The 55252-nt window shown below is 66.0% G+C and carries 61 protein-coding genes and 1 tRNA gene (2 of these 62 only partly in view); 33 read left to right on the top strand and 29 right to left on the bottom strand.

Features of this window, described 5'->3' with window-relative positions; translation table 11 throughout:
• Nucleotides 1–232 carry the 5' portion of a phosphoribosylamine--glycine ligase gene (gene purD / locus M1247_RS31055; RefSeq protein ID WP_317160263.1) on the bottom strand. Its footprint begins 1037 nt before the window's first position, so only the first 232 of its 1269 coding nucleotides appear in the window; its start codon is at nt 230–232; its stop codon lies off the left edge, out of view.
• Nucleotides 233–295: 63 nt separating this feature from the next.
• Here purD and M1247_RS31050 point away from each other — a divergent pair, with 63 nt between their 5' ends.
• Together M1247_RS31050 and M1247_RS31045 are read left to right on the top strand one after the other, a co-directional pair.
• Nucleotides 296–1525 carry a cytochrome P450 gene (locus M1247_RS31050; protein ID WP_317160262.1) on the top strand — a complete coding sequence of 410 codons (1230 nt, stop codon included), beginning with the start codon at nt 296–298 and terminating at the stop codon, nt 1523–1525.
• Between the two features lie 30 nt (nt 1526–1555).
• Entirely contained in the window at nt 1556–2182 is a 627-nt protein-coding gene (locus M1247_RS31045; protein ID WP_317160261.1) for a TetR/AcrR family transcriptional regulator, read from the top strand.
• Between the two features lie 29 nt (nt 2183–2211).
• On the opposite strand, the gene M1247_RS31040 is transcribed toward M1247_RS31045, so the two are convergent.
• Genes M1247_RS31040 through M1247_RS31020 form a run of 5 tightly spaced genes read right to left on the bottom strand, consistent with a single transcriptional unit; the run spans nt 2212 to nt 6974 of the window.
• On the bottom strand, nt 2212–3438 hold the full coding sequence (locus M1247_RS31040; protein WP_317160260.1) for a hypothetical protein: 1227 nt from the start codon (nt 3436–3438) through the stop codon (nt 2212–2214).
• A complete protein-coding gene (locus M1247_RS31035; protein ID WP_317160259.1) occupies nt 3428–3871 on the bottom strand; it encodes a carboxymuconolactone decarboxylase family protein in 444 nt (147 codons plus the stop codon). The genes M1247_RS31040 and M1247_RS31035 overlap by 11 nt, the downstream gene beginning before the upstream one ends.
• Before the next feature lie 9 nt (nt 3872–3880).
• A complete protein-coding gene (locus tag M1247_RS31030; RefSeq protein WP_317160258.1) occupies nt 3881–4732 on the bottom strand; it encodes an NAD(P)-dependent oxidoreductase in 852 nt (283 codons plus the stop codon).
• Nucleotides 4729–5493 (bottom strand): SDR family oxidoreductase, encoded by a 765-nt coding sequence (locus M1247_RS31025; protein WP_317160257.1) that lies wholly within the window; start codon nt 5491–5493, stop codon nt 4729–4731. The genes M1247_RS31030 and M1247_RS31025 overlap by 4 nt, the downstream gene beginning before the upstream one ends.
• Before the next feature lie 11 nt (nt 5494–5504).
• Nucleotides 5505–6974 (bottom strand): aldehyde dehydrogenase, encoded by a 1470-nt coding sequence (locus M1247_RS31020; protein WP_317160256.1) that lies wholly within the window; start codon nt 6972–6974, stop codon nt 5505–5507.
• Nucleotides 6975–7163: 189 nt separating this feature from the next.
• Here M1247_RS31020 and M1247_RS31015 point away from each other — a divergent pair, with 189 nt between their 5' ends.
• The 9 genes from M1247_RS31015 to M1247_RS30975 all read left to right on the top strand — a co-directional run bounded on the left by M1247_RS31015 (nt 7164) and on the right by M1247_RS30975 (nt 14440).
• Nucleotides 7164–7763: a TetR/AcrR family transcriptional regulator gene (locus M1247_RS31015; protein WP_317160255.1), complete on the top strand. Its 600-nt coding sequence runs from the start codon at nt 7164–7166 to the stop codon at nt 7761–7763.
• 28 nt (nt 7764–7791) lie between these two features.
• Nucleotides 7792–8994, top strand: coding sequence for a cytochrome P450 (locus tag M1247_RS31010; RefSeq protein WP_317160254.1), 1203 nt, complete (start codon nt 7792–7794; stop codon nt 8992–8994).
• Nucleotides 8995–9822 carry an SDR family oxidoreductase gene (locus tag M1247_RS31005; protein WP_317160253.1) on the top strand — a complete coding sequence of 276 codons (828 nt, stop codon included), beginning with the start codon at nt 8995–8997 and terminating at the stop codon, nt 9820–9822. It begins immediately after the preceding gene.
• Nucleotides 9819–11171, top strand: coding sequence for a lanosterol 14-alpha demethylase (locus M1247_RS31000; RefSeq protein WP_317160252.1), 1353 nt, complete (start codon nt 9819–9821; stop codon nt 11169–11171). The genes M1247_RS31005 and M1247_RS31000 overlap by 4 nt, the downstream gene beginning before the upstream one ends.
• A gap of 12 nt (nt 11172–11183) precedes the next feature.
• Complete coding sequence (locus M1247_RS30995) at nt 11184–11390, top strand: ferredoxin Fdx (RefSeq protein ID WP_317160251.1); 207 nt, start codon at nt 11184–11186, stop codon at nt 11388–11390.
• Between the two features lies 1 nt (nt 11391).
• Complete coding sequence (locus M1247_RS30990; RefSeq protein ID WP_317160250.1) at nt 11392–11934, top strand: nuclear transport factor 2 family protein; 543 nt, start codon at nt 11392–11394, stop codon at nt 11932–11934.
• A gap of 83 nt (nt 11935–12017) precedes the next feature.
• Nucleotides 12018–13145: an NDMA-dependent alcohol dehydrogenase gene (locus M1247_RS30985; RefSeq protein ID WP_317160249.1), complete on the top strand. Its 1128-nt coding sequence runs from the start codon at nt 12018–12020 to the stop codon at nt 13143–13145.
• Between the two features lie 9 nt (nt 13146–13154).
• A complete protein-coding gene (locus M1247_RS30980) occupies nt 13155–13583 on the top strand; it encodes a nuclear transport factor 2 family protein (protein ID WP_317160248.1) in 429 nt (142 codons plus the stop codon).
• Nucleotides 13584–13591: 8 nt separating this feature from the next.
• Complete coding sequence (locus M1247_RS30975; protein WP_317160247.1) at nt 13592–14440, top strand: SDR family NAD(P)-dependent oxidoreductase; 849 nt, start codon at nt 13592–13594, stop codon at nt 14438–14440.
• On the opposite strand, the gene M1247_RS30970 is transcribed toward M1247_RS30975, so the two are convergent.
• Nucleotides 14428–15396, bottom strand: a complete 969-nt coding sequence (locus M1247_RS30970) for an acyl-ACP desaturase (protein WP_317160246.1) — start codon at nt 15394–15396, stop codon at nt 14428–14430. The genes M1247_RS30975 and M1247_RS30970 overlap by 13 nt on opposite strands.
• A 367-nt stretch (nt 15397–15763) precedes the next feature.
• Between M1247_RS30970 and M1247_RS30965 the strand changes: the two genes are divergently transcribed.
• Nucleotides 15764–16180 carry an HIT family protein gene (locus M1247_RS30965; RefSeq protein ID WP_317160245.1) on the top strand — a complete coding sequence of 139 codons (417 nt, stop codon included), beginning with the start codon at nt 15764–15766 and terminating at the stop codon, nt 16178–16180.
• Here the strand turns inward: M1247_RS30965 and M1247_RS30960 are convergent.
• Nucleotides 16140–17573 carry a sensor histidine kinase gene (locus tag M1247_RS30960; protein WP_317160244.1) on the bottom strand — a complete coding sequence of 478 codons (1434 nt, stop codon included), beginning with the start codon at nt 17571–17573 and terminating at the stop codon, nt 16140–16142. The genes M1247_RS30965 and M1247_RS30960 overlap by 41 nt on opposite strands.
• A gap of 31 nt (nt 17574–17604) precedes the next feature.
• A complete protein-coding gene (locus tag M1247_RS30955) occupies nt 17605–18324 on the bottom strand; it encodes a response regulator transcription factor (RefSeq protein WP_317160243.1) in 720 nt (239 codons plus the stop codon).
• A gap of 96 nt (nt 18325–18420) precedes the next feature.
• Between M1247_RS30955 and M1247_RS30950 the strand changes: the two genes are divergently transcribed.
• The 4 genes from M1247_RS30950 to M1247_RS30935 all read left to right on the top strand — a co-directional run bounded on the left by M1247_RS30950 (nt 18421) and on the right by M1247_RS30935 (nt 20419).
• Nucleotides 18421–19242, top strand: a complete 822-nt coding sequence (locus M1247_RS30950) for a hypothetical protein (protein WP_317160242.1) — start codon at nt 18421–18423, stop codon at nt 19240–19242.
• Between the two features lie 27 nt (nt 19243–19269).
• Nucleotides 19270–19344: transfer RNA gene (locus tag M1247_RS30945), tRNA-Thr, on the top strand.
• A gap of 42 nt (nt 19345–19386) precedes the next feature.
• Nucleotides 19387–19791, top strand: a complete 405-nt coding sequence (locus tag M1247_RS30940) for an HNH endonuclease (RefSeq protein WP_317160241.1) — start codon at nt 19387–19389, stop codon at nt 19789–19791.
• Between the two features lie 22 nt (nt 19792–19813).
• Nucleotides 19814–20419 carry a class I SAM-dependent methyltransferase gene (locus tag M1247_RS30935; protein WP_317160240.1) on the top strand — a complete coding sequence of 202 codons (606 nt, stop codon included), beginning with the start codon at nt 19814–19816 and terminating at the stop codon, nt 20417–20419.
• Here the strand turns inward: M1247_RS30935 and M1247_RS30930 are convergent.
• Together M1247_RS30930 and M1247_RS30925 are read right to left on the bottom strand one after the other, a co-directional pair.
• The gene (locus M1247_RS30930) at nt 20416–21540 is read right to left on the bottom strand and encodes a glycoside hydrolase 5 family protein (RefSeq protein ID WP_317160239.1); all 1125 of its coding nucleotides are present in this window, start codon (nt 21538–21540) and stop codon (nt 20416–20418) included. The genes M1247_RS30935 and M1247_RS30930 overlap by 4 nt on opposite strands.
• Before the next feature lie 89 nt (nt 21541–21629).
• Nucleotides 21630–22331: a cutinase family protein gene (locus M1247_RS30925; protein ID WP_317160238.1), complete on the bottom strand. Its 702-nt coding sequence runs from the start codon at nt 22329–22331 to the stop codon at nt 21630–21632.
• A gap of 193 nt (nt 22332–22524) precedes the next feature.
• Between M1247_RS30925 and M1247_RS30920 the strand changes: the two genes are divergently transcribed.
• Genes M1247_RS30920 through M1247_RS30905 form a run of 4 tightly spaced genes read left to right on the top strand, consistent with a single transcriptional unit; the run spans nt 22525 to nt 26913 of the window.
• The gene (locus M1247_RS30920) at nt 22525–24870 is read left to right on the top strand and encodes a xanthine dehydrogenase family protein molybdopterin-binding subunit (protein WP_317160237.1); all 2346 of its coding nucleotides are present in this window, start codon (nt 22525–22527) and stop codon (nt 24868–24870) included.
• Between the two features lie 3 nt (nt 24871–24873).
• Nucleotides 24874–25575 carry an SRPBCC family protein gene (locus M1247_RS30915; protein ID WP_317160236.1) on the top strand — a complete coding sequence of 234 codons (702 nt, stop codon included), beginning with the start codon at nt 24874–24876 and terminating at the stop codon, nt 25573–25575.
• Complete coding sequence (locus tag M1247_RS30910; protein ID WP_317160235.1) at nt 25572–26447, top strand: FAD binding domain-containing protein; 876 nt, start codon at nt 25572–25574, stop codon at nt 26445–26447. Before M1247_RS30915 ends, M1247_RS30910 begins: the two co-directional genes overlap by 4 nt.
• A complete protein-coding gene (locus M1247_RS30905; protein ID WP_317160234.1) occupies nt 26440–26913 on the top strand; it encodes a (2Fe-2S)-binding protein in 474 nt (157 codons plus the stop codon). Before M1247_RS30910 ends, M1247_RS30905 begins: the two co-directional genes overlap by 8 nt.
• On the opposite strand, the gene M1247_RS30900 is transcribed toward M1247_RS30905, so the two are convergent.
• Nucleotides 26876–27325 (bottom strand): YdeI/OmpD-associated family protein, encoded by a 450-nt coding sequence (locus tag M1247_RS30900; RefSeq protein ID WP_317160233.1) that lies wholly within the window; start codon nt 27323–27325, stop codon nt 26876–26878. The two genes, M1247_RS30905 and M1247_RS30900, sit on opposite strands and share 38 nt — an antisense overlap.
• A gap of 30 nt (nt 27326–27355) precedes the next feature.
• Here M1247_RS30900 and M1247_RS30895 point away from each other — a divergent pair, with 30 nt between their 5' ends.
• Nucleotides 27356–28246, top strand: coding sequence for an NAD(P)-dependent oxidoreductase (locus M1247_RS30895; protein ID WP_317160232.1), 891 nt, complete (start codon nt 27356–27358; stop codon nt 28244–28246).
• A gap of 133 nt (nt 28247–28379) precedes the next feature.
• Nucleotides 28380–29300: a type IV toxin-antitoxin system AbiEi family antitoxin domain-containing protein gene (locus M1247_RS30890; protein WP_410506972.1), complete on the top strand. Its 921-nt coding sequence runs from the start codon at nt 28380–28382 to the stop codon at nt 29298–29300.
• 3 nt (nt 29301–29303) lie between these two features.
• Here the strand turns inward: M1247_RS30890 and M1247_RS30885 are convergent, their stop codons facing one another.
• Nucleotides 29304–30137 (bottom strand): SDR family oxidoreductase, encoded by an 834-nt coding sequence (locus M1247_RS30885; protein WP_317160230.1) that lies wholly within the window; start codon nt 30135–30137, stop codon nt 29304–29306.
• 2 nt (nt 30138–30139) lie between these two features.
• The gene (locus tag M1247_RS30880) at nt 30140–31048 is read right to left on the bottom strand and encodes an enoyl-CoA hydratase (RefSeq protein WP_317160229.1); all 909 of its coding nucleotides are present in this window, start codon (nt 31046–31048) and stop codon (nt 30140–30142) included.
• Between the two features lie 265 nt (nt 31049–31313).
• Between M1247_RS30880 and M1247_RS30875 the strand changes: the two genes are divergently transcribed.
• From M1247_RS30875 to M1247_RS30855, 5 genes are all read left to right on the top strand, one after another.
• Nucleotides 31314–31691 (top strand): intersectin-EH binding protein Ibp1, encoded by a 378-nt coding sequence (locus tag M1247_RS30875; protein ID WP_317160228.1) that lies wholly within the window; start codon nt 31314–31316, stop codon nt 31689–31691.
• 61 nt (nt 31692–31752) lie between these two features.
• Complete coding sequence (locus M1247_RS30870; protein WP_317160227.1) at nt 31753–32079, top strand: hypothetical protein; 327 nt, start codon at nt 31753–31755, stop codon at nt 32077–32079.
• A 95-nt stretch (nt 32080–32174) separates the two neighbouring features.
• A complete protein-coding gene (locus tag M1247_RS30865) occupies nt 32175–32564 on the top strand; it encodes an intersectin-EH binding protein Ibp1 (RefSeq protein ID WP_317160336.1) in 390 nt (129 codons plus the stop codon).
• A gap of 47 nt (nt 32565–32611) precedes the next feature.
• Entirely contained in the window at nt 32612–32776 is a 165-nt protein-coding gene (locus tag M1247_RS30860) for a hypothetical protein (protein WP_317160226.1), read from the top strand.
• Nucleotides 32776–34227 carry an alpha,alpha-trehalose-phosphate synthase (UDP-forming) gene (locus M1247_RS30855; protein WP_317160225.1) on the top strand — a complete coding sequence of 484 codons (1452 nt, stop codon included), beginning with the start codon at nt 32776–32778 and terminating at the stop codon, nt 34225–34227. The genes M1247_RS30860 and M1247_RS30855 overlap by 1 nt, the downstream gene beginning before the upstream one ends.
• Before the next feature lie 34 nt (nt 34228–34261).
• Here the strand turns inward: M1247_RS30855 and M1247_RS30850 are convergent, their stop codons facing one another.
• The 12 genes from M1247_RS30850 to M1247_RS30795 all read right to left on the bottom strand — a co-directional run bounded on the left by M1247_RS30850 (nt 34262) and on the right by M1247_RS30795 (nt 46146).
• Entirely contained in the window at nt 34262–34747 is a 486-nt protein-coding gene (locus M1247_RS30850; RefSeq protein WP_317160224.1) for a mammalian cell entry protein, read from the bottom strand.
• Nucleotides 34748–34750: 3 nt separating this feature from the next.
• Nucleotides 34751–35440 (bottom strand): Rv1363c family protein, encoded by a 690-nt coding sequence (locus M1247_RS30845; RefSeq protein ID WP_317160223.1) that lies wholly within the window; start codon nt 35438–35440, stop codon nt 34751–34753.
• Nucleotides 35440–37143 (bottom strand): virulence factor Mce family protein, encoded by a 1704-nt coding sequence (locus M1247_RS30840; RefSeq protein ID WP_317160222.1) that lies wholly within the window; start codon nt 37141–37143, stop codon nt 35440–35442. The genes M1247_RS30845 and M1247_RS30840 overlap by 1 nt, the downstream gene beginning before the upstream one ends.
• Nucleotides 37144–38298, bottom strand: a complete 1155-nt coding sequence (locus tag M1247_RS30835; protein ID WP_317160335.1) for an MCE family protein — start codon at nt 38296–38298, stop codon at nt 37144–37146.
• A gap of 35 nt (nt 38299–38333) precedes the next feature.
• Nucleotides 38334–39737: an MCE family protein gene (locus M1247_RS30830; RefSeq protein ID WP_317160221.1), complete on the bottom strand. Its 1404-nt coding sequence runs from the start codon at nt 39735–39737 to the stop codon at nt 38334–38336.
• Complete coding sequence (locus M1247_RS30825; protein ID WP_317160220.1) at nt 39734–40792, bottom strand: virulence factor Mce family protein; 1059 nt, start codon at nt 40790–40792, stop codon at nt 39734–39736. Before M1247_RS30825 ends, M1247_RS30830 begins: the two co-directional genes overlap by 4 nt.
• Nucleotides 40785–41831 carry an MCE family protein gene (locus tag M1247_RS30820; protein ID WP_317160219.1) on the bottom strand — a complete coding sequence of 349 codons (1047 nt, stop codon included), beginning with the start codon at nt 41829–41831 and terminating at the stop codon, nt 40785–40787. The genes M1247_RS30825 and M1247_RS30820 overlap by 8 nt, the downstream gene beginning before the upstream one ends.
• 1 nt (nt 41832) lies before the next feature.
• On the bottom strand, nt 41833–43035 hold the full coding sequence (locus M1247_RS30815) for an MCE family protein (protein WP_317160218.1): 1203 nt from the start codon (nt 43033–43035) through the stop codon (nt 41833–41835).
• A gap of 7 nt (nt 43036–43042) precedes the next feature.
• Nucleotides 43043–43885 (bottom strand): MlaE family ABC transporter permease, encoded by an 843-nt coding sequence (locus M1247_RS30810; RefSeq protein ID WP_317160217.1) that lies wholly within the window; start codon nt 43883–43885, stop codon nt 43043–43045.
• Between the two features lie 52 nt (nt 43886–43937).
• Nucleotides 43938–44702 (bottom strand): MlaE family ABC transporter permease, encoded by a 765-nt coding sequence (locus M1247_RS30805; RefSeq protein ID WP_317160216.1) that lies wholly within the window; start codon nt 44700–44702, stop codon nt 43938–43940.
• 264 nt (nt 44703–44966) lie between these two features.
• Nucleotides 44967–45887: a 3-oxoacyl-ACP reductase gene (locus tag M1247_RS30800; RefSeq protein WP_317160215.1), complete on the bottom strand. Its 921-nt coding sequence runs from the start codon at nt 45885–45887 to the stop codon at nt 44967–44969.
• A 67-nt stretch (nt 45888–45954) separates the two neighbouring features.
• Entirely contained in the window at nt 45955–46146 is a 192-nt protein-coding gene (locus M1247_RS30795) for a ferredoxin (RefSeq protein WP_317160214.1), read from the bottom strand.
• Nucleotides 46147–46310: 164 nt separating this feature from the next.
• Between M1247_RS30795 and M1247_RS30790 the strand changes: the two genes are divergently transcribed.
• The 3 genes from M1247_RS30790 to fadD17 are packed head-to-tail and all read left to right on the top strand — an operon-like array spanning nt 46311 to nt 50106.
• The gene (locus tag M1247_RS30790; protein ID WP_317160334.1) at nt 46311–47492 is read left to right on the top strand and encodes an acyl-CoA dehydrogenase; all 1182 of its coding nucleotides are present in this window, start codon (nt 46311–46313) and stop codon (nt 47490–47492) included.
• 13 nt (nt 47493–47505) lie between these two features.
• Nucleotides 47506–48603 carry an acyl-CoA dehydrogenase family protein gene (locus M1247_RS30785; protein WP_317160213.1) on the top strand — a complete coding sequence of 366 codons (1098 nt, stop codon included), beginning with the start codon at nt 47506–47508 and terminating at the stop codon, nt 48601–48603.
• A gap of 3 nt (nt 48604–48606) precedes the next feature.
• Nucleotides 48607–50106, top strand: a complete 1500-nt coding sequence (gene fadD17 / locus M1247_RS30780; RefSeq protein ID WP_317160212.1) for a long-chain-fatty-acid--CoA ligase FadD17 — start codon at nt 48607–48609, stop codon at nt 50104–50106.
• Here fadD17 and M1247_RS30775 read toward each other — a convergent pair.
• Nucleotides 50103–51266, bottom strand: coding sequence for an NADH:flavin oxidoreductase (locus M1247_RS30775; RefSeq protein ID WP_317160333.1), 1164 nt, complete (start codon nt 51264–51266; stop codon nt 50103–50105). The genes fadD17 and M1247_RS30775 overlap by 4 nt on opposite strands.
• 41 nt (nt 51267–51307) lie before the next feature.
• Between M1247_RS30775 and M1247_RS30770 the strand changes: the two genes are divergently transcribed.
• Entirely contained in the window at nt 51308–52282 is a 975-nt protein-coding gene (locus tag M1247_RS30770; protein ID WP_317160211.1) for an NAD-dependent epimerase/dehydratase family protein, read from the top strand.
• Here M1247_RS30770 and M1247_RS30765 read toward each other — a convergent pair.
• Nucleotides 52268–52822, bottom strand: a complete 555-nt coding sequence (locus M1247_RS30765) for a helix-turn-helix domain-containing protein (RefSeq protein ID WP_317160210.1) — start codon at nt 52820–52822, stop codon at nt 52268–52270. The two genes, M1247_RS30770 and M1247_RS30765, sit on opposite strands and share 15 nt — an antisense overlap.
• Before the next feature lie 41 nt (nt 52823–52863).
• On the opposite strand from M1247_RS30765, the gene M1247_RS30760 reads away from it, so the two are divergent.
• Nucleotides 52864–53580, top strand: coding sequence for a DUF6597 domain-containing transcriptional factor (locus M1247_RS30760; RefSeq protein WP_317160209.1), 717 nt, complete (start codon nt 52864–52866; stop codon nt 53578–53580).
• Here the strand turns inward: M1247_RS30760 and M1247_RS30755 are convergent.
• A complete protein-coding gene (locus M1247_RS30755; protein WP_317160208.1) occupies nt 53517–53912 on the bottom strand; it encodes a VOC family protein in 396 nt (131 codons plus the stop codon). The genes M1247_RS30760 and M1247_RS30755 overlap by 64 nt on opposite strands.
• A 104-nt stretch (nt 53913–54016) precedes the next feature.
• Here M1247_RS30755 and M1247_RS30750 point away from each other — a divergent pair, with 104 nt between their 5' ends.
• On the top strand, nt 54017–55252 hold the 5' portion of the coding sequence (locus tag M1247_RS30750) for a succinic semialdehyde dehydrogenase (protein ID WP_317160207.1). 318 nt of this gene lie beyond the right edge of the window; the window shows 1236 of its 1554 coding nt (coding positions 1–1236); it begins with the start codon at nt 54017–54019; its stop codon lies off the right edge, out of view.

Raw genomic sequence — 55252 nt, 5'->3', positions numbered from 1 at the left:
CCCCCAGCACCAGCGGCACCTCGGGACCGACCACGACCAGGTCCGTTCCGAGGCGCTGCGCGAGTTTCACCACCTCGTCGCGGGAGGTGATGTCGACCTCGTACTGGTCGGCCAGGGTCGCTGTGCCGGCATTGCCGGGGGCGATGGCCATCTCCTCGACTTGCGGGTCCCGCCGCAGAGCCAGGAGCAGGGCATGTTCACGGGCACCGGATCCGATTACGAGGACGCGCACGGGCGTCAAGAGTAGTCGCCGACCTTCGGGCATACACTTGACACCGCGGTGTATGGTCAAATTATGACGCAGAGCACATGCCCATTCGGCCTCGGGTACGACTTCACCGACCCCGACGTGCTGCTCACAGGCATCCCGGTGAACGAGTTCGCCCAGCTACGGAAGACCGCGCCGGTCTGGTGGAACGAACAGGGCGAATCGATCTTCGATGACGGCGGCTACTGGGTGATCAGCCGCCACGAGGACATCAAGACCATCTCCCGCAATGGTGGCGACGTCTGGTCCACCAACGCCAAAGGCGCCGTCATGCGGCTTCCAGAAGGCGTCACCGGCGAGCAGTTGGAACTCACCAAAGCGCTGCTGATCAACCACGACGCCCCCGAGCACACCCGCCTGCGCAAGATCGTCTCGCGACTGTTCACCCCGCGGGCCGTGGCCGGCCTGGAGGAGAAGCTCGCGGTCGCAGCCCGGGAGATCGTCGCCACGGCCGCGCGGAAGGACAGCGGCAATTTTGTCGACGACATCGCGATGAACCTGCCGTTGCTGGCGATCGCCGACCTCATCGGTGTCCCCGAGGACGACCGGGAGAAGCTCTTTCACTGGACGAACTCGATCATGAACACCGACGACCCGGACTTCGACTCCGATCCGACGATGGCCAACGCCGAATTGATGGGCTACGCCTACGGCATGGCCGAGGAGCGTCGCCGCTGCCCGGCCGACGACATCGTCACCAAACTCATCCAGGCCGATATCGACGGTGAATCGATGGGTGACGTCGAGTTCGCGTTCTTCGTGATCCTGCTGGCGGTCGCCGGCAACGAGACCACCCGCAACGCCATGACGCACGGCATGAATGCGTTCTTCGAAAACCCGGACCAGTGGGAGCTTTTCAAGCGCGAACGACCGGCAACCGCGGTCGACGAGATCGTCCGCTGGGCCACTCCGGTGCATTGTTTCCAACGGACGGCGCTCACCGACGTCGAAATCGGCGGTGTGACGGTCCGGGCGGGCCAGCGCGCCGGGCTGTTCTACAGCTCAGCGAACTACGACGAGGACGTATTCGCGGATCCCTTCCGGTTCGACATCATGCGCGACCCCAACCCGCACCTGGGCTTCGGCGGCAACGGCGCCCACTTCTGCATCGGAGCCAACCTGGCCCGCATGGAGATCAAGCTGATCTTCAACGAAATCGCCGATCAAATTCCGGATATCACCAAACTGGCTGAGCCGCAACGGCTCCGCTCCGGATGGATCAACGGCATCAAAGACCTGCAGGTCTCCTACCGGTAGCCGGGTACACCAGTGCAATAGGATGCCGGAGTGCGCACCCACGGCTGGGCCGGCTCGACGCCGGCCACTGACGACGAGGCGGTCGCGCGCATCCTGGCGGCCGCAGGCAAGGCGATCGACGAGCGCGGGGCCGACTTCTCCATCGCCGACGTCGCCCGCACTCTCGGCGTCACCCGCCAGACCGTGTACCGGTATTTCTCCAGCACCGAGGCACTGCTGGTCGCCGCCGCGGTGCACGCGGCAACCGACTTTCTCGACCGGTTGGCCACGCATCTGCAGGGCGTCACCGATCCGGTGGAGGCCGTCACCGAGGGCATCGCCACTGCGCTGGAATGGCTGCCCAAAGACAAACACATCGGTCTGCTGATCGCACCAGGGCGCGCCGACGCGCATACCGAATCGGTCACCTCCGATGTCGCCCTGCGATTTGCGAATGCGATGCTGCGGAAGTTCGACGTGGACTGGCGCGGGCTCGGATACGGCGACGAAGATCTCGACGAACTCGCCGAACACCTGCTGCGGATCATCCAGTCGTTCGTCATCGACCCCGGTCGCCCGCCCCGCACCGGCGAGGCGCTGCGCAGTTATCTGCGCCGCTGGGTAGGTTCAGCCGTAGTGGCCGTCGCGAGTGTGAATCCTCCGCGAGATTCCGGCTGATTTCTCGCTGACGTTTCACGATCGCGTGTTCACACCACGGTGAGCGGCAGCGACTTCCTCGGCTGGAACACAAAACCCGCGCCGCCGCTGACCTTGGCGACGGCAACTTCGCCGAATTCTTTTGCTGCGGAATCTGTTTCGATGACGCGTGCGGTCCACTCGGTGTCCGACCCGATCACCTCGACATTGAGGTGGGGGTCGACGCCGGCAACGATGGCCTGCAGTGGCCTGGTCTCGGTCGGCGACACCAGCGACACCCAGGCACCGTCCTCGTGCGCGGGTGACCGGTGCACGGCAACCGTGTCCGGACCGAACTCGGCGGTGACGTAGGCGGCGGGATTCAGTAGCGGGTGCAGTTCGAGCACCTTGACCGCGCCGTCGATGCCGCCGGGCAGCTCCAGTGCCCGGTGGATGCGTTCGGCGGCGAGACCGGCGACCCCGATCAACTGTTTGGTGCAGATGTCGGTGGCCAGTGCAGTGTCGGTTCCCGCGCGAGCACTGACAGCGATGATGAACGACAGGTTCAGCAGATGCATCTGCAGGCACACTTCGTCGGCGATCCGGACCAGCGCCGAGTGCGAGAACGCGCCGAAGTCGACGTCGGACACCAGCGGACCCGAATAATCGGCGAACCCCTCGTCTTCTGGGTCGATGGCGTCGAGTTCGGTGGTGTAGGCGCGGCTCGCCGCGACGATGTCGAGCTGAGGGATGAAGGGCACCTCGGGATAGGACTCGTCGATGATCACCGTCCACGCACAATGCGGGGTCCGGTCCACCGGTGTCCTGGGCGGACGGTGGATGGGGCGCACCTGGCATCGCCGGTTGGTGGCCAGCGCGGTCGCATCGAACGTCGGGTCCTCGATGTCGTGGCACATCCCCCGCACGTAATCCTCACCCATCGGCTCGACATCGAGCAGCGCACCGCAGTGGTCGAGGTGGAACTCCCCGTGCCACCGGTCGTGCACGGTGTACCGGAAGTCCATGAACTGTGGCGGCGCACCGATATCGAGCTGCAGGCCCTTGAAGATCGTGATGATGTCGACGCCCTCGTACTTCAGCGCCTTCTGCATCCGCCGGGTATACAGCGGGCTGGACCCGGCCCACTCCTCGATCGCGATCTGCAGCATCTCTTCACGGCCGAAACTGCTGATACACCAGGCCATTCCAGACCGGTCGATCATCTGTCCGATCAGCAGCAGCTCGGGTACGAGCGTGGCCAGCTGATCACGCGTCAGGGACGCGTACCTACTCGTCATCGAAGGTGTTCCCGGTGTTCATCCGCACGGCGGCGTTGACATTGGCCTTCTTGTCCTCGCCCTGCCCTTTCTCGGCGGCCCTACGCCGCTTGGCCGCAACCTTCGTCACGACCCCGTTCAGACCGGATCCGAGGGGAAAGCCGACGTACTGGGTGAGGAAGATCGCCATCTCCTTGAGCTCGTCCTCCGTGAGCTCCTCGTTGAGTAGCGCCGCGTTGACCTGGACCTCGGCCAGATCCTGCAACCCGAGTGCCGTCACCACAGACAGTGTCATCAAGCGCTTGTCACGCATGGACAGGCCCGGCTTGGTCCAGATGGTGCCGAACAGGTGCTCGACGGTGAGATCGAAGTACGGGTCCCCTTCGATGTTCGGCATCTCCCAGCCGTATACCTCGTTCATCTTGGCCAGGCCCTTGGCGCGCAGTTCGTCCATCACTGTCTCCTATTCGTTCGGGTGCGGCACACCGAGCCCGGCGGCGAGCCGCTGCAAAGCCAGCTTGGCCAAGGGAAGGTCCACTCCGACAACATCACCCAGTCCGAGCGCCAGGCTCAGATCCTTCTCGCCGAGCCCTCGGGTATGGGTGAAGGCGTCGTAGAGCCAGTGGTCGGGTGTCAGATCTGCCATGTCCTCACGCACCATGATCGCCCCGGGCCCGCCGGTGAGCGCATCGGTGTGACGGACCACCCGTCCGAGTGTCTGTAGGTCCAGCCCGGCGGCTTCGGCGAGCTTCATCGCCTCACACGCCGCGGTGTAGGAGGTGAACGTCAACATGTTGCGGGCCAGTTTCATTCGTGTGCCGGCGCCGGGTTCGCCGGCGTGGATCACCATCGACGCGAACTGTTTGAAGGCCGGTTTGATCCGTTCGTAGACCGGGCGTTCGGCGCCGACCATGACGGCGAGTTCACCTTTGTCCGCGGCTCCCCCGCCACCGCTGACCGGGGCGTCGACGATGTGAATCCCCTGCGGTTTGAGCGCCGCGGCCAGTTCCACCGCAGTGGTGTCGCTGATCGTGGAATGGATGGCGATGACGGTGTCCGGCTTGGCCTTTGCGGCGAGCTGCCCGACCACATCGCGGACCTGCTCATCGTTGAGGACGGTGACGCAGATGATGTCGGCGTCGGCAACATCGGCCACACTGTCGGCCAGCGTCGCACCCAGTTCGGCCAGCGGGGTCATCGCCTCGACACGCACGTCGTACACCGTGACGCCACCGGGCCACTGCACGAGCCGTTTGGCCATCGGGGCGCCCATGTTCCCCAGCCCGATGTAGCCGAGGCGTTCTTGCGAGCTCATGAGCGGATGATCTGTCCGCCGTCGACGTTGAAGATCTGCCCGGTGATCCATTTGGCCTGGTCGCTGAGCAGGAACAGGCACATGCCGACCAGGTCTTCCGGAGTGCCCATGCGGGACAACGGGATGCCCTTGACGATGTCGGCCACCATCTCCTGCGGAGTGGTGGTCCGGTTGGCCTCCGTGTCGATCGGTCCGGGTGCGATGGCGTTGATCCGGATGTTCTGGCCGCCCAACTCGCGGGACAACTGCTGGGTCAAGCCGTTGACGCCGACCTTGGCCAGCCCGTAGAAATTCGAGTACATCCAGGCCGCCGTGGAGGACTGGTTGACGATCGCGCCGCCACCGCGCTTGGCCATCTTGCGGTACACCGCACGGGTACACACCAGCGCACCGTCGAGGTTCACGCTCATGAACTTCTTGTAGTAGTCCCAGTCGACGGTCAGCAGGAAGTCCAGCTTCATGCCGCCGAAAATCGCGGCGTTGTTGACCAGGTAGTCGATGCCGCCGAATTCCGACAGCGTCTGTGCCGCCATATCGCGGGCCGACTCGATGTCGGAGACGTCGACCGGTACCGCCAGGGCCGTGCCGCCCTCACCCTTGATGCCGTCGGCGACCTTCGCCGCGCCTTCGGTGTTGATGTCGGCGACCACCACCGCGGCGCCCTCACGCGCGAGCGCTTCGGCGTAGGCCTGGCCGATACCACCGCCGGCACCGGTGACAATGGCCACCTTATCCTTGAAATCCGAGTCGAACTTCGTCACCCGATTCTCCTTTACTTGACAAGCGTCGCAATGAGTTTGATTTCGGTGTATTCCTCGAAACCGGCCAACCCCATCTCGCGGCCGATCCCTGATTGCTTGTATCCGCCGAACGGCGCGTCTGCCGAGTACCAGACGCCACCGTTGACGTTCACCGTGCCGACGCGCAACCGCGCGGCCACTGCCTGAGCACGGTCGTCGTCGCCGGAGAACACCGTGCCGGACAGTCCATACGGAGAATCGTTGGCGATGCGGACGGCGTCGTCGTCACCGTCGTGAGCGATCACGGTCAACACCGGTCCGAAGATCTCCTCGCGGGACACCCTGGCGTTGTTGTCCAGGCCCGCGATCACGGTCGGCTCGATATAAAAGCCGCGAGCCATGTCCGCAGGCCTCCCACCGCCGCACGCGAAACGGCCGCCCTCGGCGATCGCAAGGTCCAGGTAGGACTGCACCCGGTCCCGCTGCCGCGCCGAGATCAACGGCCCGCACACGGTGCGCTTACTGTTCGGATCACCCGGCTTGATCGAGCCGAGCGTCGCCGCGGCGGCCTCGACGGCGTCGTCATAGGCGGCCCTGGGCACCACCAGGCGAGTGGTGATCGCACACCCCTGCCCGGCGTGCATGGCCACGGTGAACGCCGCCATCGAGCACGCGCCGGCCAGATCGGCGTCGTCAAGCACCAGGAACGCCGACTTTCCGCCGAGTTCCAGAAACACCTTCTTGATGGTCAGCGCGGCGTCGTTCATCACAGCCCGACCGGTCGCGGTCGACCCGGTGAACGAAACCATGTCCACACGTGGATCTTTCGACAGCAATGCACCGACCGAGTGATCGCTGGAGGTGACGATGTTGATCACGCCGGGCGGGAAATCGGTCTGTTCGGCGATGATCTGACCCACCGCCGCAGCGGCCCACGGGGTGTCCGGGGCCGGCTTGAGGATCAGGGTGTTGCCTGCCGCCAGCGCCGGGCCGACCTTGGCCAGGTTGATCTGGTGCGGGAAGTTCCATGGGGTGATGGCGCCGACCACGCCGACGGCCTCGCGGGCGATGGTGCGGTCGGACGGCATGCCCTGCGGCGTGGCGTGGCCGAGATCGGTTCTCCACTCATAGTTCTCGGCGGTGTCAGCGCAGAAGGCGAGATCATCGATCGGGCCTTCCAACTGGGCGCCGGAGGTGAGCATGCGTGGCGCCCCCACCTCGGCGATGGTCAGCTCGCGTAGATCCTCCAGGTTCTCACGCAAAGCCTCACGCAGCTGACGCAAGCACCGCACCCGCAGCGCGGTGTTCGTCGACCAATCGGTGTCGTCGAACGCGCGACGCGCGGCCCCGATGGCATCGGCCATGTCCTCGGGGTTCGCATCGGCGGCCACCCCGAGTGATTCCTCGGTGGCGGGGTTGACGGTTTCGAACACACCCCCACCACCGGCGACGAGCTTGCCGTCGATGAGCAATTGACTCTGGCGATCGGCCAGTACCGGCATCGGTGAACTCCACTTCACGAATTCTGGACAGCTGTCCGGCTGTATCGCCTCGAACGATAGCCTCAGGGAACCCGGAGTCGCAAGGCCGGCCCCCGGCCGCGGCGGTCAATCTCCCACAATGATGCAGGTGGTGTTCGGTTTCGGCAGTCACACTTGCCCAACGTCGCCGTTGTCGGATAACTTGGACATGTGTCCAGCGATCCAGTGGCCGCAGTCACAGAACCCGTTCCGGCGACCGCGCGCAACCGACGGCAGGAAGAAACCTTCCGCAAGGTCCTCACCGCCGCGATCGACATGCTGCGCGAATCGTCGTATGCCGACCTGACGGTGCGGGCGGTGGCGGCACGCGCCAAGGTGGCGCCGGCGACCGCCTATACCTACTTCTCATCGAAGAACCATCTGATCGCCGAGGTCTACCTCGATCTCGTCGGCCAGGTGCCGTACTTCACCGACGTGAACGACTCCATGACCACCCGCGTCGACAAGGCACTACGCGCACTTGCGTTGGTCGTCGCGGACGAACCTGAGGTTGCCGCCGCATGCACCACCGCCTTGCTGGGCGGGGGCAGCGATCCGGCGGTCCGCGCCGTCCGGGACCGCATCGGCGCGGAGATCCACCGGCGCATCCGTTCGGCGGTCGGTCCGGACGCAGATCTACGCACCGTATCGGCCCTGGAGATGACGTTCTTCGGCGCGCTCGTCAATGCCGGCAGCGGCGCCTTCACCTACCACCAGATCGCCGATCGGCTCACCTATGTGATCGGCCTCCTCCTAGGGGAGCACCAGTGAGCGCGTGCGCGAAGAGGAGACAGTACCGATGACCCTACCCACCGTGGATCTTGTGCTCGACCCGTACAACTACGACTTTCACGAGGACCCCTACCCGTATTACCGCAGGCTGCGCGACGAGGCGCCGCTCTATCGCAATGAGGAACGCGGGTTCTGGGCGCTGTCGCGGCACAGCGACGTCGTGCAGGGTTTCCGCAACAGCGTGGCCCTGTCCAACAAGCACGGTGTCGCCCTCGACCCGATCTCCCGCAACGATGAAGCCCACCGCGTGATGTCGTTCCTCGCCCTGGACGATCCGGCGCACCTGCGGCTGCGGACCCTGGTGTCCAAAGGGTTCACCCCGCGCCGCATCCGCGAACTGGAGGCCCGGGTCACCGAGATCGCCGTGGAGCACCTCGACGAGGCGCTGCAGCAGCAGACTTTCGATTTCGTCGACGACTTCGCCGGCAAGCTGCCGATGGACGTCATCTCCGAACTCATGGGGGTACCCAAGGAGGACCGGGTCCGCATCCGGGCACTGGCCGACGGCGTCATGCACCGCGAGGACGGAGTCGCCGACGTACCCGGATCGGCGATCGAAGCCTCGGGCGAACTGCTGGTCTACTACGCCGACATGGTTTCGTCTCGTCGCAAGCAGCTCAGTGACGACCTGACGTCGGCGCTCGTGGAAGCCGAGATCAACGGCGACAAGCTCACCGACGACGAGATCATGGCGTTCCTGTTCCTGATGGTCGTCGCCGGGAACGAGACCACGACGAAACTGCTTGCCAATGCCGCATACTGGGGCGCCAGGTTCCCCGACCAGCTGGCGCCGGTTTTCGACAATCATGACCTGATCACGCCATGGGTCGAGGAAACGCTGCGGTACGACACCTCCAGCCAGATCCTGGCCCGGGCAGTCGCCGAAGACCTGACGTTCTACGGCACGACGGTTCCCGAAGGCGACGTGCTGCTGCTTCTGGCAGGCTCGGCCAACCGCGATGAACGTGCCTTCGAGAATCCAGACGAGTACCGCATCGGCCGCGACATCGGTTCGAAGCTCGTGAGTTTCGGCAGTGGTGCCCACTTCTGCCTTGGCGCACATCTGGCGCGCATGGAAGCCCGGGTGGCACTGACCGAGTTGTTCAAGCGAATCCGCGGGTATGAGGTCGATGAACCCGCGGCTGTGCGGGTGCATTCCAGTTCCGTACGAGGATTCGCCCATCTTCCGATCACAGTGGAGAAACGCTAAATGGCCCGTTTTGAACCTCATCCGACCCGCAGGCCCGCGATCGTGGCCGGCGCCTCGTCCGGGATCGGCGCCGCCGCGGCAACCGAACTGGCCGCCCGTGGCTTCCCGGTCGCGCTCGGTGCGCGCCGGGTGGAGAAGTGCCAGGAGATCGTCGACGACATCAAAGCCGCAGGCGGAGAAGCGGTTGCGCTTCCGTTGGATGTCACGGACGTGGACTCGGTCAAATCCTTCGTGCACGGCGCCGCCGAAGCCCTCGGGGATATCGAGGTGCTGGTCGCCGGCGCGGGCGACACCAACTTCGGTCGCCTGCATGAGATGAGCACCGACGAATTCGAAGAGCAGATCCAGATCCATCTGATCGGCGCCAACCGGATGGCCACCGCCGTCCTGCCCGGCATGGTCGAACGTCGCCGCGGAGACGTCATTTTCGTCGGCTCGGATGTCTCCCTGCGCCAGCGCCCGCACATGGGCGCCTACGGCGCCGCCAAGGCGGGACTGGTCGCGATGGTGACCAACCTGCAGATGGAGCTGGAAGGCACCGGCGTGCGAGCGTCGATCGTGCACCCTGGGCCCACCCGCACGTCGATGGGCTGGAGCCTGTCAGCCGAGAAGATCGGCCCGGCCCTGGAGGATTGGGCCAAGTGGGGCCAGGCCCGTCATGACTATTTCCTGCGCGCAGCCGACCTCGCCCGGGCCATCACGTTTGTCGCGGAGACACCGCGCGGCGGGTTCATCGCCAACCTGGAGATCCAGCCCGAGGCGCCGCTGGCCGACGTCAAGGACCGCCAGAAGCTTGCGCTCGGTGACGAAGGGATGCCGAAGCAGTGACGACACTCAAAGAAGTACAACGGGTTTCGGGTGGCGCCGAAGAACACGGCCACCTCGAGGAATTTCGCACCGATCCGATCGCGCTGATGAAGCGGGTGCGTGACGAGTGCGGCGATGTCGGCATATTCCAGCTCGCCGACAAGCAGGTGGTCTTCCTGTCCGGTGCGGAGGCCAACGAGTTCTTCTTCCGCTCTGCCGACAGCGATCTCGACCAGGCCGCGGCGTATCCGTTCATGACTCCGATCTTCGGTGAAGGGGTGGTGTTCGACACCGATCCCGAACGCCGCAAGGAGATGCTGCACAACGCTGCGCTGCGCGGCGACCAGATGAAGGGGCATGCCGCCACCATCGAGCACGAGGTGCGGCGGATGATCGAACAGTGGGGTTCCGAAGGCGAGATCGACCTGCTGGACTTCTTCGCCGAACTGACCATCTACACCTCGTCGGCCTGCCTGATCGGCAAGAAGTTCCGCGATCAGCTCGACGGCCGCTTCGCGCATCTCTACCACCAGCTCGAGCGCGGCACCGACCCGCTGTGTTACGTCGATCCGCACCTGCCGATCGAGAGCTTCCGGCTGCGCGACGAGGCCCGCAAGGGTCTGGTGGAGCTGGTGCAGGAGATCATGAATGTTCGGATCGCCAATCCGCCCAAGGACAAAAGCGACCGCGACATGCTCGACGTCCTCATCACCATCAAAGATGAAGACGGCAATCTGCGCTTCTCCGCCAACGAGATCACCGGGATGTTCATCTCGATGATGTTTGCCGGGCACCACACCAGCTCCGGCACCTCGTCGTGGACGCTGATCGAACTCCTGCGCCACCCCGACGTCCTCAAAGAGGTACTGGTCGAGCTGGAGGAGCTGTACTCCGACGGCAGCGAGGTCAGTTTCCATGCGCTGCGCCAGATCCCGAAACTGGAGAACGTCCTCAAGGAGACACTGCGACTGCACCCGCCGCTGATCATCCTGATGCGCGTGGCCCAGGGCGAGTTCGAGGTTGCGGGCCATCGCATTCACCAGGGCGAGATGGTGGCGGCCTCCCCCGCGATCTCCAACCGCATTCCTGAGGACTTCCCCGACCCTGACGCGTTCGATCCCGACCGGTACGAGAAGCCGCGCCAGGAGGATCTGATCAACCGGTGGACGTGGATTCCGTTCGGCGCAGGCAGGCACCGTTGCGTGGGTGCCGCGTTCGCCACCATGCAGATCAAGGCGATTTTCTCGGTGCTGTTGCGCGAGTACGAATTCGAGATGGCTCAGCCGGCCGACAGTTACCGCAACGACCACTCGAAGATGGTCGTCCAGCTGGAGCGGCCGGCCAAGGTCCGTTACCGCAAGCGGAGGTGAGGGAGTACCGCCATGGGTTCCTACCGTGTTGAAGTCGACCTGGACCTGTGCCAGGGCCACGCCATGTGCGAGGTGGAGGCACCCGACTACTTCCGGGTGCCCAAGCGCGGACAGGTCGAGATCCTCGACGACGAACCCCCCGATGCCGATCGGGAACAGATCGAGCAAGCCGTATGGGCCTGCCCCACACAAGCTCTGATGATCAAAGAGAAAGGCTGACATGTCGTTCAAACGTGAAGAGCTCGAAGACTGGGTCGAGCGATGGTTACAGGTCAACCGTGACGCCGAGAAGGCCGGCGACTGGAAGCCGTTGGCGGACTTCTACGCCGAGGACGCCACCTACGGCTGGAACATCGGCCCGAAGGAAGACGTGATGTGCGTCGGCCTGGACGAAATTCGGGACATCGCTCTGGGTTTGGAGATGGAGGGGCTGGACAACTGGTCCTACCCGTACCAACGCGTGATCATCGACGACAAGCAGGGCGAGATCGTCGGGTTCTGGAAGCAGGTGGCGACCGACGCCGAGGGTGCCCAAGAGGAGATCTACGGGATCGGCGGCAGCTGGTTCCGGCTCAACGCCGAAGGAAAGATCGCCTGGCAACGTGACTTCTTCGACTTCGGCCACGTGCAGAAGCTCTACCTCAAGTTGATGGAGAACGGAAAACTCTCGCCCGGCATGCAGAAACGCATCGAACGCAGCCTGGCCGGTGAGAAGCTGCCCGGGTATTACCCGATCGGTCAGACCCCCGTGCCGATCTGGTGAGACCCTGGCCACAGATGTGTGACCTAGGTAACTTAGTCTAACCCGGGAAGTTCACCGACATTGTTGACGGAAGCAGGGACGTGATGAAGACAAAAGGAGCTCTCATCTGGGAGTTCAACCAGCCGTGGTCCATCGAGGACATCGAGATCGGCGACCCCGTCAAGGATGAAGTCAAGATCCAGATGGAAGCGTCGGGGATGTGCCACTCCGACCACCATCTGGTGACCGGCGGCATCCCCATGGGTGGCTTTCCGGTGCTCGGCGGGCACGAAGGGGCCGGTATCGTCACCGAGGTCGGCCCGGGCGTCGAAGACATCGAGCCCGGCGATCACGTGGTGCTGTCGTTCATCCCGTCCTGCGGCAGCTGTCCGTCATGTCAGGCCGGGCTGCGCAACCTGTGCGATCTCGGTGCCGGGCTGCTCGGTGGCGCCGCGGTCAGCGATGGCACCTTCCGTATTCAGGCCAAAGGCCAGAACGTCTTCCCGATGACACTGCTCGGCACCTTCTCTCCGTACATGGTGGTGCACAGGAGCTCGGTGGTGAAGATCGACAAGTCCGTCCCGTTCGAGGTGGCCTGCCTGGTCGGCTGCGGCGTGACCACCGGCTACGGGTCGGCGGTGCGCGCCGGTGACATCCGCCCGGGCGATGATGTCGCGATCATCGGCGTCGGCGGTGTGGGTATGGCCGCGCTGCAGGGTGCGGTCAACGCGGGCGCACGGCACATCTTCGCGATCGACCCGGTGGAATGGAAGCGCGATCAGGCCCTGAAGTTCGGTGCCACCCATGTCTATCCGGACATCTTCGCGGCCATGGCGGGCGTCGCCGAGGTCACCTGGGGGCTGATGGCCAAGAAGGTCATCGTCACCGTCGGTGAGCTGCACGGCACTGAGGTCGACAACTATCTGAACCTCACCAGCAAGGGCGGCACCTGCGTGCTGACGGCGATCGGCAGCTTGATGGACACCAATGTGACCATGAACCTGGCAATGTTGACGCTGATGCAGAAGAACCTGCAGGGCACCATCTTCGGTGGCGGCAATCCGCACTTCGACATCCCGCAGCTGCTGTCGATGTACAAGGCGGGCAAGCTGAACCTCGACGATATGGTCACCCGTCAGTACAAGCTGGAGCAGATCAACGACGGGTACAAGGACATGCTCGAGGGTCGCAACATCCGCGGCATCATCCGCTACACCGACGCTGACAGGTAGCCACCGAACATGACCGAAACCCAGGAACTTTCACCGGTCCGTGCGGCTTCGCAGGCGTCGTGGCGATGCGTGCAGTCCGGCGACAAGGACGGGTGGCTGGCGCTGATGGCCGACGACGTCGTCGTCGAGGATCCCATCGGAGAAGCGGTCACCAACCCCGACGGCACCGGTGTGCGGGGCAAGGCGGCACTCGCGGACTTCTACGACACCAACATCGGCCCGAACCAGTTGACGGTCACCTGCGAAGAGACGTTTCCATCCAGTTCGCCGACTGAGATCGCCTACATCCTGGTGCTACACACCAGGTTTCCGAACGGGTTCACGGCCACGGTGCGCGGTGTCTTCACCTATCGGGTGAACAAGGAGGGGCTGATCACCAACCTGCGCGGCTACTGGAACATGGATGCGATGACGTTCGCGCAGGAGGGCGACAACTGACCAGCGGAATGTTCGCCGGCCGCGGCGCGGTGGTGGTCGGCGGCACCCGCGGCATCGGCCTCGCGGTGGCAGAGCTGCTGGCCGCCCAGGGCGCCGGTGTGGTGGTCAGCGGCCGCGACGCCACCGCCGCCGCGGCTGCAGCCGAACAGGTTTCGGGTGTCGCCCATATCGGTTCCCCGTCGGATCCGCGCACGGCGGACGCGCTCATCGACACCTGTGTGGGCGAGTTCGGAAGCATCGACATCTTGATCAACTGCGCGGGGACCGCGGAACCGGTGGGATCGTCGATCCTCAATGTGAGCAGCGCCCAGTTTCGTGCACTGCTCGACGCACATGTGGGCACGGTGTTCGAGACCTGTCGGGCGGCCGCTCCGAAGATGGTGGCCCAGGGTCGCGGAGCGATCGTCAACACGAGCTCGTTCGCGTTTCTCGGCGACTACGGGGGCACGGGTTACCCGGCGGGCAAGGGTGCGGTCAACGGGTTGACGCGGGCGATCGCGGCCGAACTCAGAGAGCACGGCGTGCGCGCCAATGTGGTGTGCCCCGGCGCCCGAACCCGACTGTCGACGGGGTCGGACTACGAACAGCACATCGCCGATCTCAACCGCCGCGGGCTACTCGACGACGTCAGCATGCAAGGTGCGCTCGACGCCGCGCCACCGGAGTACGTCGCGCCGACGTACGGCTACCTGGTCAGCGATGCGGCCCGGGACGTCACCGGCCGGATCTTCATCGCCGCGGGCAACTTCGTCGGCGAGTTCGCCCGACCCGCCCCCGGTTTCATCGGCTACCGCGACCATCACGACAGTCCGCCGTACACCGTTGACGAGGTACGCGGGTTGCTTCAGGAAACCTGACGCTCCCGCTTCATGGCCTCACGGGCCAGTAGCTTGTCGCGCTGTTCCTCGAACCGGACGACGTTGGCGGCGAGTTCATTCAGGTAGGTCGCCAACTGGTCACGTCGGGCCTCGCCGCGGGCGCTGAAATCGTTGCGTTCGAAGATGCGCCATTTGCGCAAGACCGGCATCACCACTTCGTCCATGTGCTGGCGGAGGTCGTAGATGCCGTGCTTGGCCATCAGCACGCCGTTACGCCGGAAGTTCGGCATTCCCTGCCCTGGCATCCGGAAGTTCTCGACAACAGCAGCTACCCCGTCAAGGGCCTGGTCAGGCGACAGGTCGAGCGCCGCGCCGCACATGTTGCGGTAGAAGATCATGTGCAGGTTCTCGTCGGCGGCGATGCGCTGCAACAACCGGTCGGCGATCGGATCGCCACATATTTTCCCGGTGTTGCGATGGCTGACCCGGGTCGCCAGTTCCTGAAAAGTGACATAGGCGATCGACATGAGGAATGCGCTGTCGTGCTTCTCCAACTCCTCGGCCGTCGCGGCGAACCCATTGGTGACGTGCTCCACCCGGGATTGCTCGAGCTCGACGAGGTCCACGCCGCGGGTGACGACCAGATAGTCACGCAACGCGATGCCGTGGCGATTCTCCTCGGCCGTCCAGCGTCCCACCCAGGCACCCCAGGCCCCGTCCATGGAGAAACTGTCGGCGGCTTCGCGGTGGTAGGACGGCAGGTTGTCCTCGGTGAGCAGGTTGGTGATCATCGCGGCCTTGGCGACCTCGCCCAGCTGCGACTGCTCGGGCGACCAATCCACGCCACCGGTCGCGGCGAAGTTGCCGCCACGGTCCCACGGCACGTAATCGTGCGGATACCAGTCCTTTGTGGTGGCCAGGTGCCGGTTGACGTTCAGCTCGGCAATTGGCTCGAGTTCCTGGTGTAGCGCGGTGTCGGTCAGCGCTTTCTGCATGAGCCTCTTTATGAGTCGACGTGTCAAAAGGTTGCACGACTTATCGATGTACTGTGCAAATTCTCATCGCGCGGACCCGTAAACCTTATCGCGTGGGCCATAAGTAATGGCGACTGGCCGTCCGCGCGTGTCGCCGACGCCGTCAAGCTAATTTTCACGACCGTTGGCAGCAAACTTTGACCGGTCGGTGCACGAGGTTCGGAAACCGACTCGACAGGGTCAGTCCCTACGGCAGGAGCCCCGCTCGAACCGACGACCGCGAAGGGACGGCCGGTGCGCCGGAGTGACGTGCACGAGTAATAGGTCCACCCGTGCGGGCCGCGGTCGGCGCGTCTCAAGGTGGGTGCGGCTCACTATGCTCATCGGCATGGCATCCGTCTTCACCAAGATCATCAACGGAGAACTGCCCGGCCGCTTCGTCTACGAGGACGATGAGATCGTCGCGTTCCTGACCATCGCGCCGATGACCCAGGGCCACACCCTGGTGGTGCCGCGCGCCGAGATCGACAATTGGCAGGACGTCCAGGCGGCGGTCTTCGGCCGGATCATGGGGGTCTCGCAGTTGATCGGCAAGGCGGTGTGTAAGGCATTCGGTGCCGAGCGGGCCGGGGTGATCATCGCCGGCCTTGAGGTGCCACACCTGCACGTGCATGTGTTCCCGGCCTACAACCTCACCGATTTCGGGTTCGCCAACGTCGACAACAACCCGTCAGCGCAATCCCTCGACGAGGCCCAGGCGAAGATCAAAGCCGCGCTGGCAGATCTGCAATCCTCGGCAGGCTGACGGTGAAACGGCACCCCTGCCCCGGGGCGGTGGTGACCCGCACCGTCCCGCCGTGGGCGTACACCAGGGAGTCGACGATCGACAGTCCCAGCCCGGTCCCGCCGCTGGCCCGGGTGCGCGAGGTATCCGCGCGGTAGAACCGTTCGAACACCCGCCGGGCGTCCTCCTGGCTCATGCCGGGCCCTTCGTCGCACACCTCAAGTACCGCGTGGTCCTTGTCCGTCCCGACACGCACGGTGACACCCGCGGTCTCCGGGGTGTGCTGTAACGCGTTGGCCACCAGATTGCTCAACACCTGGCGCAGCCGGGCCTCGTCGCCGAGTACCTCCGGCGTGCCGGGGCCATCGAACACCTCCATCGCCACCGTGCGTGTCGGGGCGATCGACTGCGCATCGTGCACGGCGTCGGTGGCAAGCGTCAGCAGATCCACCCGGTGCTGCTCGAGCGGGCGTTGCGCGTCGAGGCGGGCCAGCAGCAGGAGATCCTCGACCAGCAGACCCATCCGCCGGGATTCGCTCTCGATGCGACCCATCAGCATCTCGATGTCACGCGCGGCACCCTGCCGGTACAGCTCGGCGAAGCCGCGGATCGTGGTGAGGGGGGTACGCAGTTCGTGGCTGGCATCGGTGATGAACCGTCGCATGCGTTCCTCGGAGCTGCGCGCCTGTTCCGCCGAGGCATCGGATGCGGCCACCGCGCGCTGAATCTGCGCGAGCATCCCGTTGAGCGCCAACGAAAGTCGGCCGACTTCCGTGCGCGGGTCCCGTTCGGGGACCCGTCGGTCGAGCTGCCCCGCGGCGATGGCGGCGGCCGTGCGTTCCACCTCCACGAGCGGGCGCAGACTGCGGTGCACGACGGCGTATCCGGCGACGCCGAGCACCAACAGCACAGCAGCTCCGATACCCACCTGCGACCAGATCAGCGCCCGCACCGAGGACTGCACCTCGGACAGGTCGATCGCGACTGTGGTGAGCTCACCCGTCGGCCCCTGCACGGTCATGGCCCGCCACTGGACGTTCGAGTTGTCGAGGGATCCGACGGTCACGGGCACGGGCCCGACATCATTGTCGTCGGGCAGATCCGGTTCGGCCTCCCGGTCGTTGACCGCGATCCACGTGCGTCCGTCGGGATCGACCCCACGCACGTAGAAGTTCGACGGCGGCCGCGCGGGGTTCGGCCCTTCCAGCGGTGTGGTCGGCAACCGGGGCGCCTGCGCCCAGCTACGGGAAGCGTCGAGCAGCGTCTGATCGATGCGGCTGACCTCGGTGTGCCTCATGATCGAGGTGACGGCAATGCCCGAGGCCAGCAGGCCACACGCCACCAGCACAAGAGCGGCGGCAACCAAACCGACCCGCAGCGGCACCCCGCGCCCGCGGCCTACCCGGTCGAACACCTCAGCAGTATGGCCGCTGAGGACCGGGGCGTCAGCGCGGCTCGCGTAAAACGTAGCCAACGCCGCGCAGAGTGTGCAGGAGGCGCTTGTCGCCGGTGTCGATCTTGCGACGCAAGTAGGAGACGTAGGACTCGACGACATTGACGTCGCCGCCGAAGTCGTAACGCCACACATGATCGAGGATCTTGGGCTTGGACAGCACCGTGCCGGCATTGATGATGAAGTAACGCAACAGGGTGAACTCGGTGGGCGACAGCGATACCGGCTCGCCGGCCTTCCACACCTCGTGGGTGTCCTCGTCGAGTTCGATGTCGGCGAAGGTCAGCCGGGCGCTGCGCGGTTCCTCGATGCCGCGGCCGGACCGGCGCAGGATCACCCGTAGCCGTGCCACCACTTCTTCCAGGCTGAACGGCTTGGTCACGTAGTCATCGCCACCGAGGGTCAGTCCGGCGATCTTGTCCTGCAGGCTGTCGCGTGCGGTCAGGAACAACGCGGGCGCGTCGATACCGTCGGCGCGCAACCGGCGCAACAGCCCGAACCCGTCCATGCCGGGCATCATCACGTCGAGGATCACCGCGTCGGGCCGCATCTCGCGGGCCTTGTCCAGCGCGGCGGGGCCGTTGCAGGCGGTGTATACCTCGAAGCCCTGGAACTTCAGGCTGACCGACAGCAACTCGACAATGTTGGCCTCGTCGTCGACGACGAGGACCCGGGCTTCGGGGACACTCTCAGGCAGTGCAGGCATGGCCATTCCGCAATGTTGAACCGTTCAGATGGACTCATCCTGCATGCGCGCTGTGGACTTCCTGTGAGTTTCGCTGTGATCGCCCTCACCTAGACTGACGCCATGAACCTCGGCAGGACCATGGTCCAGGTTGCCACCGCACCCGTGCGCATCGGCCTTGCAGTCGCCGATGCCGGCCTCGGCATTGCCGCAGAGACGCTCAATGTCGTGCAGCGCGGTCTCACCGACGTCAACCCGATCAACCGCACGTCATCGGTGGCGCAGATGCTCGGGCTCGACGACGCGGTCGAGCGGGCGAACCGGCTGGCGCGCCTGATGGATGACGACGCTCCCCTGGGTCGGGCACTGGCGCCCGACGGCCCGGTCAACAGGTTGCTGCGACCCGGTGGTCTCGTCGACCAGTTGACCACAGAAGGTGGCCTGCTGGACCGGTTGACCGCTGAGAACGGCGCGGTGTCACGGGCGGTGGCGCCGGGCGGGCTGGTCGACCAGGTGACCATGGAGGGCGGTCTGCTGGACCGGCTCACCACCGACGACGGCGCGCTCTCGCGCGTGATCGCACCGGGCGGGCTTGCCGATCAACTGCTGGCCAACGACGGGCTGATCGAGCGGGTGCTGCGCGAGGACGGCGTGGCCGACCGGCTGCTTGCCGAAGACGGTCTGCTCGACACCCTCACCGATCCCGACGGCCCCCTGCTCAAACTCGCCGATGTCGCCGACACGCTCAACCGGCTGGCGCCGGGGCTGGAAGCGCTCGCCCCGACCATCGACGCCCTGCACGATGCCGTCATCACGCTCAGCCAGGTGGTCAATCCGCTGAGCAACATCGCCGGGCGGATTCCGCTACCGCGTCAGCGCAGCAGGCGCAGCAGCACCGTGCCCCGGGCCGTGGTCTCCGAACGCATCGTCGACGCAGAAGACTGACCCGTTAAACTAGGGCACGTTCCACCCGCCTCCGTAGCTCAGTGGTAGAGCAACGCACTTGTAATGCGTAGGCCGTCAGTTCAATCCTGACCGGGGGCTCCACACGGCATCCGACTTGTCGGTGCCTCCTCGTAACTTCTACCCATGAGACTCTGCCTCGGCTGTGGTGCAGCACTTTCGAAGCGCAGCCAGAAGATCTACTGCGGCAACGCCTGCCAGGCATCGGCCCGACGCGATGCCAGTACGAAACTGTGGCTCGAGACCGGCGAGGCGTGGATCGACGGCCGCCGCGGTCACTACATTCGGCAGTACCTCGCCGCCGCTCAGTCAGACTGCTGTGCAATCTGCGGGGCAGCCAGCACCTGGCAGGGACTCCCCCTGACATTGATCATGGACCACATCGACGGCAACCCGACCAACAACCGACGGGAGAACCTGCGCCTGATCTGCCCGAACTGTGACTCACAGTTGCCGACGTACAAGAGCCGCAACCGAGGGAACGGACGCCACTACCGCAGGCAGCGCTACGCCGACGGTCAGTCGCACTAGGCGCCTGTTGGACAATGCAGGCATGGTCGAACAGAGCATTTGGATGCAGAAGGTCGCCGCCGATCCCGGACATTCGCAGTGGTACATCGAACGGTTCCGGTCCATGGCGCGGGCCGGCGAAGACCTGGCCGGGGAGGCCCGTTTCATCGACGCGATGGTGCCGCGGGGCGCCCGCATCCTCGATGCCGGTTGCGGCCCGGGCCGGTTGGGTGGCTATCTGGCCGCGGCCGGTCATCAGGTGGTCGGCGTCGACGTCGACCCGGCGCTGATCGAGGCCGCCGAGCAGGACCATCCCGGGCCGCGCTGGCTCGTCGGCGACCTCGCCGAACTCGACCTGCCTGCACGCGGTATCACCGAACCGTTCGATGTCATCGTGTCGGCAGGCAACGTCATGACGTTCGTCGCGCCCAGCACCCGCGTCGCGGTGCTGACCCGGCTGCGTGCCCACGTCGCTGACGAGGGCCGGATCGTGATCGGTTTCGGCGCCGGTCGCGATTATGAGTTCGCGCAGTTCTTCGAGGACGCCGCCGCCGCGGCGCTCGCGCCCGATCTACTGCTGTCCACCTGGGATCTGCGGCCGTTCACCGAGGACTCCGGCTTCCTGGTCGCGGTTCTCCGGCCCGCCTAAACGCGCGTGGTCAGCTTGCGAAGCGTCTGGTACTCACTGTCCTTGTAGGGCCGGCCATCGGGTTGCAGCAGGTCACTGAACCACACCTTCGGAACCTTGGTGTACGGCTTGTCCCACGAATCCCATGGGAAGTATGTCTGGGTCTTGCCTGCCACCATGCCCCAGCTGTACGCGGCGACGTTGTGTCGCTTGGCAACCGGCAACACGCCTTCGATCGTGCTGCCCTGGTTTCGCGCCAGGTATTCGGTGCACAGGATCGGACGCCCGAGCGGAGCAAGCTCATCGATACGGGCCTCGAAGTCGTGGGGTCCGCCGTAGGAGTGGAAGGAGATGACGTCGGAGTTGTCGAGCTGAAAGTTGTCCATCTCGCTGCGGCTGCCCGGGCTCCAATTTCCTTGCCAGACACCGCTGGTCAACGGCTGCACCGGATTCACCGACCGCGCCCAGCTGAACACCTGCGGGAGTATCCCACCGACCGCATCCAACTTGTCCTTGCGCTCGACCTTGCGGTACTGCTTGGCGGGGTTGTCCGGCTCGTTCCACAGATCCCATCCCAGAACCCGGTTGTCGGTGCGGAACTGGCTCATCACCCCCACCACGTAATCCTGCAGTAGCGGCCGGTAGCGGGCGTCGTCGATCCGTTGAGCACCCGGGCTCTGCACCCACCCCGAGTTGTGCACGCCCGGCGTGGGCGCGCGCTGGGCACCCAGCTTCGGGTGCGGATCCCAGCAGGAGTCGAAAAAGACGAACAGCGGCTTGATGCCCTGACGCGCCGCAATCGCGACGAACTGCGCCAACCGGTTCTGAAAACCCGCCCGGTCCGAAGCCCACAGCAGATCGTGCAGAAAGACCCGTACGGTGTTGAACCCGAGCAGCCGGCAGGCACCCAACTCGCTGTCGATGCGCCGGGGATCGTAGGTGCCCGCGCCGAACATCTCGAGCTGGTTGATGGCGTTCGACGTGATGAAGTTGGTGCCGACCAACCAGCCCTGGGCCTGATACCAGGCGTTGGCACGCTCAACCGGCCACTGACCAGCCGCGGCGGTGGCGCGGGGGATCGTGGTCAATGCCGCGGAAGCTGCCAATACGAGCGGAATCTTGAGGACCGTTCGACGTTGCACCACGTGACAATAGTGGGCCCGACCTGCACAACTGGGGCTCGCGTATCACTTTGCAATCATTGAGGTTTCGAATCGTTATCCGATTCGCCTCAGAGCCGGCCCACTGCGTAGGACGCCGCTTGGTTCGTCATGCCGTTGATGTTGTAGAGGCCGTGGGCGAAACTGGGCACACCGGCGGGGGCACCGTCGCAGATCGTGTCTCCCGGCTCACACAATTCGAGGGTCTTGTCTGCGTACCGCGGTCCGATGACGATTGGCGGCGCCCCGATATCGCCCATGAACTGGTCCGACGGCTTGCCCATCAGGACCACCGCGGCGACGTGGTTTGCGGCTTCCGGCGGCATGGGGTCCGGTATGTACCGCTCGTACTCCGTCGGTATCTCGTCGGGCACGGCGGCCGAGGTGACGAATCCGGCCACCACAGCACCTTGGGAATACCCGCCGAGCACCATCTTGGTGGCCGGACAGCGCGCGGCCGTTGACTCGATGTGGCTGGCCGCGTCCCGGATCCCGTCGACGACAGTTTTGGCGAATTCGATGCGGTCGCCGAAGTCGCCGCTGGCGGCGTAGTTGACCGGATAGACGTCGACGGACTTCCCGCCCGCTTGCGCGCGCACCGCATCGATGAACGCCTGTCCCGTGACGCCCACCCCGGGCGGCTCGAAGGTGCCGCGGGCGAAGATGACCTCAACGTCAGGACATGGTTGGGCCGCCGCCGTGTAGGCCGGCGCCAGCGGTAGAGCGCACGCCGCGATCAGAACAGCACCCTGAATCAGTTTGAAGAATCTCATGTGGACTCCAGTGCATCGGACCACTGCCGACCGTAACGGACAGAAGCATCCCGTGTCTCGGTGGAAATGTCACTCTCCTCTTGGGGCACATTCCTTTCCGTTGTACGATAATCCCACTCTTGTGGCCGGGCGTCGAAAGACTCGACGGCCACTGCTTACGCGCAAAAGTAACCGACGGATTGGGGCGATTTCTATGGCGTCAGCTGCACCGGAGGCCGTCACCAGCCGCTATGCAGGCAGGCGGATGGAACGGGTGGAGGACACCCGGCTGCTCACGGGTCGCGGCACGTTTGTCGACGACGTCACGCGGCCAGGCATGCTCCACGCCTGCTTCGTACGCAGCCCGTTTGCCCGCGCCACGATCAACGGCATCGACGCCGCTGCGGCGCTGGCACTGCCGGGTGTGCTCGCGGTGTACACCGCCGCCGACATCAACCCCGAAGTCAAAGAGGCCTGGCACGCGGTCGCCGGTAAAGACATGCCGGACACCCCGCGCCCGCCGCTGGCCGAAGGCGAGGTGAAATTCGTCGGTGATCCCGTGGCGCTCGTGGTGGCCGAGAGCCGGTACATCGCCGAAGACGCCGCCGACCTGGTCGATGTCGACTACGAGGCACTGCCCGCCATCGCCGACTTCCGCCAGGCGCTGACCTCGGAGGTGGCCGTGCACGCGGCCTATCCCGACAACAACGCGGGCGGGATGGCCGGGATGCCACCTGACGAGGAGACCTTCAACTCCGCCGCGCACGTCGTGAAAGAACACATCTACCAGCAGATGCACGTGCCGGTGCCGATCGAGACCCGCGGCATGGTCGCCGAGTGGGCAGGCGCCACCGGCGAGCTCACGATTTGGGCCTCCACCCAGACACCGCACGAACTCAGAGCCTTCGGAGCGCGCCTGTTGGGCATACCGGCCCAGCATGTGCGGGTCATCATGCGCGACACCGGCGGCGCGTTCGGTCAGAAGGTCGTCCCGATGCGGGAGGACATGTGCATCATGTTGGCCGCTCGCAAAACGACGGGGGCGCTCAAGTGGATCGAGGACCGTCGCGAAAACCTCATGTCGGCCGGGCAGTCCCGCCATGTCGACGGCGACGTGCGGATGGCGTTCGACGCCGACGGCACCATCCTGGCCGCCGACATCGACTTCGTGCAGGACGTCGGTTCCTATCCGACGCCGTATCCGGTATTGACCACCGCCGCGATCGGCATGTTCTTTCCCGGCCCCTACCGCGTCCCCAAGGCCAGCTTCAACTACAAGACCGTGTTCTCCAACACCGCGGGCCTGCACGCCTACCGCGGACCGTGGCAATACGAAACCCTCACGCGGGAAATCCTTCTCGACATCGCCGCCCGCAAGATGGACATGGACCCGGTGGAACTGCGACGCAAGAATCTGCTGCGCCGCGACGAGATGCCCTACGCCAACCCCAACGGCATGCCGTATGACCACGTCGCCCCGGCCGAGACGTTCGAGCAGGCCGTCAAGATCCTCGACCACGAGGGCTTCCGCAGGGAGCAGGCCGAGGCGCTGGCCCAGGGCCGCTATATCGGCCTCGGGTTCTCGGCCTACATCGAACCGACCGGTGCCGCCACCGGTCACCTCGCCACCGAGGGCGCCACGATCCGGATGGAGCCGACCGGCAAGATCAACGTCTACGTCAACGGCGGGTCAACCGGAAACAGCTTGGAAACCACCGTCATCCAACTCACGGCCGACGCACTGGGCGCCGACATCGACGACGTCGCGACCATCCAGGGCGATACCGCGGTGACCCCGTACGGAGCCGGAACCCAGGGCAGTCGCAGCGCCCCGATGACGGCAGGCGCGGTCAACGAGGCCGGCACGATCCTGCGCAATCAGCTCGTCGCGATGGCCGCGGCCCGACTCGACGTGCCGGAATCCGAGATCGAACTCGGCGGATCGAAGGCGACCGTCCGTGACGATCCGGCCAAGAGCGTGACATTCGCCGACCTGGCCTACCGTGCGCACTACGAGCCGCAGCAACTGCCGCCGGGGATGTCGGCAGCGCTGGAGGCCACTGCCCGGTTCACCGCACCCCCGACCGCACCGATCCACTGGGCCAACGCCACCCACGCCTGTACGTGTGAAGTGGATCTGACCACCGGGCACGTGACCCTTACGCGCTACATCGTCAGCGAGGACGTCGGCCCGATGATCAACCCCACCGTGGTCGAGGGCCAGATCGCCGGCGGCACCGTGCAGGGCATCGGTGGCGCGTTACTGGAGAAGCTCTCCTACGACGACGCCGGAAATCCGTTGTCCTCGACGTTCGTCGACTACCTGCTGCCGACAGCCACCGAGGTCCCCGTCATCGAGTACGGCCATGTCGAGATCCCCGGACCCGGCGTCGGCGGCTACAAAGGCGCAGGTGAGGGCGGGGCCATCGGCTCCACCCCCGCGGTGATCAACGCCGTCAACGACGCTCTCGCCCCACTCGGAGTCACTCTGACCACGCTGCCTGCCAGCCCCTCCGCCATCGTCGAGCTGCTCGAACGATCAGAGAAGAAGGAGCACTAAACCGTGGAGCTCAACAACGAATTCCGGGTCGCGGTTCCGGCGGCGAAAACCTGGGAGGTGCTCACCGACGTAGAGCGGGTGGCACCGTGTCTGCCCGGCGCGACGCTCCTCAACGTCGACGGTGACGAGTTCACCGGTGCCGTGAAGGTGAAGGTCGGCCCGATCACGGTGTCCTACCAGGGTGAGGCCGCGTTCCAGGAGAAGGATGTGGCCGCACAGCGTGTGGTGCTCAAAGCCAACGGTAAGGAGACGCGCGGCAACGGCACCGCCTCGGCCGTCGTCACCGCGCAACTGAAAGACGAGGGCGACGCGACCACCGTGGTGGTCACCACCGACCTGGCCATCTCGGGCAAGGCCGCACAGTTCGGCCGCGGCGTGCTGGCCGATGTCGCGGGCAACCTGATCGGACAGTTCGCCAAGAACCTGGAGGCCGAACTGCTCGGACCCGCCACCCCATCCGCCGAAAGCGACTCCGCCACTGCCGGATCCGAACAGGCACCGCAGCAGGGCGCCCCCATCAACGCGATCGCGCTGGCCAAGGTGATGGCGGTGCCGATGGCCAAACGGTTCGCCCCCGCGATCGGTGCGGTCGCGGCGGCCGGCGTGCTGGGGTTCGTCCTCGGCCGCGCCGGACGCAAGAGCCGCAGACACACTGCCCTGACGGCCGAAGACCTGCAGGCCGCGCTGCTGCGGTTGGTGTCGTGAAAGCCGCACCGTTCGCCTACCACCGCCCCGACACCATCGACGAGGCGGTGGCGCTGCTCGGCGAGTACGGCAACGACGCGAAGATTCTGGCCGGCGGACAGAGCCTGGTGCCGATGCTGGCGATGCGACTCACGCATTTCGACAACCTCATCGACATCTCCCGGGTGTCCGAACTCAACGACATCACCGCGCAGGGTTCCGAGGTACGCATCGGTGCGGCCACCCCTCATGCCATGGTCGGCATGGACGACGAAATCGCCGATTCGGTGCCGTTGTTGACGCTCGCCACACCGCACATCGGGCATTTCCAGATCCGTACCCGCGGGACTCTTGGCGGCGCGATTGCGCACGCCGATCCAGCCGCGGAGTACGCCGCCGTCGCACTCGCGCTCGACGTGACGATCGAGGCCACGTCCCCGCGCGGCAGGCGCGACATCGGAGCCGGCGAGTTCTTCACCGGCCTGTGGGAGACCTCGCTGGCCGCCGACGAGATCCTGACCGCCGTACGTTTCCCGGTGTGGTCGGGTCGTTGCGGCTTTGCCGTGCAGGAATTCGCCCGCCGCCACGGCGATTTCGCCATCGCCGGTGCGGTCGTCGGCATCGAGCTCGACGACGACAACCGGGTGAGCAGATGCGGCATCGGCCTGCTGGGACTCGGCTCGACACCCAAACGCGCCACCGGTGCCGAGCACGCCGTGATCGGCACCCCGCTCGGCAACGTCACCGACGAGCAGATCGGCGAGCAGGCCATGTCCGAACTCTCCGACATCCCGGCCGACCTGCAGGGCTCGGCGGCCTACCGCGCGCGCGTCGGGGCCGCGATGGTGGCACGGGCCTGGAACCAAGCAAGCATGGAGGCGCTCAATGCATGAAATGCCGGTTGAGCTTTCGGTCAACGGCCGCGACCACCGCGCCGATGTCGAGCCCAGGGTGACCCTGGCCGACTTCCTGCGCGAACGGTGCGGCTTGACCGGCACCCACCTCGGCTGCGAGCACGGTGCTTGCGGAGCGTGCACGGTCCTGCTGGACGGGCAGGCGGTTCGGTCCTGCCTGATCTTCGCGGTGCAGGCCGACGGTCAGGAGGTGACCACCGTCGAGGGGATCGCCCAGCCCGACGGTGAGCTGTCCCCCGTGCAGGCCGCACTCAAGGAGTGCCACGGCCTGCAGTGCGGCTTCTGCACCCCGGGGTTCGTCACGTCGATCACCGCCCTGTTGCGCGACAACCCCAACCCGACGGACGTGGAGATCCGCGAGGGGCTGTCCGGCAATTTCTGCCGCTGCACCGGTTACCAAGGCATTATCAATGCCGTGCACCGGGCTTCCCAAGAGCTTCAATGACTTTGGCGATGCGTCGCTCCCGGGTCTCGGCGGTCTTGGCACCCTGCACCGACGTGACATGGGCCTTCTGTTTGCTGTAGGACAGTGCATTCCAGGCCGCGGCTGCCGCGGGTGAGTCACTGAGCGCGCTCCGCAGATCATCAGGCAGCTCCACGGTACGGGGCGCGGTATCCACGGTGAGTTCGACATCGATCGCGTCACCACCACTGATCCCCGACTCGCCACGCCGTTCTGCACTGAACGGGATCAGGTACTTTCCGCCCATGGGCGCGATTGTCGACCGGTACCGGTAGCCGTTCACGTCGACGACCACAGCCGGGCGTTTTCCGGCGCCCAGGGCCTCGACCACCTCTGCCGGTACCTCGATCCCCGTGTTGTTCCCTTGCTGGAACATGGTTGTAGAGAACTGCATTGTCCGAAAATAACCGGTAGAAGGGGAATCATGAAGATCGGATTTATCGGGCTGGGAAACATGGGCGCCGCGATGGCCACCAATCTTGTCAGGGCGGGCCACGAAGTGACCGTCTACAACAGGTCGCAGAGCAAGGTCGACGCACTGGCCGAACACGGCGCGCTGCCGGCCCGCACGGTTGCCGAGGCCTGCCGTGGTGACGTGGTCGTCACGATGCTGGCCAACGACGACGCGGTGACGGCGGTGACCTTCGACGACGGCGGGATCCTCGCCTCACTGTCCGCAGGCGCCACGCACGTTTCGTCGTCGACCATCAGCGTGGCCCTGGCCGAACGGCTCACCGCCGTCCATTCAGAAGCCGGCCACGGTTTCGTCAGCGCCCCGGTATTCGGCAGGCCGGAAGCCGCCGCCGCGGCCAAGCTTTTCGTCGTGGCCGCCGGCGCCCCGGCCACCATGGCGACCGTATCCCCGATTTTCGAGGCGATCGGGCAGCGCACTTTCAGCCTCGGCGAGGAACCCCGTGCCGCCAGTCTGGTCAAGATCAGCGGCAACTTCCTGATCGCCTCGGTGATCGAATCCCTCGGCGAGGCAATGGCACTGGTCGGCAAGGCCGGCGTGGACAAGCAGCAGTATCTGGAGCTACTGACCTCGACGCTGTTCGATGCTCCGGTGTACCGGACCTACGGCGGGCTGCTGGCGCGCGAGGAGTTCACGCCGGCCGGCTTCGCCGCCACCCTCGGCCTCAAGGACGTCAAGCTGGCGTTGAGCGCCGGCGACGCACTGCAGGTGCCGCTGCCGGTGGCCAGCCTGTTGCGGGACCGGTTCCTGACCCTGCTGGCCACGGGCGGCGGCGAACTGGACTGGTCGGCGCTGGGCGCCTTGAGTGCCTGGGAATCCGGGGCGGACCACCCTGCCAAGTAACTCGTCAATGCCGAGGATTGCAGCTACATGGTGACCGCAGACCTCGGCGTTGATGGGTTATCCACAGATTGCGAAGTGGGTCTGGTGGGCGCCGTGTCGGTCGGCGAACATCGAAGACGTGGACGCCGAACACATGCTGGGGCTGCAGGCGGGGGTCATCTCTCGTCGACAGGCTCTCGATGCGGGCATGCACGACCACGACATCCGGCGGCTGCTCAGACGCAATGAGTGGGCACGGGTCCACGACGGTGTATACGTCCATCACACTGGACCGTTGACGTGGCTGCAAAGGGCATGGGCCGCAGTCCTTTACGCGGCCCCCGCGGCGCTGTGCCTCGAATCGGCGTTGACGGATGGAGGCATTCTGATCCATGTCGCCGTCTCCCGTCGCCGGGCGGCGCTGGTCCAGCCGGCTGGAGTCCGCATCCACCATCTGGCCCACCTCGAAGAGCGGGTGCTCTGGAACCTCGGACCTCCACGTCTGCGTTACGACGAAGCCGCGCTGGACGTCGCGTGCCGAGCCAAGGGCGAATTCGATGCCATTACGGTTCTGGCCGACGCCTGCCAGTCGCGGCGCACCACAGCGCGACGCCTGCTCGGGGTCCTGGACGCTCGTAGTCGGGTCCGGCGTCGTCGCTGGCTGCGGGCCGTACTGGTCGACATCGCGGAGGGCACCTGCTCGGTCCTCGAGCATGGTTACCTCAATCGCGTGGAGCGGGCACACGGGCTGCCCCGGGCGATCCGACAGAGACATTCGACCTCGTCAATGGGTGTCTGCTATCGCGACGCCGAGTACAGCCGGCGACTCGTGGTCGAACTCGACGGCCGTCTGTTCCACGACTCGGCTTCCGCACGGAACAAAGATTTCGAGCGCGACCTCGATGCCGCGGTCGATGGCAGGGCGACCATCCGACTCTCGTACCGGCAGGTTTTCGACCGACCGTGCCGGACGGCCGCGAAGATCGCGCACGTGATGTCGCGGCACGGGATCGGGGTGAGCGGCCACGCGTGTGGGCCGCTGTGTGAGTTCAGCGGGCTCGACCTCGCTGCCTGAGAACTACTTCGCGACGACCCCGCGGAGCCCGTCGGCGCCGAACAACGGCTCCAGCATCCCGGAGATGTCCGGGCCGCGACGCAGCCCGTGCCCGCCGTCGACGTTGATGGCCTGCCCGGTGATCCAGCCCGAGGCGTCGCTGAGCAGGAACACGGCCAGATTGGCGATGTCTTCGACCTCACCGAACCGTGGGAGCGGAGTGCAGGCCCGGTAGTCCTCGGTGGCGGCCGGGAGTTCGAAGATCGGCCCGACCATCTCGGTGCGGGTCAGGCCCGGTCGGATGCTGTTCACCCGCACCCACGACGGCCCGAGCTCGTCGGCGGCCAGCATCAGCAGGTGATCCAGCGCGGCCTTGCTCACCCCATAGGCGCCGAACCAGCGGTGGGTGTTGCTCGAGGCGATGGACGAGATGCCCACGAACGATCCGCCCCCGCCACGCACCAATTCCCGGCCCGCGTGCTTGAGCAGGTACATGGTGCCGTTGACATTGAGGTCGATGGTGCGCCGCCACAACTCGGAATCGATCTGGGTGATCGGCCCGATGGTCTCCGACCCGCCTGCGCTGTGCACCACGCCGTGTAGCCGGCCGTGCCAGGCGGTGGCGGCATCGACGACCCGGCTGACCTCGTCCTCGTTCGTCACGTCGGCGGGTTCGTAGAGCACCGAACCGGAGCGTTGTGCACCGATCTCCTGTGCCGCGGCGTCCAGCTTGTCGGCATTTCGGCCGACGAGCATGGCGTTGCCGCCGGAAGCCACGATCGCGGCGGCGGCGGCCTTGCCGATGCCGCTGCCACCTCCCGTCACCAGATACGTTCTCTCCGCCAATGACAGCTGCATCGTCATGGTGTATCACGCCGGGCGGGCTTGGGGGCGCCCAATGTGCGCCAGTCGGGAACATTCGGCGGCAACCCGACCGGAAACCGGTTCTCGTTGGCGGCAGCCCAATGCGCGTGGCCGAGCTCATGAATGTGGAACGCGTGCCGCAACGCCTCGGTGAACCCCATCGCGTCGCTGGCCGCATTCACCGAATCTTTGATCAGCAGCGCCGCCATTGTCGGCCGCTCGGCGATCCGACGGGCGAACTCCAGTGTCCTGTCCTCCAGTTCGTCGCGAGGAAAGACCTTGGAGACCATGCCGAGCCGGTACGCCTCGTCGGCGTCGATCGAATCCCCGGTGAGCAGCAGTTCTTTGGCCTTGCGAGCGCCGAATTCCCAAGGGTGCGCGTAATACTCGACGCCAGGCATGCCCATACGCACTCCGACCACATCGCTGAACTTGGCGTCATCGGCGGCCACGATCAGATCGCAAGCCCAGATGAGCATCAGCCCGGCCGATATGGCGTTGCCCTGCACCGAGGCGATGGTGACCTTGCGCAGATCACGCCAGCGCCGGGTGTTTTCGAAATAGAAGTGCCACTCCTGCAGATAGGTTCGTTCGGCCACCCCGTCGGCCGTAGCGCCATGGGACCGGAATGTCGGATGCTGGCCCGGGCCCGGCGATCGCTCTGCCAGGGCCTCCTCGGAGCCCAGATCGTGGCCCGCCGAGAAATTCTTGCCGCGGGCCCCCAGGATCACCACCCGCACCCGGTCGTCAGCCTCGGCGCGACCGAAGGCTTCGTCCAACTGCACCAACAGTGTTCGGGACTGAGCGTTCTGCGCCGCGGGGCGGTTCAACCAGATTCGGGCGATGCGCCCGTCATCGAGAGTCTCGTAGGTGACCTGACTGGATGTGTCGTCGGAATCGACCATGTCGTATACCTCGCTCGGCAGGGCTGGCGCTTAACAAACTGCACATTACGTGTATCGCCACACGCGTCCGTCGCCGGTGCCACAGCAACCTGACAGTTCACTCACAGTGACCCTCAAGGAGACGCGTAGCGGTCGTGTTTGCGCAGCGCATTCCCCTTGTGGCGCGTATTCTGTCGAGTACCAGCAGACATCGTGGACAGTGGCGACATCGCGTCGCAACCGTGCAGTCAGCAAACTGGTCAGACATCGAGAGAAAGCAAGACGAATGGCCATCTCCCAGCTTTCAGCACGCCGTTTCATCGCCGTGGGCGCATTCGCGGTGGCACTGGCCGCCGCGCCCGCCGTCACGGTGTTCACCGTCCCGGCCGGCGCGCTCGCGGCCTGCCCCAACGGTGAGAGCACCGACACCTTCACCGGCGAGTGCGTACCGGACCTCGTTCCGAACTCTCCCTTCAGTGCCACGCCTGCCAACCCGGCGCTACCGTCGGTGAACCTTCCCGGCGGCGGGGGCGCCATTCCGTGCACCGGCGCCAACTCCGGCCAGTGCATCGGCCTGTCCGAGGAACAGCAGGCGCAGGGCCCGCAGCCGGAGCCGCAATCGACCGTCGGTAGCAGCCCCACCGTCACCGGGCAGATCGGCTGACACGCAGCAAATCCGCAGACACCCCACAGCAGGCTGTGCGCAGCCATAGACTTCTGGCGTGATGTCACGCGCGCTTCTGACGGCTGTACTCGCGGCCGTCGCCACGGGCGCCGCCGCGCTCTCGATTCTGACCGGCGGTGCGCCGAGGCCACTTGCCGCCTGTTCCGGCGGCGAAGAGGCCGACGTCTACACCACCGTGTGCACACCGTTCATGGTGCCGAACTCGCCATCCCCGTTCAGCACGATCCCGGGCAATCCGGACATCCCGGCCATCGATGGGATCCCCTGCACCGGCCGTAACGCCGGCCAGTGCATCGGGTTGGCCGAGGACGCCGAAGCGGCAGGTCCGGCGGCGGTTCCCCGCTCGACGATCAGCGCCAGCCCGTAGCGTTCTCAGCCTACGATCAGAAGTAGTGCAGATTACTCTCAGCTTTCATAGAATCCTCCCGACGACACAGTCAGACAACTACAGAAAGCGTGACGATGGCGACCTTCCCGTTCCCAGTCCGACGCATGATCCTTGCCGGCGGATTTGTGCTCGCTGCGGCCGCCGCCCCGGCGATCACCGCGTTCGCCGTGCCGATGTCGTCCGCTCCGGCGGTAGCGTGCGCCTCCGGCGAAGAGGAGGACCTCTACACCGGCGTCTGCGTCCCGCACACCGTGCCGAATTCAGGCGGATCCTTCAGCTCGATCCCCGGTAACCCGAACCTGCCCGCAGTGAACGAGCCCGGCGGCGGCGGCGCCATCCCGTGCACCGGCGCAAACAGCGGTGAATGCATCGGCCTGGCCGAGGAGGCCCAGTCGGAGGGCCCCGCGGTGGAACCCAAGTCGACGGTCGGCAGCAGCCCGACCGTCACCGGTTCGATCGGCTGATCCGCAGCGAGGCGACCGGGGCCTGGCCGGTCGCATAGAGTTGTCCTATGCCTGCAAAAACAGATAACGCCGAACTCGGCGATGTGGAACCGTTAGCCGACAGCACCGCCAGCCAGGCCCGGCGGGTGGTGGCGACATATGCGACCGACGCGGACGAGTGCCGGATGTTCCTCTCGATGCTCGGTATTGGACCGTCGAAAACAGAGGCTTAATGTCTCCAGAGGGCGGCCATCGGGGTGCCTCAGGGAACTCCGACTTCGTGGTGGTTGCCAACCGGCTGCCGATCGACATCGAGCGGTTGCCCGATGGCAGCACCAGGTTCAAACGCAGCCCTGGTGGCCTGGTCACCGCACTGGAGCCGTTGCTGCGCAAACGCCGCGGGGCGTGGATCGGCTGGGCCGGGGTCCCCGACAGCGACGAAGAGCCGATTTTCGAGGAAGACCTGCAGCTGTACCCGGTGCGGCTGTCGGCCGATGACGTCGCGAAATACTACGAGGGCTTCTCGAACGCCACCCTCTGGCCCCTTTACCACGACCTGATCGTCAAGCCCGTCTACCACCGGGAATGGTGGGACAGCTACGTCGAGGTGAATCGACGCTTCGCCGAAGCGACCGCCCGTGCCGCGGCACCGGGGGCCACCGTGTGGGTCCAGGACTATCAACTGCAGCTGGTGCCGAAGATGCTGCGGATGCTGCGGCCCGACGTCACGATCGGTTTCTTCCTGCACATCCCGTTCCCACCGGTCGAGCTGTTCATGCAGATGCCGTGGCGCAGCGAGATCATCGACGGCCTCCTCGGCGCCGACCTGGTGGGGTTCCATCTGCCCGGCGGTGCACAGAACTTCCTCGTGCTGTCGCGCCGGCTGGCGGGAGCGACCGCTTCGCGCGCATCGGTCGGGGTGCGGGCGCGGTTCGGTGAGGTCCAGGTCGGCTTCCGCTCGGTCAAGGTCGGCGCATTCCCCATCTCGATCGACTCGGCGGACCTCGACCGCAAGTCCCGCACCCGCGAGGTGCGCCAGCGGGCCCGGCAGATCCGCGCCGAACTGGGAAATCCGCGCAAGATTCTGCTCGGCGTCGACCGGCTCGACTACACCAAGGGCATCGACGTCCGGTTGCACGCATTCTCGGAACTGCTCGAGGAACACCGGGTCAAGCATGACGACACCGTGCTCGTGCAGCTGGCCACTCCGAGCCGGGAGCGGGTGGAGAGCTATATCGCGATGCGCGAGGACATCGAGCAGCAGGTCGGTCACATCAACGGCGAGTACGGCCGCGTCGGCCACCCGATCGTGCACTATCTGCACCGACCGATACCACGCGACGAGCTGATCGCGTTCTTCGTCGCTGCCGACGTCATGCTCGTGACGCCGCTGCGTGACGGCATGAACCTGGTCGCCAAGGAGTACGTGGCCTGTCGCAACGATCTCGGCGGTGCCCTGGTGCTGTCGGAATTCACCGGGGCGGCGGCAGAGCTCCGTCAGGCATATCTGACCAATCCCCATGACCTCGAGGGCGTCAAGGACGCGATCGAGGCCGCCCTCAACCAGACGCCCGACGAAGGCAGGCGGCGGATGCGTGCGCTACGTCGCCAGGTGCTGGCGCATGATGTGGACAGGTGGGCCCGCGCGTTTCTCGACGCGCTGGGCAGCGCAAAATCAGCCTGAGCGCTGGGCAGCGCGAAATCAGCCTGAGCGCTGGTTAGATCGGGTTGATCGCGTCGATCAGCCACTTGCCGTCGACCTTGCGGTATTCGACGCGCAACCGGCTGCCGTCGTAGAGCGGCTTGCGGGACTGGTCGGTCACCGTGCGGTTCATGTACACCAGCACCGATCCCGACTCCCGTTGTGCCGCCTCCACCCCCACCCCGACGACGCTGATCTGGACGACCAGCTGGCGCTTGCGCGCCTCGGGGATCACGGTCTTGGTGGCGTCCTGTTCGAAGCGCTCACGAAAGTCCGGGGTCAACAGTGGATAGGTCTCGATGAGGCTGCGCTCGACGGTCTGGTAGTCGTAGCCGAACATCTTGGGGATCTGGTCGGCCGCCAACGGGGCCAACTGAGTCCTGGTCAGCTCTTCGCCCCGCTGCTGGACCCGGTTCCAGTAGAGACCGCCGCCGACGCCTGCCAGCGCGACGAACGCAACCGCCAGCAATCCGACCAGCAGGCCGACAATTCTGTTCCGCAAGGTCTAATTTCCCCCGTCCGGATACTTGAGGTCGTATCCGGTCATGTGGCCGTTGTCGTCCTCGTGGACGATCACGCGCAGCCGGTAGGGCCGGGTGGGCGAGTTGACCCCGTCCACGTCGGCGACCGTCACCCACACCGATACCAGGACCGAAGCGTTGTCGGCGATGTCGTCGACCTTCTCGAGGGCAGCTCCGTTGATCACCGCTTCCGACGTGGCGTTGGTGTCGCGGAACAGTGCCTTGAGGTTGTCGACGTTGTTGCCCTGGCTCATCATGTCGCGCAGCGGCCCGCTGGTGCCGTCGACGAACCGGTTCACGCTCTCGTCGATGGTGTCCTGCGTGTAGGTGAACATGTTGACCACGGTCTGCTTCGCGGTGTCCACGAACTGCTGATCGCGTGCCTGCGCGGCGTCCACCTCACGCTGCTGATGCATCATCAGGTACACCACCGCCGACATCGCCGCGGTCACGACGACCAGCACGGCGGCCGCACAGATCGCCACGAGCTTGCGGTGCGGCGGCCGCCGCGGCGGCTTGACCGGTTGTGTCGGCCGCGCCGCGACGGTCGGTGCCTCGGTCTTCACCGCGGTCGTCGTACCGGTCGCCTCACCGGCGGCCGGGCCGGCTGCCCGGGACGCACGACGGCGCACCGGCCTCGATTCTTGCGTCTCTAAGGCCGTGTCTTCGGTCATCAAGCCTGCCTAGGATCCAACATCAGGTCTACCCAGGTCTCCGCCGGTCGCAGATCGTCCGCACCGGGCGCGTAGACACCGGTGCCGCCATCGCCGTCGGCGAAGACCCCACTGTGCTGATCGTAGGCGCCGATCCCGGCAGGGCTTGCCAGCGGTGGCGCCTCAGCAGGCAGCGGTGCGTCGGCCGGGGGTGGCGCCGGAGCCGGAGCCGGCGGCATATCCGCAGGTGGCGGAGGTGTACGGCCGTACGGCGGCACGACCTGATCTGGCGGTGCGAAGTACGGCCACGGCGGCGGCGGGGTACCCGGCTGATTGGGCGGTACGGGCAGCGGGAACGGTGCGTGTGGCGCAGGCCCCGGCCCCGGCTGCACGCCCGGCGGCAGCTGCACCGACGGCGGACCCGGGTCCGGATCCACCTGCGGCGGAATCATCGGGAACTTGTTGGGCGGCAGGATGTTGCGCCCGTCGGTGATCGGCACGTCGCCGTAAGGGACCGGCGGACCGCGCCACGGGTTACTGCCCAGCGGCACATACCCATTCGGATCGCGGCACAGCTGAACGGTGGGTGCACGCTTGCCGGGGAACTCCATGCACGGATAGTTGCGTGCGCCGCGCACCACCGCGGGGTCGTTGTGGGCGGTCTTGCAGTACAGATCGGGCGGGAGCTCCCGCAGTGTCTCGTCTGCCGGGGACCGGATCTGGGTCGCCGGGACGAAACCGACCGAACATGGCGGCGGGTCACCCAGGTCGATCTTGAAGTCGAGCTTGGCGCCCTCGTCGGCGGGCGCACCACCGGCGACCGTGTTCAGCGCCGCCATCAGCGCCGGGAAAATCACCAGCGCCTGCTCGATGGACTTGCTGTAGATCACACCGATGCGGCCGAAGTTGGCCAGATTGGCGGCCAGGATCGGGAACGTCGGCCGGATCCCGGTGAACGCGGTGTTCGCCGCCTCGGTCGTGCCGGGCACAGTCTGGAGCGTCGAGCGCAGCTGGGGATCGGCGTGGGCCACCTCCCCGGTCAGCCGGGCCAGTCCGTCGGCGAGGGAACGGATGTTGTCGCCGCTCTGGATCTGAGCATCGAGGAACGGCCCGGCCTGGTCGATCAGCTGGGTGGTCTGGCCGTAGTTGGCATTGGCCTCGTCGATCAGCAGGCGCGCGGATTCGATCAGCCGGGCCAGCTCGGGCCCGGATCCGTTGAACGCCTTGAAGGTTTCGCGCAACAGATCCTGCAGCCGGCTGTTGCCGATGCTGCTGACCAAGGTGTCTGCTTCGTGCAGCAGCCCGGCGATGTCCTGGCCCACCCTGGTGTTCTGCTGATCGATGGTGCCGCCGTTGCGCAGCTTGTCCGACGACGGATTCTCCGGTGGCACCAGGTCGACGTACTGCTCGCCGACTGCCGACACACTCTTGACGGTCGCGGTCACGTTGTTCGGGATCGCGGTGTTGCTGTTGAGCCGCATCCTGGCGACCACGCCGTCCGGGGCCAACCCGACCGACTCGACCCGGCCCACGGTGACGCCGCGGTAGGTGACGTTGGCGTTCTCGTAGATGCCGCCACCGGCAACGAAGTTGGCGTTGATGTCGTAGGTGCCGATGCCAACGGCCGCGGGCAGGTGCAGATAGAACAGGGAGATCGCCCCGACGGTGAGCACCGTGACGATCCCGAAGATCGACAATTGCAGACGGGTGAGCCGGTCGATCATCTACGGCTCCTCATGTTGTGTCGCGGTTCCCGGTGGGATCTTGAACGGATCGGCGGCTTGACCGGACAGGTTTGCCAGCGCTCCGGTCAGGAAGTCCGGCGGGTTGATCACCTCGTTGAGGTGCTGCATATTCGGGTCGAAGGCCCCGGTGGTGAAGATCGATTCACCGAACCGGCGCAGCGTCAGGTCGAACGTGACGAACACGTTGAGGTAGTCGCCCCGCACCGCCTGCTGCAGGTACTTGTAGTGGAACGGGAACGTCGGGAGGAACTCCAGGTCCTTGATGAAATCGTCGGCGTTGTCGTTGAGCGCCTTGATGACCGGGTAGAGGTCCTTGAGGTCGGCCGCGAAATCGGTCTTGGTCTCCGAGAGGATGCGGGAGGCGACCTCGGCGAAACCGCGCAACGCGCCGAAGGCGTCGACGATGTTGGCCCGGTTGTCATTGAGCACCTTGAGCGCACCGGGCAGCGTGTCCAGGGTGCGGCCCAGGTTGTCCTTGCTGCGAGCCAGGACGTCGGCGAACCGGTTCAGGCCTTCGGCCGCGGCGATGATGTCGTTGGTCTGCCGGTCCAGCGACCCGGTCAACTCGGCCAACCTGGGGATCAGATCCGCGAAGCTGCCTGCCCGCCCGGCGACCGCGGCGTAGGCCTCATCCGTGATGTCTTGCAACGCACCGAGATTGCCCTTGTTGACGACCATGCCCAGCGAGGACAGCACTTCCTCGGTGGTCGGGTAGCGGCCGGTGTGCGCCAGCGGAATGTTCGAGCCCTGCTTCAGCTCGCCCTCCCCCGGCCCTTCGGTCGGTCCCGACAATTCGACGTGCTGTGAACCCAGCAGCGAGGTCTGCGCAACCTTGGCAGTGGCGTTGGCGGGCAACCTGACGTCCCCGTCGAGGGACAGTTCGACTGCCGCATAGAAGGATCCGTCGGGGCGCTGGACCGCGTCCACGCCCGAGACGCTGCCGACGGTCACCTCGTTGACCATCACCGGCGAGTTCTGCGGCAGCGTCGCCACATCGGGCAGCGCCACGGTGACGGTGTAGGAGCCACTCCCGTGACCGGCGGTGCCGGGCATGTTCAGCGAGTTGAGTCCGCCGAACTGGCAACCGGCCAGCAGCACCGCGCCGCTGCCGAGCGCCACCGTGCGCGAACCCATCCGGGTCGCCTTACCTCTCAAGGCCTTACCTCGCATCATCCGCCCGCACCTTCCTGCGCGGGCGCCGGGCCTGGCGCGGGCTCCGGGCCTGGTGCGGGCGCCGGGCCGGGTGCAGGAACCTCGGGGCCACCAACGTGGGAGTTGGTGGGCGCCTCGGGAGGCAGGATCAGCGAGCTCAGGGTCGCGTCCGGCGCAATCTGCGGCGGGGTCACACCGGGGGCGTTCTGCCACTGCAGGTACGGCACCGGAGTCTCGGACTTCGCCTCGGTTTCCGGGGTGTCGTAGATGATCTGCCCCTTGTAGGCGGTGATCGTGTTGACCGGGTGGAACAGCACCGGCGGGTAGTTCATCGTGATGCGGCGCAGCACCGGACCCATGCGCTGCCTGCAGATCTCGGCGCGTTTGTAGTTGTCCGGATTCGCACCCGTGTCGAAGTTGCCGCCACAGAGGAACTGCACCGGGTTGGCGAAGTTCGGCAGCGACAGCAGACCACCGACGGTGCCCTGGGCCGGGTTGTAGATGTTGTAGAAGTTCGCCAACCCGTTGGGCGTGACGTGCAGGATCTGTTCGATATCGTCACTGTGATCGGTGAGGATCTGGGTGAAGTCGGCGAGCTTGCCCACCTGGGCGATCAACGCGTCGTTGTTCTCGTTGAGGAAACCGCGCACATCGGTCAAGGCCTGATTGAGCGTGGACAACGTGCTGTCCAAACCGCTGCTGCTGTCCGCCAGCACCTGTGAGACCGAGGCCACGTGGTTGGTGAACTGCACGATCTGTTCATTGCTGTTGGACAGTGCGTTGACGAGGACCTGCAGGTTCTTCACCGTGCCGAACAGGTCGGTGCGCGAATCCCCCAGCCGGCCCGCGGTCTGCGACAGCTCGCGCAGCGCGTTGCGGAACGAGTCGCCGTTGCCGTCGAAGGTGTCGGCGGCCTGGTTGACGAACTGCGACAGCGGTCCCTGCACCGAACCTTGCTGCGGTCCGAGCTGGGTACTCAGCTGGGTCAGCTGTTCCTTGACCTCGTCCCATTCCACCGGGACGCCGGTGCGATTCAGCGGGATCGACGCACCCTCGGCCATCACGTCGCCGTCGGTGTATGCCGGGGTGAGCTGAATGAACCGCGCGGCCACCAGGTTCGGCGAGATGATCAGCGCCTTGGCGTCGGCGGGCACCTTGACGTCCCGATCGATCGTCATGACGATCTTGACATCCGATGGCCTGGGCTCGATCGAATCGATCCGGCCCACGGGAACACCGACCACGCGCACCTCGTCGCCCGGGTAGAGCCCGACGGCGTTGCTGAAGTAGGCCGTCAGCTTGTGCCCGACACGTGACGGCCACACCTGGTACACGCCGACCGCCAGCGTCACCACAAGCAGCGCGGCGAGCCCGATACGTAGCCAGCGATTCCGGCTGGATCCCGAATTATCTTGTGTCATGGGGATTTCGGCCTCACGATAACGCGTTCGGAGATGTAGCCGCGCAGCATGTCAGCCAAGCTGTCTGGCAGTTTGCCGGGCTGGAAGTAAGTGTCGAGCAGCACTTCCGACATCGTTGCGGGCGGCAACCCGTACAGGTTGATCTGGAAGCCAGGACCGGAACCGACGACCTCGCCCAGCGCTGTCGCGTACCCCGGCAGCCGCTTGAGCGCCTCGCCGATGTGCTCACGACGCTCCAGCAGGTTGTCCATCACCAGATTCAGCTTCTCCAACGCCGGCTTGAACTCCACCCGGTTGTCCGCCACAAAACCCGAAAGCTGGTGCGACACATCATCGATACCGGCGATCAGGTTACTCAGCGCCTGCCTGCGCTCGTCGAGCGCGGCGAACAGCTGGTTGCCGTCGGTGACCAGTTGGTTGACCTGGCCCGCCCGTTGGGCCAACAGATCCGACACCCGCTTGGCGTGACCGAGCAACTGCTCCAGGGCCTCGTCGCGCTTGTTGATGCTGCGGGACAGGTTGGCCACGCCGTCGAGCGCACCGCGCAACTGCGGGGTGGCGTCGCGCAAGGTGTCGGTCAGGGTCTGCAGCGCCTGCTCGAAACGCGGCTTGTCGAGTTCACTGACGTTTCCACCGAGATCCTGCAGTGCGGTGTTCAAGGTGTAGGGGGTGGTGGTGCGGCCCAATGGGATGACCGTCGAGGTACCGGAGCCCTTCGGCGTCACCGCAAGCGACTTCTCACCGAGCACGGTGTCGGTCTTGATGGCGACCAGGGATTGATCGCCGACCTTGACGTTGCGGTCCACCGTGAAGCTGACCTTGGCGGAGTCCCCGGCCAGCGCCACTCCGCTCACCTTGCCGACCGTGATGCCCGAGACGTTGACGTCATTGCCGGGCGAGATCCCGCCCGCATCACTGAAATACGCCTCGTACGGCTTGCCCTGCGGAAAGAACGGCAGCCCGGTGTATCCGAACGACACCAGCACCAGGCACGCCACTACAAAGATTCCGATGATCCCGGTGCGCACGGGATTCGGTTCGCGTCTGTTAGCCATTCTTCGGCGCACACCTTCCCTTGGACGGGTCCGGCGGGCCGCCGAACGGAATCAGGATGTCGCTGCCGGCCGGGCCGTTGATCTTCAACCGGACCGAGCAGTAATAGATGTTGAAGAACGAGCCGTACGCGCCGAGGGCGTTGAGCCGCAGGTAATTCTCGGCCAGCGGCTCGATCACCTTGTTGACATCGCCCTTGCGCTCATCCAACCGCTGGGCCAGTGGTCGGGCGTTCTCGATGACCCCCTGCAGCGGTCGGCGGGACGCCTCCAGCATGTCGGTCAGGTCGTTCTCCGCCGAGGCCAGCGGCGCGATGGCGCCCGCGATCGGATCGCGGCCCTCCGCCAGGCCGGTGATCAGCTTCTGCAGTTCGTCGACGCTGGCGTCGAATTGGGCGCCCTTGTCATCGACCGTGCCCAACACGGTGTTGAGGTTGTTGATCACGTCGCCGATGAGCTGATCGCGGGCGGCCAGGTTCTGGGTGAACGCCCCGGTGCTGGCCAACATGTTCGACAGCGCCCCGCCCTGGCCCTGCATCAGTTCGATCACCGCGTTGGAGATCTCGTTGATCTTCGCGCCGTCCAGCCCCTTGAGCACGGGCCGCAAGCCGCCGAGCAGTGCGTCGAGGTCCAGTGCGGGCTGGGTGTTCTGCTTCGCGATAGTGCCGCCCGGCGGTAGCTTGCGCAGCTCACCCGGACCGGAGGTGATCTCCAGGAATCGGTCGCCCACCAGGTTCTCGTAGCGCACCGCGGCCTTGCTGGAGGTGTAGAGCTGATAGCGCTTGTTGACGTCGAACGACACGTCAACGGTGTTGTCCGCGTTGAGTTTGACCGCGTTCACGGTGCCGACCGGCACCCCCGCGATGCGCACATCCTGGCCGGACTTCAACCGGGACGCCTCGCTGAAGGTGGCGTGGTAGCTGTTGACCGCGGCGAAGCGGAACTCGCCGAATACCACCACCAGCATCCCGGCCACCAACAGCATGGCAACGGTGAAGACGCTCACCTTGAGCAGGGTCCGGTCACGACCAGCGGTTGTCATGCTAGAAATCCTCCCGCTCGGCGTACGCACCGTTGAACAGGAACTGCAGCGTGGCAGGTGCGTCGAACTGCACCTCGGTGTTCGGCTGGAACGGCACGTACGCGTTGTCGGTCACCACGAACGGCGCACGGTACCAACTCCCGCCGAACTGCTTGGACGGAACGTCCGGCAGGCCACGACAGTTCGGGCCGCCGGAGGCATTCACCATCGGCAGGCTCTCCGGGTATGTGTAGGCCGGGGCACCGGGCAGGAAGTTGGAGTTGACGAACAGGCCCGGCCGGATGCCGCCGATGATCGGCGCGAACCGGTCGACGCCCACCGAGACACCCTTGAGCACACAGCCGATCTCCGGTGAATAGTCGCCGGCCACCTTCAGCGGCGCGCGTAGCCGCTGAATGGCCGCGATGTAGTCATCGGCAGCCGGTTGGAGGGTGGCGGTGCCGTTGTTGGCCAGCCCGGTCGCCGCCAACAACGTGGCGTTGAGGTTGTCGCGCTCGTCGATGATCGTCTTGTTGAGCGTCGGCACATTCTCGATCACCTTGGCCAGGTCCGGACCGGCGTCACCGTAGATGTTGGACACCACCGCGGCCTTGGCGAAGTCTTCCTGCAGCGTCGGCAGCTTCGGATTCAGCTGCTGCAAGTAGTAGTTCAGCCCGGCCAGGCCCGCGCCGAGATCGTCGCCGTGGCCGCGCAGGCCTTCGCCGAGTGCGGTGAAGGTGGCGTTGAGGCTGACCGGGTCGATCTTGTTGAGCACGTCCGACAGCGTCTGGAACAACGTGTTCACCTCGAGCTGTACGTCCTTGGCCGCGAAGGTGGCCCCCGGTCGCAACGACGTTTCCTTCGGCTGGTCGGGCGGCTGGAACTCCACCGACTTGGCACCGAAGATGGTGTTGCCTGCGATCCGCACGGTCGCGTTCGAGGGGATGTACCGCATCTCGTTGCTGTCGATCGACAGCGTCAGCTTCGCCTCGTCGCCCGCGTACTCGATGTTCTTGACCTTGCCGATCTGGATGCCGCGGTATTTGACCTTGGCATCGCGTTCCATCACCAGACCGGCGCGGTGCGAAGTCACCGTCACGGTGTCGGTGTTGGTGAACGCCGCGGTATAGGACAGGTAGGTGAATACCACTGCCGCGAGCACGATCGCCGCCAGGATCGCGGCGGCGATCCTGACGTGGCTGCGCTTGGCGTCTCCGTCTGACATCGCCTACCTATCCGGAGAGGTTGAAGTTGCCGGACGCGCCGTAGACGGCCAGGGAGATGAACAGGGTGATGGTCACGACGACGATCAGCGAGGTCCGCACGGCCTGACCGACCGCGATGCCCACACCGACGGGCCCGCCGGATGCGTTGTAGCCGTAATAGGTGTGCACCAGCATGACCGCGATCGCCATCACGATCGCCTGGAGGAACGACCACAGCAGGTCACTGGGAATCAGGAAGGTGTTGAAGTAGTGGTCATAGAGGCCCGCGGACTGCCCGTTGATGAACACCGTGGTGAACCGGGCTGCGAAGAACGCGGCCAGCACCGACAACGAGTACAGCGGCACGATCGCGATCAGCCCGGCGATCAGCCGGGTGGACACCAGATACGACACGGCGTGCACAGCCATCGCCTCGACGGCGTCGATCTCCTCGGCCACGCGCATGGCGCCGAGTTGAGCGGTGGCGCCCGCGCCGATGGTGGCCGCCAGCGCGATACCGGCGATCACCGGCGCCACGATGCGCACGTTGAGGAACGCCGAGAGGAATCCGGTGAGCGCCTCGATACCGATGTTGCCGAGCGACGAGTAGCCCTGCACCGCGATGACGCCGCCGGAAGCCAGGGTCAGGAATGCCGCGACGCCGACGGTGCCGCCGATCATCACCAGGGCGCCCGCACCGAGCGTCATCTCCGCGACCAGCCGGATGGTCTCCTTGCGGTAGCGGGTCACCGCGTTCGGGATGTACCGCATCGTCTCGCCGTAGAACAGTGCCTGTTCGCCGACCGCGTCGACGGTCTTGGGCACACCGCGGAACAGGCGGCGGAATCGGAGCGTGGCGTCGTAACTCATGCCTTCGCCTTTTCCTGGACCACGGTCTTTGCGCACGCAACAATCATGCCCATCACCGCACCAGCACTCTCACGCCGATGGCCGTCATGATCACGTTGATGACGAACAGGCAGATGAAGGCATAGACGACGGTCTCGTTCACGGCGTTGCCGACACCCTTGGGCCCGCCCTTGACGGTCAGCCCGCGATAGCAGCCCACCAGGCCGGCGACCACGCCGAACAGCAGCGCCTTGATCTCTGCCAGCACCAGCTCGCCGAGTCCGGTCAGCACCGTGAGCCCGTTGATGAAGGCGCCAGGGTTCACGCCCTGCAGAAAGACCGAGAACACATAGCCGCCGGCAATGCCGATGGCGCAGACCAGGCCGTTGAGCAGGAGCGCCACGAAAGTGGAGGCCAGCACGCGGGGCACCACCAGGCGCTGGATCGGGTCGATGCCCAGCACCCGCATGGCGTCGATCTCCTCACGGATGGTGCGGGCGCCGAGGTCGGCACAGATCGCGGTGGCGCCCGCGCCCGCGACAACGAGCACGGTGACGACGGGCCCCAGCTGAGTGATGGTGCCGAACGCAGTGCCTGCGCCGGACAGGTCGGCGGCACCGATTTCGCGAAGAAGGATGTTGAGGGTGAATGCCACCAGCACGGTGAACGGGATCGCCACCAGCAGCGTGGGGACCAGGGAAACGCGCGCGATCATCCACGTCTGGTCGAGGAATTCCTTGAACTGGAACGGCCGCCGGAACATCTTGACGAAGGTGTCCAACGACATTTCGACGAAACCGCCCACGGCCCGGGCCGGAACCGCAAGCTGTTCGATCAACCTCGACTCCGTTCTCAGGGGCGGGGTGTTGCCGTAAATCTCGCGGCGGCGAAATTTCCGTGACCGCTCGCCGTGGCGGCGCTCCCACCCCTGGGTCTTACCGTGCTCGTAGTGAGCCGGCTCATATTAACTAGAACACGTTCGCAGTGTCAAAGAACCGCGAAACTGGTCGAAATAACCCTCTTTTCCCAGTTCAGAATGCATCAAACTCAGAGCAATCTGAAACACGTTCTAGCGCCTTCTCCAGCTCGACGATCGAGACCGTCAGTCTCGTGACATCATGAGACTCGTCGCCGAGAATCCACGCTCCGGGTCACGATCAGCAAAGTAGTCGTGCAGTGTCACACTGAGGTCCGCCGGAGCCCATGCATCGGCATTCGCCGTGAAGTGCTGTTCTGCAGTGGGCGCCGCGACCAGCGTGACAGTTGGACCATAAACGATGAACAGCTGCCCGTTGACCGCTTCGGACGCGGGCGAGGACAAGAAGCGCACCAACGTCACCACGTGGTCGGTCGACAGGGGGTCGACGCCGCCGTCAGCCAACTCCGGGGCATCACCGAAGACCCCTGCCGTCATCGCGGTCCGAGCCCGCGGCGCGATGGCATTGGCCCGCACTCCGAAGCGCTCGAGCGCCCGAGCCGCTGAGAGGGTCAAGGCGGTGATACCGGCTTTTGCGGCGCCGTAGTTGGGTTGCCCGACGGGGCCGGACAGCCCGGCCTCCGAGGAGGTGTTGACGATGCGGCCGTAGACGGTGCCATCGCCCGCCTTGGCCTTCGCCCGCCAATAGGTGGCGGCGTTGCGGGTCAGCAGGAAGTGGCCACGCAGATGCACCGCGATGACCGCGTCCCACTCCTCGTCGGTCATGTTGAACAGGATCCGGTCGCGGGTGATCCCGGCATTGTTGACGACGATCCCCAGGCCACCGAGGCCGTCGGCCGTCGCGACCAACTCGTCCGCGGTGGCACGCGCGCTGATGTCGCCTGCCACGGCAACACCCTTGGCACCTGCCGCAGCGATCTCGTCCAGCACGTCGGAGGCTTCCAGCGCCGCGGCCATGTCGTTGACCACCACCGTCGCGCCCGCCTGGGCCAGTCCGATCGCCTCGGCCCGGCCCAGCCCCGCCGCGGCGCCGGTCACCACGGCGACCTTTCCGGACAGGTCGATCTGGGCGTTGTCGTTTGTCATTCCGCTCCTCGCGTCCTCTTCAACTTTTTCTGCTCCTCGCGTGCGCGGGTCAAACTTATGAATACCTCTAGTCTTTCCGAGCCAGGGCGGCGCGGGGGCATTCTGCGATGGCCCGCTCGGCCAGTTCTTCTTGTTCGGCGGGCACCGGATCGGACTTCACGACGGCATAGTCGTCGTCGTCAAGATCGAACAGTTCCGGCGCGAGTCCCATGCACACCGCATTGCCTTCGCAGCGATCACGGTCAACCTCAACTCGCATCACGACCTCCTTGAGACTTGTTTGCGCACGGGGCCGCGTGCGCGCAGCCACAGAATACGACCCAGCAAGAGGAATACCAGTCCGGTACCGTGCTGGACCCCAAGACTAGAACGTGTTACAACCGGGTGAGAGTTTAGGTCTATCAAGCAGTGAGGATGCAGCGGATGCGGATCGGTTACACCCCCGAGCAGGAGGAGTTGCGCCGCGAGCTGCGCGCGTACTTCTCCCAACTGATGACGCCCGACCGGGTGGAGGCGCTGAGCTCCTCGGACGGCGAGATGGGTCGAGGCACCGTCTACCGGGACACGGTCGCGCAGATGGGCCGCGATGGCTGGTTGACGCTGAACTGGCCGAAGGAATTCGGCGGTCAGGGCCGGTCGCCGATGGAGTCGTTGATCTTCACCGATGAGGCGGCGATCGCCGGCGCTCCAGTGCCGTTCCTGACGATCAATAGCGTGGCGCCGACCATCATGGCGTTCGGTACCGAGGAACAGAAGAAGTTCTTCCTCCCGAAAATCGCGTCGGGCGAGTTGCACTTCTCCATCGGTTACTCCGAGCCGGGAGCAGGCACGGACCTGGCGGCGCTGCGCACCACCGCGGTGCGCGACGGTGACGACTACGTCATCAACGGCCAGAAGATGTGGACCAGTCTGATCGCCTATGCGGACTATGTCTGGCTGGCGGTCCGGACCAACCCCGAGGCCAAGAAGCACCGCGGGATCTCCATGTTGATCGTGCCGACCACGGCCGAGGGGTTCTCCTGGACCCCGGTGCACACGATGTCGGGGGTGGACACCAGCGCGACGTATTACCAGGACGTCCGGGTCCCGGTGTCGAATCTGGTCGGTGAGGAGAACGCCGGCTGGAAGCTCGTCACCAACCAGCTCAACCACGAGCGGGTCGCCCTGGTGTCCTCGCAGCCGATCTACGTGGCGCTCGACGCGGTCCGGGAGTGGGCGCAGAACACCAAGGACGCCCACGGCAAGCGGCTGATCGATTCGGAGTGGGTACAGCTCAACCTGGCCAGGGTGCACGCCAAGGCCGAGGTGCTCAAGCTGATCAACTGGGAACTGGCCTCGGCAAAAGATGCCGCGCCGTCGCCCGCCGACGCGTCGGCGGCCAAGGTGTACGGCACCGAACTGGCCACCGAGGCGTACCGCCTGCTGATGGAGGTGCTCGGTACCGCCGCCACGCTGCGCACCGACTCCCCCGGCGCGCTGCTGCGCGGACGGGTGGAACGGATGCACCGGTCCGCACTGATCCTGACCTTCGGCGGCGGCACCAACGAGATTCAGCGTGACATCATCGGCATGGTTGCGCTCGGCCTGCCCCGAGTGAACCGGTAAGGACGGCACCCCAATGGATTTCAAGACGACTGAGGCGGCCACCGACCTGGGTGGCCTGGTACGCACGATCACGGAGTCGGTGTGCACGCCGGAACACCAGCGTGAGCTCGACGGCCTGGATCAGCGGTTCGACCGTCGGCTGTGGGACAAGCTCATCGACGCCGACGTGCTGTCGGCCGCGGCGCCGGAGACCGTGGGCGGTGGTGGTTTCGGTGTGCTGGAGCAGACCGCCGTGCTGACCGCGCTGGGCCGCGAGCTCGCGGCCGTGCCCTATCTCGAATCGGTGGTGCTGGCCGCGGGCGCGCTCGCGGCGTTCGGCTCCGACGACTTGCGCGCCCGATGGGCAGAGCCCGCCGTGGCAGGCAAGGTGATTCTCACCATCGCGCTCGACGGCGAGATGGGCCAGGGCCCGGTGCAGGCCCAGGCCGATGACGCCGGATACCGACTCACCGGCTCACGCACCCTGGTCAGCTACGGGCCGTCGGCCGACGCCTTCCTCGTCCCGGCCGAAACCGGTTCAGGTGTGGGTGTCTTCCTGGTCGCTGGGGACGATCCGGGCGTGACCGTCACGGCACTGAACACCACCGGGCACGGCAGCGTCGCACAGCTGGAACTTTCCGGCACCGTGGTCCCCGCAGTACGGCAACTCGGCGGCGCCGACACACTGGAGTGGCTGACCACCCACGGCACCCTGGGCCGCACCGCATATCAGCTCGGCGTGCTGGAGCGGGCGCTTGAGCTCACCGCTGAATACGCCCGCGAGCGTGAGCAGTTCGACCGTCCGATCGGCAGCTTCCAAGCCGTCTCGTCGCGGCTGGCCGACGGCTACATCGATATCAAGGGACTGCGGTTGACGCTGACGCAGGCCGCGTGGCGGCTCTCGGAGGATCTCCCGGCGGGCATCGACGTCTCCAGTGCCGCGTTCTGGGCAGCCGAGGCCGGTCACCGCGTCGCGCACACCACGGTGCACGTGCACGGCGGAGTCGGTATCGACATCGACCATCCCGTGCACCGGTACTTCCTGGCCGCCAAACAGACCGAGTTCGACCTCGGCGGCGCCACGGGAGCGTTGCTGCGCATCGGGCGCGAACTGGCAGACACACCAGCCTGATCCGTGGCCGGACCTACCGTCACCGAACTTCTGGTTCCGCTGACTGACGTCGCTGACCGGGGCGTCCACTTCGGCGATCAGTTCGTCAGCTGGGCCGATCATCTTGCCGACGGTGCCGCGTTGGGTGCCGCACTGCGGGCGCGCCTGGACCCGACCAGGCCGCCACATGTGGGCGTGCTGCTCGGTAACACGCCGTTCTTCTCCAGTCTGCTGGTGGCCGCGGGCCTGACCGGCGTGGTCCCGGTCGGCCTCAACCCGACCCGGCGCGGGTCCGCGCTCGCCGGCGATATCGCGCGGGCCGACTGCCAACTGGTGCTCGCCGATGACGTCGATATCGTCCCGCCCGGGGTGCCGTACATCCACGTCGAATCATCGGACTGGATCGACGAACTCGCGTCATATCGCGGTACCCCGGTGGCCTTCGGGGATCCGCGGCCCGAGGACTTGTTCATGCTGATCTTCACCTCGGGCACCAGTGGTGACCCCAAGGCCGTACGGGTCACCCACGACAAGGTGGCCTTTCCCGGCCAGATGCTGGCACAGCGGTTCGGGCTCGGCCCGTCGGACACCGCCTATCTGGCGATGCCGCTGTTCCACTCCAACGCGATCATGGCCGGCTGGGCCGTCGCTGTGGCCGCGGGAGCGTCGATCGCGTTGCGGCGCAAGTTCTCTGCATCGGGCTTCCTGGACGATGTGCGGCGCTACGGCGCCACCTACGCCAATTACGTCGGCAAGCCGCTGTCCTACATCCTGGCCACCGACCCGCGGCCCGACGATGCGGACAACCCGCTGAGGGTCATCTACGGCAACGAGGGCGCATCACGCGACCTGGACCGCTTCGCCGAACGTTTCGGGGTGACGGTGGTCGACGGGTTCGGCTCCACCGAAGGCGGTGTGGCCATCGCCCGCACGCCCGACACCCCGGTGGGTTCGTTGGGGCCGCTCACCGCCGAGGTCGCGATCCTCGATGTCGATACCGGCCAACCCTGCCCGCCCGGCGTCGTCGGCGAACTGGTCAACCCGACCGGGCCGGGCTGGTTCCGCGGTTACTACCACGATCCCGATGCCGAAGCGCAGCGGATGGCCGGCGGTGTCTACCACACCGGCGACCTGGCCTACCGGGACGAAAACGGTTACGCATACTTCGCCGGGCGCCTCGGCGACTGGATGCGGGTGGACGGCGAGAACCTGGGCACCGCACCGATCGAGCGAATCCTGCTGCAGTATCCCGACATCGTCGAGGTCGCTGTCTATCCCATTCCCGATCCGGCGGTTGGCGATCAGGTGATGGCCGCGCTGGTATTGAGACCGGGGACGGTGTTCGACGAGGACCGCTTCACGAAGTTTCTGGGCGAGCAGTCCGACCTCGGGCCGAAGCAGTGGCCGTCCTACGTGCGGGTCGGCACGTCCTTGCCGCGCACCGAGACGTTCAAGGTGATCAAGCGCAGGCTCAGCGCCGAAGGCACCGACTGCGCCGATCCGGTGTGGCCGATCGCGCGCTAGCCGCGCACCACACAGCGCGTGCCGGTGTACACCGTTGGCATACATTTCATGCAGTGCACACACAGCCCGGCCGTGGCCGTGGTGTCCTGAAACCTGTTGACCAGCTCAGGGTCTCGCAGTAGCGCGCGGGCCATGGCGACGAATTCGAATCCCTCGGCGAGCGCCTCGGACACCGTCGCCAGCTCGTTCACACCGCCCAGCAGGATCAGCGGCATGCTCAGCGCCTCGCGGAACTGCCGGGCCAGCGGCAGGAAGAACGCCTCTTCGAAGGGATACTCCCGGAACAGGCGTCGGCCCATGACCCGCAGGCCCAAGCCGACGACGGCAGGCTGAGAGGCGATGAACTCGTCCATCGGAACCGGTCCTCGGAAGTAGTACATCGGGTTGAGCAGCGAACTGCCACCCGTGAGCTGCAGGGCATCGAGGTGTCCGTCAGCCTGCAACAGCCGGGCGGTCGGCAGGCTGTCGGTGAGCCAGAAGCCGCGGCGCACACCGTCGTCCATGTTGAACTTGGCGGTGACCGCGACGCCCCGGCCGACCTCGGCCCGCACGCGTTCGGCCACCCGGCGGGCAAGCTCGGCACGGCGCGCGGTGGTGCCGCCGAAGCAGTCGGTGCGCTTGTTGAGGTTGGGGCTGAAGAACGAGCTCAGCAGATAGCCGTGCCCCATGTGGATCTCGACGGCGTCGAACCCGGCGTCGACCGCATTGCGGGCCGCGGCGCCGAACTGGTCGATGACGGTGTCGAGTTGGGCCGCGGTGGCCCCCTTCACCAGACCCATCGCGGGCGCGCTGATCCGGGTGCTCGGCGCCAGCGAGGGCGTGCGGTTGGACACCGTGTTGGCCACCAGGCCCGCGTGGCCGATCTGGGCGCACGCCAACGCGCCCTCGCTGTGCACGACGTCGGTGAGGCGGCGCAGGGCCTGTGCGCGGTCGGTGTCGAGCACGATCGTGTCGCGGTGCACCCGTCCGCCCGGCGAGATGGCGCAGTAGGCCACGGTCGTCATGGCCGCACCGCCGCGGGCGACCTCGGCGTGGAAGTCGATCAGCGCGTCACTGACCTGGCCGCGGGGCATCACGCCCTCGAACGTCGCGGCCTTGATGAACCGGTTCTTGAGCGTCAGCGGGCCCAGTGTCATGGGCGTGAACGGTTTCGATACCATTGGCATCGAAATATAGCAGGCTTCTTCGGGAAGGTGCATCCGTGCGCATCGCAATCACTGGCGGGACCGGCTATCTCGGTGCCCACACCGTCAAGAGGCTGCTGGAATCCGGCCACCAGGTCCGGCTGCTCGTCGCCCCCGGCTGCGCCGACGAGCCGGTGATCGCCCACCTGGCCGCCCTCGGCGAGTTGACCGTGATCGACGGCGACATCCGCACGGCCGCCACGGTCGATCGACTGCTGGCCGACGCCGATGCCCTCATCCACGCCGCCGGGGTGGTGGGAACCGACCGAAAACGCACCGAGTTGATGTGGCAGATCAACGCACACGCCACCGAATCGGTGCTGTTGAGCGCTGTCACCGCCGGCCTGGATCCCGTTGTCTCCGTGAGCAGTTACAGCGCGCTGTTTCCGCCGCCGGACGGGGTGATCACGGCCGACACGCCCCCCGCGCCTGGCCGCAGCCCGTACGCCCAGACCAAGGCCTACGCCGACCGGGTGGCCCGCCGACTACAGGCCGAGGGCGCGCCGGTGGTGGTCACCTACCCGTCCAGCGTGGTCGGCCCCGCGCATCGGACTGCCGCCGGGGTCACCGAGCGCGGCTGGGCACCGATCGTGCGAGGTCGCGCGGCGCCACGACTGCGGGGCGGGATGCAGATGATCGATGTGCGCGACGTCGCCGAGGTCCACGCACGCCTCATGACACCCGGGCAGGGCCCGCGCCGTTATCTGTGCGGCGGCACCATGGTTGCCTTCGATGAGATGGTCGACACCCTCGAAGCGGGATGCGGACAACGCATCCGACGGATTCCCCTGTCACCCGCGGTGTTTCGCGCCATCGGCTGGTGTTCCGATTTGGTCGGCGGGGTGCTGCCGCTCGGCGACGGGATCAGCTACGAAGCCGCGATGCTGCTCACCGCAGCCACGCCCACCGATGATGCACGCACGCTCACCGAACTCGGCATCGACCGCTGGCGCTCACCGCGGGCGGCGATCCTGGCCTCATTCGGACGGTGACGCTCCCAGCGCGGCGCTCAGCAACTGCACCACACGGTCCTGCAGCGCAGGCGTATCGTCGTCGACCGCCACCGTGGTCATGAACAACGCCGCCCCCGCGGCCATGGCCAACGCCGCACGCGCATCCAACTCGGCACCATGGCCCTGTTCGGCGAACAGCTCGATCGCCGGACCGCTGAACCCGGCCCACAACGCCTTGCGCAGCGCATCGTTCTCACGCAGTGCCAGTAGCAGTCCCGGCACCGCCTCCTTCAAGTCGGGCCTGCTGAACAGCTGATGACTGCCGCGCACCACCCAGTCGATCCACCCGGCCAGATCGGTACCGGAAAACGGCGACATGTCCGGCGACTCGCCGAGGATCGCATGCAACACCAACTCGGCTTTCGAGGCCCAGCGCCGGTTCAGGCTCGATCTTCCGACCCCGGCCCGCACGGCCACCAGCCGGACGCTGAGGTCATCCCAGCCGACCTCGACCAGCAGTTCACGCGTCGCCGCGAGCACCCGCTCGTCGATCGACGTATCGCGTGGGCGTCCGGTCATGGCTCGATTCAACCGTATCCGGCGCGGGTACGGTCGTGGCCATGACCTACCGCGAGTGGGCGGCACCGCCCGAGCTGCACGCACTGGTCGAATGCGGTTGGGTGAGCAGCGGTCCGGCCGCACCCGGCCGGGTACTGCCCGACGGATGCATGGACCTGATCCGGATGGATGACACCATCCTGGTGGCCGGTCCCGACACCACGGCGTTCGTCACCGCGGGCAGCCCGGACACGGTGCAGGGCTTACGGTTCCGCCCCGGAGTGTTGCCGCGACTGTTGGGGGTCCCGGCCGCCGAGGTACGCAATACCCGCGTCCCGTTGGCTGAGCTGCGCAGGGTGGACCGCGACCGTTCGCTGGTGCAGCTGGCGGTTGCGCTGGCCGCCGAAGCGCCCAGGGCACAGACGGCACCGTGGTCGCTACGGGAACTGGCCCGGGTCACCGGGCGGCTCGCGGCGGGAGCGTCGGTCACCGAGACGTCCCGCGCTGCCGGCTGGTCGAACCGCACGCTGCAACGGCACTGCACGGCCGTCTACGGTTACGGTCCCGTGACGCTGCGCCGCATTCTGCGGTTCCGCCGCGCGGTACGTCTACTGGAAGCCGGTCTGGAGCCCGCGGTAGTCGCCGCGCGTACGGGTTACGCCGACCAGCCTCATCTGCACCGCGAGGTGCGAAGCCTGGCCGGTGTGCGGGTGCGTCAGGTGGCCAGCGCCGCGAACAGGTCGACGGCGGTGCCGTCGGGATCCTCGACCGTCGCGTAACGCTGCCCCCATGGCGCGTCGAACGGTGCCAGCGTGCCGGAGTGCCCTGCGGTGGTGAGCCGGGCGTAGAGCGCGTCGACGTCGGCCGGGGCATCGAGTCCGAAGGCGATCGCCACCCGCCCCGCGGTGGCGGGCGGCGTCCAGCCCGGATGCATGCCTGCGATCACGTCCTCGGTGTCGAAGGCCAGCTTGTTGCCGCCGGGCAGCGCCACCTCCAGGTGCGGACCGTCGGGCACGGGCACCTCCAGGCCAAGAAGCCGGTAGAAATCCACGGTTTTCTGCAGGTCGTTGACGACGATCTCCACGACCGCCGAGCTCGGGTGTAATGCCATGTCTGCAGGCTATGCGGCCGGGCGCAGGCGGGTCGTGAACAAATCGGACAACCCGGGTAGGTTGACGGTCAACCGATTGTTACTCGCCAGTAGGGAGAGTTCCGATGCCTGCTCCGTCTGCCGCGGACTTCGCACGACTCCGCAAGCTCAGCGCCATAGTCGACATCGACGCGCGCCAATCGAAATCGATCGAGGAAGTGTTCACCGGTCGCGAGCTGACCACCATCCCGGTCGGCACCGCCGCCGACGTCGAGACGGCATTCGCCAAGGCCCGCGCCGCGCAGGTGGCCTGGGCCCAGCGCCCGGTCAAGGAGCGCTGCGCAGTCATCGAGCGGTATCGCGACCTGGTGGCAGGCAACCGCGACTTCCTGATGGACGTGGCCCAGGCCGAAACCGGCAAGGCCCGCTCGGCGGCCCAGGAGGAGCTCGTCGACATCATGCTCAATGCGCGCTACTACGCGCGTGAGGCGGCCAAGCTGCTCGGATCGAAGCGCGTGCAGGGCCTGCTGCCCGGCATCGTCAAGACCGTGGTCAACCACCACCCCAAAGGTGTCGTCGGCGTCATCTCGCCGTGGAATTACCCGATGACGCTGTCGATCTCGGATTCCATCCCGGCACTGCTCGCCGGCAACGCGGTGGTGGTCAAACCTGACAGCCAGACGCCCTACTGCACACTGGCCAATGCCGAGCTGCTGTATCAGGCCGGGCTGCCCCGCGATCTTTTCGCCGTGGTGCCCGGGCCGGGTTCGGTGGTCGGCACCGCGATCGTGCAGCACTGCGACTACCTGATGTTCACCGGTTCCACCGCCACCGGCCGCAGCCTCGCCGAGCAGTGCGGCCGCCGCCTGATCGGGTTCTCCGCCGAGCTGGGCGGCAAGAATCCCATGATCGTCACCAAGGGGGCAGATCTCGACGTCGCCGCCAAAGCCGCGACACGGGCCTGCTTCTCCAATGCCGGGCAGTTGTGCATCTCGATCGAGCGCATTTATGTCGAACGGGATATCGCCGACGAATTCACCGCCAAGTTCGGCGAGCGGGTCCGCGCGATGAAACTGTCGACCGCCTACGACTTCACCGCCGACATGGGCAGCCTGATCTCGGAGGACCAGGTGAAAGCCGTTTCCGGACATGTTGACGATGCAAAGGTCAAGGGCGCCAAGGTGATCGCAGGTGGTAATGCCCGCCCCGACATCGGCCCGCTGTTCTTCGAGCCGACGGTGCTCACCGACGTCACCGATGAGATGGAGTGCGGCCGTAACGAAACCTTCGGCCCCCTGGTGTCGATCTATCCGGTCGATTCCGTCGAGGAGGCCATCGAGAAGGCCAACGACACCGAGTAC

This window comes from Mycobacterium appelbergii, assembly GCF_032883035.1.
Lineage (GTDB): Bacteria > Actinomycetota > Actinomycetes > Mycobacteriales > Mycobacteriaceae > Mycobacterium > Mycobacterium appelbergii.
This window is presented reverse-complemented; position numbering and strand designations above follow the sequence as displayed.

Excerpts from the sequence above, each read along its gene's own strand:
- M1247_RS30970 (WP_317160246.1), bottom strand. The coding sequence starts at position 15,396 with ATGCAGAAAGCGCTGACCGACACCGCGCTACACCAGGAACTCGAGCCA.
- M1247_RS30925 (WP_317160238.1), bottom strand. The coding sequence starts at position 22,331 with ATGAGATTCTTCAAACTGATTCAGGGTGCTGTTCTGATCGCGGCGTGC.
- M1247_RS30965 (WP_317160245.1), top strand. The coding sequence starts at position 15,764 with ATGGCATCCGTCTTCACCAAGATCATCAACGGAGAACTGCCCGGCCGC.
- M1247_RS30800 (WP_317160215.1), bottom strand. The coding sequence starts at position 45,887 with ATGACAAACGACAACGCCCAGATCGACCTGTCCGGAAAGGTCGCCGTG.
- M1247_RS31010 (WP_317160254.1), top strand. The coding sequence starts at position 7,792 with ATGACCCTACCCACCGTGGATCTTGTGCTCGACCCGTACAACTACGAC.
- M1247_RS30815 (WP_317160218.1), bottom strand. The coding sequence starts at position 43,035 with ATGTCAGACGGAGACGCCAAGCGCAGCCACGTCAGGATCGCCGCCGCG.
- M1247_RS30920 (WP_317160237.1), top strand. The coding sequence starts at position 22,525 with ATGGCGTCAGCTGCACCGGAGGCCGTCACCAGCCGCTATGCAGGCAGG.
- M1247_RS31050 (WP_317160262.1), top strand. The coding sequence starts at position 296 with ATGACGCAGAGCACATGCCCATTCGGCCTCGGGTACGACTTCACCGAC.
- M1247_RS30995 (WP_317160251.1), top strand. The coding sequence starts at position 11,184 with ATGGGTTCCTACCGTGTTGAAGTCGACCTGGACCTGTGCCAGGGCCAC.
- M1247_RS30885 (WP_317160230.1), bottom strand. The coding sequence starts at position 30,137 with ATGCAGCTGTCATTGGCGGAGAGAACGTATCTGGTGACGGGAGGTGGC.
- M1247_RS30855 (WP_317160225.1), top strand. The coding sequence starts at position 32,776 with ATGTCTCCAGAGGGCGGCCATCGGGGTGCCTCAGGGAACTCCGACTTC.
- M1247_RS30755 (WP_317160208.1), bottom strand. The coding sequence starts at position 53,912 with ATGGCATTACACCCGAGCTCGGCGGTCGTGGAGATCGTCGTCAACGAC.
- M1247_RS30865 (WP_317160336.1), top strand. The coding sequence starts at position 32,175 with ATGGCGACCTTCCCGTTCCCAGTCCGACGCATGATCCTTGCCGGCGGA.
- M1247_RS30990 (WP_317160250.1), top strand. The coding sequence starts at position 11,392 with ATGTCGTTCAAACGTGAAGAGCTCGAAGACTGGGTCGAGCGATGGTTA.
- M1247_RS31040 (WP_317160260.1), bottom strand. The coding sequence starts at position 3,438 with ATGACGAGTAGGTACGCGTCCCTGACGCGTGATCAGCTGGCCACGCTC.
- M1247_RS30820 (WP_317160219.1), bottom strand. The coding sequence starts at position 41,831 with ATGACAACCGCTGGTCGTGACCGGACCCTGCTCAAGGTGAGCGTCTTC.
- M1247_RS31030 (WP_317160258.1), bottom strand. The coding sequence starts at position 4,732 with ATGAGCTCGCAAGAACGCCTCGGCTACATCGGGCTGGGGAACATGGGC.
- M1247_RS30875 (WP_317160228.1), top strand. The coding sequence starts at position 31,314 with ATGGCCATCTCCCAGCTTTCAGCACGCCGTTTCATCGCCGTGGGCGCA.
- M1247_RS30905 (WP_317160234.1), top strand. The coding sequence starts at position 26,440 with ATGCATGAAATGCCGGTTGAGCTTTCGGTCAACGGCCGCGACCACCGC.
- M1247_RS30840 (WP_317160222.1), bottom strand. The coding sequence starts at position 37,143 with ATGATCGACCGGCTCACCCGTCTGCAATTGTCGATCTTCGGGATCGTC.
- M1247_RS30775 (WP_317160333.1), bottom strand. The coding sequence starts at position 51,266 with ATGGTATCGAAACCGTTCACGCCCATGACACTGGGCCCGCTGACGCTC.
- M1247_RS30860 (WP_317160226.1), top strand. The coding sequence starts at position 32,612 with ATGCCTGCAAAAACAGATAACGCCGAACTCGGCGATGTGGAACCGTTA.
- M1247_RS30795 (WP_317160214.1), bottom strand. The coding sequence starts at position 46,146 with ATGCGAGTTGAGGTTGACCGTGATCGCTGCGAAGGCAATGCGGTGTGC.
- M1247_RS30985 (WP_317160249.1), top strand. The coding sequence starts at position 12,018 with ATGAAGACAAAAGGAGCTCTCATCTGGGAGTTCAACCAGCCGTGGTCC.
- M1247_RS31005 (WP_317160253.1), top strand. The coding sequence starts at position 8,995 with ATGGCCCGTTTTGAACCTCATCCGACCCGCAGGCCCGCGATCGTGGCC.
- M1247_RS30810 (WP_317160217.1), bottom strand. The coding sequence starts at position 43,885 with ATGAGTTACGACGCCACGCTCCGATTCCGCCGCCTGTTCCGCGGTGTG.
- M1247_RS30950 (WP_317160242.1), top strand. The coding sequence starts at position 18,421 with ATGAACCTCGGCAGGACCATGGTCCAGGTTGCCACCGCACCCGTGCGC.
- M1247_RS30900 (WP_317160233.1), bottom strand. The coding sequence starts at position 27,325 with ATGCAGTTCTCTACAACCATGTTCCAGCAAGGGAACAACACGGGGATC.
- M1247_RS30830 (WP_317160221.1), bottom strand. The coding sequence starts at position 39,737 with ATGACACAAGATAATTCGGGATCCAGCCGGAATCGCTGGCTACGTATC.
- M1247_RS30835 (WP_317160335.1), bottom strand. The coding sequence starts at position 38,298 with ATGGGTTCGCGCACGGTGGCGCTCGGCAGCGGCGCGGTGCTGCTGGCC.
- M1247_RS30895 (WP_317160232.1), top strand. The coding sequence starts at position 27,356 with ATGAAGATCGGATTTATCGGGCTGGGAAACATGGGCGCCGCGATGGCC.
- M1247_RS30870 (WP_317160227.1), top strand. The coding sequence starts at position 31,753 with ATGTCACGCGCGCTTCTGACGGCTGTACTCGCGGCCGTCGCCACGGGC.
- M1247_RS30790 (WP_317160334.1), top strand. The coding sequence starts at position 46,311 with ATGCGGATCGGTTACACCCCCGAGCAGGAGGAGTTGCGCCGCGAGCTG.
- M1247_RS30890 (WP_410506972.1), top strand. The coding sequence starts at position 28,380 with ATGCTGGGGCTGCAGGCGGGGGTCATCTCTCGTCGACAGGCTCTCGAT.
- M1247_RS30785 (WP_317160213.1), top strand. The coding sequence starts at position 47,506 with ATGGATTTCAAGACGACTGAGGCGGCCACCGACCTGGGTGGCCTGGTA.
- M1247_RS30955 (WP_317160243.1), bottom strand. The coding sequence starts at position 18,324 with ATGGCCATGCCTGCACTGCCTGAGAGTGTCCCCGAAGCCCGGGTCCTC.
- M1247_RS30825 (WP_317160220.1), bottom strand. The coding sequence starts at position 40,792 with ATGGCTAACAGACGCGAACCGAATCCCGTGCGCACCGGGATCATCGGA.
- M1247_RS30760 (WP_317160209.1), top strand. The coding sequence starts at position 52,864 with ATGACCTACCGCGAGTGGGCGGCACCGCCCGAGCTGCACGCACTGGTC.
- M1247_RS30880 (WP_317160229.1), bottom strand. The coding sequence starts at position 31,048 with ATGGTCGATTCCGACGACACATCCAGTCAGGTCACCTACGAGACTCTC.
- M1247_RS30975 (WP_317160247.1), top strand. The coding sequence starts at position 13,592 with ATGTTCGCCGGCCGCGGCGCGGTGGTGGTCGGCGGCACCCGCGGCATC.
- M1247_RS30765 (WP_317160210.1), bottom strand. The coding sequence starts at position 52,822 with ATGACCGGACGCCCACGCGATACGTCGATCGACGAGCGGGTGCTCGCG.
- M1247_RS31035 (WP_317160259.1), bottom strand. The coding sequence starts at position 3,871 with ATGGACGAACTGCGCGCCAAGGGCCTGGCCAAGATGAACGAGGTATAC.
- M1247_RS31020 (WP_317160256.1), bottom strand. The coding sequence starts at position 6,974 with ATGCCGGTACTGGCCGATCGCCAGAGTCAATTGCTCATCGACGGCAAG.
- M1247_RS30980 (WP_317160248.1), top strand. The coding sequence starts at position 13,155 with ATGACCGAAACCCAGGAACTTTCACCGGTCCGTGCGGCTTCGCAGGCG.
- M1247_RS30845 (WP_317160223.1), bottom strand. The coding sequence starts at position 35,440 with ATGACCGAAGACACGGCCTTAGAGACGCAAGAATCGAGGCCGGTGCGC.
- M1247_RS30935 (WP_317160240.1), top strand. The coding sequence starts at position 19,814 with ATGGTCGAACAGAGCATTTGGATGCAGAAGGTCGCCGCCGATCCCGGA.
- M1247_RS30940 (WP_317160241.1), top strand. The coding sequence starts at position 19,387 with ATGAGACTCTGCCTCGGCTGTGGTGCAGCACTTTCGAAGCGCAGCCAG.